Raw genomic sequence first — 57,671 nt, 5'->3', positions numbered from 1 at the left:
AATGCTGAGAGTTTTAGTTAAAGATCACTGTACAGAAAAACACGCCATATTAATTGAGATATTTAAACAACATTGGCAAACCTTTCCTGCTTGCACACTTATTCCTGTACCTACTTTGGCGTTAGAAAAAATGCAAATTGAAATTGAGGCAACCGCGTATTTACCATGAATAAATCTTTACTTTGGCTAATGGCAATTTCTTGTGGGCTTACAGCAGGTGCAAATTACTTTTGTCAGCCTCTTATTCACTCTATACAGCATGACTTTAATACTACTACCGCTCAAGCACAGCTTACCGTCACCATTGCACAAATTTCTTATGCCCTTGGATTATTGTTTATTGTTCCTACGGGCGATTTAGTCAATAAAACCAAACTTATTCCATCCTTAATGTGCTTGGCAGGCATTGGGCTACTTATTTGTGCAACATCCGTTAATTTGCCGATGTTATGGCTTGGTACAGCAATGGCTGGACTGTTTTCTGTTGCGGCTCAAGTGCTTATTCCATTTTCAACCATGATGGTTGCACAAAATAAAATTGGTGAAACAGTTGGCTTTTTAATGAGTGGCTTACTCATTGGAATTTTGCTATCAACCACGCTTTCGGGCTTAATTTCTAATTTATTTCATTGGAAATTAATTTATGTGTTAAGTGCTTGTTGTATTTTTGCTTGTGCATTTTTACTTAAAATCCGACTGCCTAATATCCCAAGCACACTACAACTGTCTTATGGCGGTATTTTAAGCTCAATGCGTATATTGTTTGTAGAAGAAAAACGCCTTGTTGTACGCTCTTTATTAGGTGCAAGTGCCTTTGCAACCATGAGCCTTTTATTTTCTACCATGTCTACTTACCTGTCGCAACCACCCTTTTCGCTTAAAGATACTTTTATTGGTATGGTAAGTTTAGTGGGTATCATTGGTGCATTATCCACACAATTTGTAGGCAAATGGGGTGACCGTGGCTATAACGCACTACTTACTTTTCTTGGCTGTGGATTACTCTTTTTAGGCTGGTTATCTTTGCTGTTTTCACCACAACATCTTGGCTTTTATTTGATTGGTTTTGCCGTTTTAAATACAGGGTTAGCATTTCACCATTCATGTAACCAAAATATTATTTATCGTCTACGTCCCGAAGCAAAATCACGCATCAATGCCATTTATATGACGTTTTACTTTGGTGGTGCAGCCACAGGCTCTGCTCTTGGCGTATTTGCATGGAACCATGGCGGATGGTCATCTGTATGTATTGCAGGGTTTAGTTTAGTCAGTGCCACAATTATTTGTGCCTGTCTCGACTACGCTAAATGGGGCGCACAACTCAAAAGTTCGGTATAATGCCACGTTGGCAAAATAAGAGCATGATTTTAAATGGTTAAAACCCCTATTATCTCAGTTGCACCTATGATGGATTGGACAACCAAAGACTACCGTTATTTTGCTCGTCTTTTTAATCCAAACGTAGTGCTATATACCGAAATGGTGACCACAGGCGCCATTTTGTTTGGAGATGTAAAACGCCATTTAGATTACAATCAACAAGAACACCCTTTGGTGCTACAACTTGGGGGTTCAGACCCAAAAGACCTTGCCACCTGTACAAAAATGGCACAGGACTGGGGTTATCAAGGTGTAAACCTAAACGTAGGTTGCCCTAGCGACCGTGTACAAAATAATAAAATTGGCGCCTGTCTCATGGCAGAACCTGACCTTGTGGCAGAGTGCATTGCAAGTATGCAACAAGCGGTCGATATTCCTGTCACCATCAAACACCGTATTGGTATTGATGATATGCAATCTTATGAAGAGATGTTGCATTTTGTAGACACAGTAGCGAAAACAGGTTGTACACACTTTGTAGTACATGCCCGTATTGCCATTTTAAAAGGACTATCACCTAAAGAAAATCGTGAAGTGCCACCACTGCGTTACGAAGACGTTTACCGTTTAAAACGAGAACGTCCTCACCTTACCATTGAGCTTAACGGTGGTGTAAAAACCCTTGAAGAAACACAAACTCATTTACAGCATGTAGATGGTGTGATGATTGGGCGTGAGGCATATCATAACCCGTACTTATTGGCTGAACTTGGACAATTATGGCATTTAGATGCACCTAATCGTTTTGATATTATGCAACAGATGATGCCTTATATCGAACAGCGTCTTGCTGAAGGTGCACCGTTATCTATTATTACACGTCATATTTTAGGTTTATTCCAAAATTTACCGGGTGCACGTAAATGGCGACAAGCCCTTAGTGGTGGTAATGCAAAATCAATTCAAGATATTGAAAATGCTATTACGAATATGAAAGCAGCAATTGAACGCACTGAAAAATACTTAGAAGAACATCAATGACCACATGGACACTGTTTGAAAAAGTATGGCTAGGGGTATTTACAGCCATACAAGTGATTTTATTTTTTTGGTGGCAACAAACAACCATCGACTTTATTTGTGCAATCAGTAACATGCTATGTGTGGTATTGGTTGCCAAAGGTCGTTTGTCTAACTTTTTCTTTGGTATGATTGCCACAAGTTTGTATGCTTATATTTCATATAAACAGCAGATTTACGGCGAAGCAATGCTCAGTGCTTTCTTCTACTTTCCGATGCAATTTATCGGGCTTTATATATGGCTTAAAAATCAGAATAAAGTCCATGATGTGCAAGTGCGTAAACTATCCAAACGTGGTTGGCTCATTACAGCGTCAGCCGTTGCAATCTGTGCAATTGGTTATGCCGAACTACTTGCATACTTAAATGCCCAGCAAGTTCATTTAGATTCAATTACTGTGGTTATTTGTATTGCTGCACAAATTTTAATGACACTACGTTATACAGAGCAGTGGTTACTTTGGATTTTGTCCAATGTACTGGGCATTATTATTTGGGGAATTGCAGGCAACTACGCCATGCTGATGATGACATGTGCTGCCCTCTTTAACTCTTTATATGGTTATTATAATTGGATTAAATCTGCCAATGCTTCTTTAATTGCAAAAGATGCTCGTATGTAGACACTTGCTGCTTATTTCTACTTAGAATTAAAGGCATAAAAATTTTAAAAGCAGCTTGAAACGTACATTGTTGAGCTGCTTTCACTAGGTCTTCGTCAAAATCTCCTAAGCGTATACCTGCTGCAATAAACTCGAGTGTGTTTAAAAAATAGGTAATGGACTTTTGTTTATTATAATCAAGTTGTAAGTACATTTCTTTAGATATAATTTTATGATTATCTTGAAATTCTAAAAGATTATGTGCGTGCTTAATATATTCTGTAGACAACCGTGTTTGAGTCAATATGGCTACCGTGTGCTGTCTAATTGAATTTTTAGCTGTAAAATAATTAGTAATCAACCATCCAAATACTGCAAAAAAACACAGTAAAAGCTGTAGGTAGGATATCTTGATATAAACATAATGAAATACAAATAAGAAGTACACTTAATACTATCCAACCTATTATCCAATAGGCTAATAACTTGTCAGTTCTTTGTTTAAGAAAAAACTTATCAGTACAAAATTTAAGCATAACTAAAAGAAACTTATCAGAAAAATAAAGATAATAACTGAAATATCCATGTGTTATTTTCGACTAAGCTTTTTTAACACTTCTGCCACTGCCACCATTGCAAATACAGAGGTGACAGCCACCGCAGAACCATAGCCACCACAACGTAATCCTGCACTTGCACATACGTTGTTGTTTGCAGGTTGTTCAGTTGAATAAATACACGTGATTCCGAATTTTTCTTTTGTTTTTTTACAAATGCCTTTACCGCGTAATTGACTACGCAATTTAGCCAACATTGGGTCTTGTTCTGTTTTAGATAAATCTGCAACTTGTACTTTTAAAGGATCAATTTTTCCACCTGCCCCACCCGATACAATCAGTGGAATTTTATTAAAACGACAATGCAACATTAAAGCAAGTTTTGCTTTCACATCATCAATGCAGTCTAAAATGACATCAGGTGATGTGCTCAATAGTTCATTCAAATTTTCAGCAGATAAAAAATCGTCGATCAAGGTCAGTTGAATACGTGGATTAATTTCACGACACCGCTGTGCCATCACTTCAATTTTTTCATACCCAAGCGTAGACGTGAGTGCAGGTAATTGACGGTTAATATTAGATGCAGCTAATACATCCATATCTACTAACGTTAAATGCCCAACACCTGTACGCGCCAATGCCTCAACTGCCCAACTGCCCACGCCACCAATGCCAATCACCATTACATGGCTTTTTTCATATTGTGCAAATGCAGGTTCACCATAAATTTTTGCAACACCTGCAAAACGGCGGTCGTATTCGTCAGTCATGGAGTTCTCAAATGTAGTGCGTGCTGGGTATTTTCCCATAATTGGGTGGCAAGTGTCTGCTCAGGTAGGTTAAAAAGATGTGAAAGTGCTTGTAAAACATACGGTAAATTCGCAGGCGTATTGCGTCTTTCGCTACAACATAAAGGCGTCATATCAGGGCAATCCGTTTCAATCACTAAATGAGATATCCCTACTGCTTGCACAGCATCATGTAACTTTTTGGCATTCGGATTGGTGATTTGTCCTGTAACCCCCAATTTAAAACCTAAATTTACAAAAGCTTTTGCCTCTTGTACACCACCACTAAAAGCATGTGCAATACCACCACCCTCATGCTTTTTTAAAATATGAAGTGCTTGAGCATGGGCTTTACGAATATGTAATAAAACAGGTTTTTGATGGGTTTTAGCAAGTTCAAGTTGCGCCTCAAAAAAATGGACTTGTCGCTCAAAAATATGTGGCTGTTTATGTTCCTTTAAAAATGTATCTAACCCAATTTCACCAATGGCAATACACTCATTTTGTTGTAAAAAAAGCTCTAAATCTTTTAAATGCTGTGAAGTATGTTGCTCTATATATAACGGATGCAAACCGGGTGCTAGATAGCTTTGAGGCGCATTTTTTAGTGAGTTTATTTGTTGATGTACACGTAATAAATCATCAAAACGTGATTGTAAAAAGCCAATTAAAATTAGACCTTCAATCCCTTTTTGCTTGGCTTCATACGCAATTTTTTCCCGATCATGATCAAATTCAGGCACATCAAAATGGGTATGGGTATCAAATAATTTCATGCAATACATCAGGTTGTAGCACTTGTTTAGTTTGCTCATGGTTTAAATAAATGTCTAATTGTTGCCCACCATCAACAATCTCATTGGTACGGTAATGCACACCTATACCCTCTGAATCAAAAAACCAATCTGCCTGCCCCCAATAGAGTTTTTTAGGTGCTTTTTCTTGCACAAGTGCTGTTTGTTGTTTTATCCAATCTTGATAATGTGCCTGAATCATAGCATCTAAAACTTGTTGTTTTTGTGGCAAAATAACATCAAGTATCGTCAGATTTTTTTGCGTTAAACGATCTGCCACTGCAAAATATTGGCGGTCTTGAATATCGACTTCTGCTTGTTTGGTATTGGTGGTGAGTTGTAGTAAAACATACTGATGGCGTTGTGAAGCAATGCGCGTATTTAGCCGTAATTGATACGCATGATTTTGTGAAAACTCTTGTTGCCATGCATCCGATTTTTTAATGTAAGCATCGACAGCTTGTTGTAGTGTTAAATTTTGCTTTAATTCAATTTGTGCCTGAATCACTTTACTTTGTTGTTTTTCAATCCAACTGTTTAACCAAGCGTCTTGAGTATTAATGGTTTGAATATCAATATCAATACATTCTTTTTTTTCACAAAACGGTAAAGCATATTTAGCTTGCTCATTTTTAAGGGTTAAAGATGGCAATTTTTGAGCACTTTGGGTATTTTTAGATTCATCTTTTTGAGATGGGTGACAGGCTGTAAGCAACATCACTAGCAATAAAACAGAAAAACGCATATCTGACTCGCTAAAAAAGAAACAGCCTCATAAAAGAAGCTGTTTTTTGACAAAATTAGTGTTCACGCGTGTTACGGAACTCAATATCTGGCCAACGCTCTTGCATAATTTGTAAATTAACACGGCTTGGCGCTAAGTAAGTCAAATGCCCACCACCATCAACCGAAAGTTGATCATGTGCTTTTTTCTTAAATTCTGTGAGTGTTTTTTCATCATCACAATAAATCCAGCGCACCGTATTTACATTTACATGCTCATATACGCAGTCGACTTTATATTCTTCTTTAAGACGATATGCCACCACATCAAACTGAAGCACACCCACAGCGCCCACAATTAAATCATTGTTAATTTGTGGCATAAAGACCTGTGTTGCCCCCTCTTCTGAAAGTTCTTTTAAACCTTTTTGCAACTGTTTAGATTTAAGTGGATCTTTTAGACGAACACGGCGGAACATTTCTGGGGCAAAGTGTGGAATACCTGTGAAGTGTAAGTTTTCACCATTGGTAAACGTATCCCCAATTTGAATAGTACCGTGGTTGTGTAAACCAATAATATCACCCGGCCATGCTTCTTCTAAGTGGGCACGCTCACCTGCTAAAAAAGTCAGCGCATCAGAAATACGGACATCTTTGCCTAAACGAACATGATTCATTTTTAAACCTTTTTCGTATTTACCCGAGCAAATACGCATAAAGGCAATACGGTCACGGTGTTTAGGATCCATATTCGCTTGAATTTTAAAGACAAAGCCCGAAAAGCCTGCTTCTGTTGCTTGTACTTCACGCTCTTTAGTTGGATGGGCTTGTGGCTTAGGTGCCCAATTTACGAAAGCATCAAGTACATGATCAACTGCAAAGTTACCTAAAGCTGTACCAAATAAAACAGGGGTTTGTTTACCTTGTAAAAATAAATCATGGTCAAACGGGTCAGATGCCATTTGTACTAGTTCAAGTGACTCTTCAAATGACGCAAATGCCATATCACCAATTTTTTCTCGAATATCAGGATAATCATATCCATCACGCACTTCAATATCCGTAATAGTTGAGCCAAAACCTGCCTTATAAAGGTAAGTTTTATTTTCTGCAATGTGATACACACCTGCAAAATCACGACCCATACCAATCGGCCAAGTCACAGGTACACAACGGATTTTTAAAACACTTTCAATTTCATCAAGAAGTTCTAAAGGCTCACGGATTTCGCGATCCATTTTATTTACAAATGAAATAATAGGCGTATCACGCATACGACAAACGTCCATTAACTTAATGGTACGTTCTTCAACCCCTTTTGCCCCATCAATGACCATGAGTGCTGAATCTACGGCAGTCAGTGTACGGTACGTATCTTCTGAGAAGTCTTCATGACCGGGAGTATCTAATAAGTTGATGGTATGGTTTTTAAATGGAAACTGCATAACTGACGTGGTAATTGAGATACCACGTTCTTTTTCCATTTCCATCCAATCTGATGTTGCTGAACGGTCTGATTTACGGCTTTTTACCATACCCGCCACCTGAATGGCTTTACCCCATAACAGTAATTTTTCTGTCATGGTGGTTTTACCCGCATCGGGGTGGGAAATAATCGCAAACGTTCTGCGCTGTGCGACTTCACTCGCTAGTTGCTGTTCAAACATTTATTTAATCTTCAATTGGGACACACAAAACGTGTGAAATAAAAATATTATAGCTTATTAAAGCTGATAGTCGCTATTGATGTCTAAAACTCACACAGGATTCAGCCTTTATTATTGGATTAAATTTGTTCGATGTCGTGGATTAAACTGCATCTCTAAGACTTCTTTAGGTACAGGCTTTCCAAGTAAAAAGCCTTGAAATTGTTCGCAGCCTAAACGCGTCAGAATTTCAAATTGCTCTTCACTTTCTACACCTTCTGCCGTAATGGTTAACCCTAAATTTTGTGTCAATTGAATAATACTTTGCAGAATAATTTCATCTTTTGAACCATGATGCAAATTACGGATAAAGCCACGGTCAATCTTGAGTTCGTCCACAGGTAAATCTTTAAGGTATAAAAAGCTTGAATGTCCTGTTCCAAAGTCATCAATGGATAATCGCACCCCTAAATCACGGATTTTCTGAAAGACTTCAATACTTGAGTCAATTTGATGCATTGCCGTACTTTCTGTGACTTCAATAATCAAATTTTGAGGTTTGACTTGATACTGAATTAAATTACGATGAATACGTTCAATCAATTTGTTTTGTTCAATTTGAATGGCAGATAGATTAATTGAAATAGGAAAATACATTTTTTTAGTTTTTTCCCACTGACGAATTTGACGACATGCCTCCTCCATCACCCAATAACCAATAGAAACAATTAAACCTGTTTTTTCTGCCAATGGAATAAAGACATTAGGTCCCAATAAACCAAGTGTTGGATGCTGCCACCGAATCAAAGCTTCTACACCACAAATTTGACGATCTTGCGTAAATTTCGGCTGATAAAATAATACAAACTGATTATCTTCTATAGCACTAAATAAATCATTAATGAGTTTAGATTGATGACGCTCTACATACTGTTCTGAACCAAAGTTAAAAATTTTATAGTTGTTACGCCCCTGTTCTTTAGACTGTAACATGGCAATATCTGCATGCATGAGCAATTCTTGTAAATTATCACCATGCTCAGGAAACATTGCTATGCCTAAACTCGTGGTCATATTAATGTTACGCCCACCCACTGAAAATCCATATTGCATACACGCCACAATATCTTGTGCTATTTTTTCTGCTTGTGCCAATTGGCTATGTTCCACCACAAGTAAGAATTCGTCGCCACCAATTCTAAAAAATTTATTATTTTGAATATATTGGCTTATTCTTAAGCAAACTTGCGTTAAAATTTCATCACCAACATGGTGTCCAAATGCATCATTAATAGACTTAAAACGGTCAAGATCTATATATAAAACTGCTAAACTTTGGCGATGCAAACGATGCTCTGATAACACCATTTTGGCATAATCGATTAAATATGCTCTGTTAGGTAACTTCGTTAAATGATCATGCATGGCTAAATTTGCCAGCTCTTTATTCATATTGTGAAGCTGTAGGTTACGGTCTTCTAACCTTAACTCAAGCAAGGAAATAAAAACGATGACTAACAGTACACTACAGACAATAAACATAATACTAAAAATGATCATGTCATTTTCTTGTGGTACCAATACCTGTTCATTAGAAACAAAATTAAATTCTGTTGCAAGCATTGCCGTATAATGCATTCCCACAATACTAATTGCCATAATAAAAGCAGCAAACGCACGTAACGTTACGGTATAGGGATCTCGCAGTTTAAATGCAATCCAAAGTACAATTCCTGCACCAAACCATGCAATAAAAAACGAGATAATAGCAAATAGAACATTATACTGAATAGTATATTGAGGGACAATTAAGGCATGCATGGTAAAATAATGCATACCCGCCACACCCATTGCTAAAATTGTAGATGCAAGCAATAAACGCCCTATCGATAAATAACGATAAGCGGTAAACCAAATTGCTAAGGAGCTACTAAAAATAACGACAATGTAGGCACTAAAAGTGTAAGTAAGTTCAAAGTGATAACCAAATGGAAGTTGACAGGCAATTACCCCTAAAAAATGCATGCACCAAATTGCTGTACCTAAAATTACGCCAGCAAAAAATAAAATTACTTTTTTATGCTTAATATACAATGAATTGAATAAAAGTTGCTCAATCATTAAAGTTGCATAGCATATTAAAATTGCAACAATTATAGAGCCAATGACTAAATTGGTATCATATCCGAGCTGTGTCATTCCACTCATCCAATACACGCGCTTTTGTAGTTAAACTTCTGTTACAAGCGCAAATTCTAAACTTTATCGACAGGTATTCAATCATTACTTATGAATAAATACAACGACAAAGTGAAACATTATATTGTGTAGAAAAATTAAAAAAGCCGACTTTCGTCGGCTTTGAATTATTTTTTTAACTTTGCATAGTCTAAAAGTACTTGACTGGCTTCTGTTACAAATGCCTCATCTTCTGGTAAAGCAGGACGTTTAGCAGCCTTCATTTTTGCACGAGACTCAGCCAATCCATCTAAAGCAGTCTGATAACTTCCCCAATTTGCATACGGTTTTAAACCTGTTTCTGTACGGCGTGTATTTTCCGCATCTAATGTTTTTTGCTCAATACTGTGCAGCTCTTCTTTACGATTGTTCAAATCTAACTCAATACGTTTTTCATCCTCTACTTTTTTCGAGATTAAACGACGCGTTTCTAAATAATTAAATTGTGGATCATGACTCACGCGCGCATTTGATTCTTGAGTTAAACGACTCACATACGGCTGAATTGAACCTTCACGTTTAAATGGTGCCGTTGGAATAGTATCCCACTGTAATGCATTTTTAGCTTTACGCTCACCAAATTGGTCGTTCCAAATATCCACCAATTTTATATCAGGTACAACACCTTTGTTTTGGGTACTTCCACCTGTAATACGATAAAACTTACGTTGGGTTAGCGTGGCTTGTCCGTAAGCTAGATTATCTAATTGAACTTGTGCTGTTCCTTTACCTGTGGTGGTACTACCAATCACAACACCACGTCCATAATCTTGAATTGCCGCAGAATAAATTTCACTTGCCGAAGCAGATGCAAGATTAACTAAAACTGCCATAGGTCCATCATAAACTTGATGTCCACCATCGTTATCTTCAAAAACGTTTACATTGCCATTTCCATCACGAATTTGTACCACAGGTCCAGATTTCACGACTTGACCAATCATTTTTGCAACTTCTTCTAATGAGCCACCAGGATTATTACGCAGATCGACAATCACACCTTCTACATGTTGTTCTTTAAGCTCTTGGAATGCTTTTTCAGTATCTTGGGCAACAGAACGATATTCTGTCCCATCACGGCGTGCACGATAGTTTAAATAAAATGATGGAATTTCAATCACACCAAATTTATGTGCTGTACCATTACGATCAACCATTACTGTTCTTGAGCGCACACCATCATCTTCTTCTTTAATCACATCACGCGTTAAGGTTACATTGCGTGCTTGAGAAAGTGGCATGCCAGCACCTAATAGACGTACTGTTACCTTAGTTCCACGTTTACCACGGATTACGCCTACTAATTCTTGGCTTGACCACCCCACAACATCTTCAATTTTTTGCCCATCTTGTGCCACACCAATAATACGGTCACCCGCACGCACTTGCCCAGATTTACCTGCCGGACCACCATCTACAATAGACTCAATTTTAATATAGTCTTCATTGCCACGTTCTGGACGAATAGCAACCCCAACCCCCTCTAACTGTAACGTGGTTTGGCGGTTTAATTCCATTGCATCAACAGGTGGGAAATAGTTACTATGCGGGTCATAAGTAAGCGTCATGGCATTTAGAATTTTATCTAAAACATCATCACTCTTTAAGCGATTAATTCTTTCTAACTTACGCTTATAACGCTTGGTTAGTGTTTGTTGCGGTGTTAAATCTTCAGGGCTGGTGAGGTCTTGTCCATTGGCTAAAGATGGATCTGCTTTAAGTGCTTTTTGTTTGGCAACTTCTTCTTGTTTACTAATCGTCAAACTAATTAATTGTGATACTAAAATTTTATTCCAATATGCCTCACGCTCAGCCTTATTGGTAAAGTAAGGCGCTTTTTCACGATCAGTTGATAAAAATACCCCTTTTTGTTCTAGATTTTGAGGCTTTTTCAACTCACTGAGCATATAGTTATAAAACTGTTTTAAATGCTCACGATACTGTGCATGAATGGCATACGCAGACGTTAAATCACCTGCTTTAAGTGCAGCACCTAATGTATCACCATATTTTTGCTGATAATTTTTAATGTCACTATCTAAAAATAACGTATGGTCTGGGTCTAAGCTGTCCAAATACATCGTTAAAATACGTTGCGATGTTTTTGCATCTAAACGCATATTTAAGTAATGCTGACGATCTACCAACGTTGCCAACTGCCGTGCCACCAACTGCTGTGCTTGGGTGGGTTGAATACTCGCAGGCTGTTGTTGAGTTGCTGCAATCGCCTCGTTAATGGTATTGGTACAAAAAAGACCACCTGTTGCTAATGCAACTGCACATGCAATTGTTTGAAATTTCATAAACGTCTTATGTTCCCTGAACGTCAACCGTATCTTATCGTGTAGTTTTATCATATTCTATGCACACAAAATGTAGCAATTCATTAATTTAAATAGCGAGAAAACATGATGATTGGCGCTTTAATGCTTGATATCGAAGGCACAACTCTCTGTGAACATGACATTGAAATTCTAAAAAACCCACAGGTGGGTGGTGTTATTTTGTTTTCTCGTAATATTGAATCACCACAACAAGTTCGGGCGCTTACCGATCATATGCGCCAAATTCGCCCCGAAATTTTAATTGCAGTTGACCAAGAAGGCGGACGTGTTCAACGCCTAAAACAAGGCTTCACACGTTTACCTGCAATGGGGCGTTTGGGAGAGCTTTACCAAACCGAACCACAACGTGCGTTAACACTTTCAGAACAATGCGGTTGGTTGATGGCAACAGAAACCCTTGCCGTAGGAATCGACTTTAGTTTTGCCCCTGTTTTAGACCTAAATGACATTAGCGATGTCATTGGCGACCGTAGTTTTGCCCAAAACATTGATGATATTATTCCACTTGCCGACGCCTTTATGAAAGGCATGCACGAAGCAGGTATGGCAACCACAGGTAAACACTTCCCCGGACATGGCTCTGTTAAAGCCGATTCTCACGTGGCAGCAGCCGTAGATCACCGTAGCTACCAAGAAATTTTTGATAAAGATATGCAAACCTTTATTCAACTTATGCCAAAACTAGATGCGTTAATGCCTGCCCATGTCATTTATCCATTAGTCGACTGTCATCCTGCGGGCTTTTCTTCTTATTGGATTCAAGAAATTTTACGCAAACATCTAAAATTTGATGGCGTTTTATTTTCCGATGACCTCACCATGCAAGCCGCTTGTGTAGCAGGTAATGCAGACGCACGTATTTTAGCAGCACTTCAGGCAGGTTGTGATATGGGCTTAGTTTGTAATAACCGTACAGCGGCAGAACTTGCACTTCATGCCATTCAAGATCAGCCCCTGCCTAACCAAACTCGTTTAGAGCGTATGCGTGGCAAAATTGAAATTACATTGCAATCGAACACCAAGTGGCAAGAAGTTAAACAAGACATCGACGCATTTGTGGGCTAATATCAAAGATCAACTTTTTTAATGTAATACGGTCATGCAACACACTATCGAACACTATATGCAAACGGTTGGGCAACATGCTCGCAAAGCAGCGGCAACACTTTCAGCCGCTTCTACGCAAGAAAAAAACCAAGCATTACAAGCTATTTTTGATGCTTTAACCCAACAAAAACAAGCCATTTTAGATGCCAACCAAATTGACATGCAAAATGGGCGCGCCAAACAACTGGATGATGCTTTACTTGACCGTTTAGAGCTAACCCCCACGCGTTTTGATGGCATGTTGCAAGGGCTTAAAGACGTGATTAGCTTAAAAGATCCGATAGGTGAAATCACAGATTTGGCATACCGTCCCTCTGGCATACAGTTAGGTAAAATGCGTGTGCCACTCGGTGTTGTGGGGATGATTTACGAATCACGTCCAAACGTTACATTAGAAGCAGCATCGTTAGCACTTAAATCGGGCAATGCCATTATTTTGCGTGGTGGCTCAGAAGCACTACAATCCAACCAAGCCATTGCCCAAGCCATCCAAACAGGGCTTAAAACCACACAAATTCCTGCCACTGCCGTACAAGTCATTGAAACAGCAGACCGTGCTGCGGTTGGACAACTCATTACTATGTCTGAATTTGTGGATGTGATTATTCCTCGTGGCGGTAAAGGGCTTATTCAACGCATTACCGATGAAGCACGCATTCCTGTGATTAAACATTTAGATGGCAACTGCCATGTATATGTAGAAGCACAAGCCGATTTTGCCAAAGCACTGCCAATTGCGCTGAATGCCAAAACACACCGTTATGGCGTCTGCAATGCAATGGAAACCTTATTGGTTGATGCAAAAATTGCCAATGAATTTTTACCACAGGTTGCACCGCTTTATGCACAAAAAAATGTTGAACTCCGTGGTTGTCCAATCACACAACAAATTTTAAAAGACCAAGTTGTGCCTGCAACTGAGGCAGATTGGGAAACAGAATATCTAGCCCCTATTTTAGCTATTAAGGTGGTTGCTGATATGAACGAAGCCATTGAGCATATCAATCAATATGGCTCACACCATACCGATGCCATTATTACCGAAAACTTTAGTCTTGCACGCCAATTTTTAGCGCGTGTTGACTCAAGCTCAGTGGTCATTAATGCTTCAACCCGTTTTGCCGATGGCTTTGAATATGGATTAGGTGCAGAAATTGGAATTTCTACCGATAAAATCCATGCACGGGGTCCTGTTGGCTTAGAGGGGTTAACCTCACAAAAATGGATTGTGTTTGGAAACGGCGAAATCCGTCAATAAATATGAAAAAGCATCTCAAAATGAGGTGCTTTTTTGTTGCAAAACCATAAAAAAATCGTCTAAAGTTTAAGAAAAAATAGGGAAAAGAACGTGTCTACAGCAATTTTAGTGATTAACTGCGGATCATCATCTATTAAATATGCACTTGTTTCGTCAGGACAAGAACAACGAATTCATGGTTTAGCCGAAAACCTCAATTCAGAACATGCTCGCATTAAAGGAATTACCGTTGGAGGCGAGCCGTTAGAGCTGTCTATTCCCAATGCCAATCACGAACAAGCACTTGATATTTTATTAAAACGCCTTGGGCAGTACCAACCTCAAGCCATTGGGCATCGCGTAGTACACGGCGGTACTCTTACCAAAGCCGAACGCTTAACACCTGAAATTGTACAACGCATTAAAGATGCAACCCCTCTTGCTCCCCTACACAATCCTGCGCATTTAATTGGGATTGAGGCCACTATGCGTTTATTTCCAAATTTACCGCAAGTGGCTGTCTTTGATACCGCATTTCATCAAACCATGCCCGAACATGCCTATCGTTACGCTGTGCCAAAGTTTTTATATACCGACCATAACGTGCGTCGTTATGGCTTTCACGGCACAAGTCATGCCTATGTATCATCACACAAAAAAGGTGGATGGCTCTCGGCACATCTTGGCAATGGTAGCTCAACTTGTGCCATCTATAACGGCAAAAGTGTAGATACGTCTATGGGCTTGACACCTCACGAAGGCATTGTAATGGGCACACGTAGTGGCGATGTAGACCCAAGCCTACATTCATTCTTAGCTTATAACTTAGGATGGGATATTTATAAAATAGATAAAATGCTCACGCATCAAAGTGGGTTATACGGCTTATCTAATAATCTTTCTAACGATATGCGTACACTGATTGAAGCCTCACAACAAGGCAATGACGATGCAACACTTGCCATTGAAGTCTTTTGTTATCGTTTAGCAAAATCGTTATCTGCGCTGAGCTGTAGCTTACCAACCTTAGATGGGCTTATCTTTACAGGTGGAATTGGCGAAAATTCAGCATATATTCGCGAAAAAATGCTCACCTACCTTCACCATTTTAGCTTTAAGTTAGATCAACAAAAAAACAATGAATTGCCACGCGGTACACAAGGGCAAATTGATGCAGGACAAGGACCTGAAATTTGGGTTATTCCAACCGATGAAGAAGGACGCATCGCACAAGAAACACATCAAATTGCACTCATGGACATCTAATTATGCAAACTCTTTTACTTGTACCCACAGGCGAAAATGTAGGGCTAACTTCTGCGTGTTTAGGCTTAATTTATGCACTTGACTGCCAAAATATTAAAGCAGGTTTTGTTAAACCATTTAGTCAAGAGGCACAATCTCATCAAAGTTGTACCGCTACATTATGTCAAAAATTATTCCAACGTGACTGTCCTACGTCTATTACGCATGAACGCATTCTAAATGCCATTACACATCAAAAAACCGATGAGCTATTAGAAGAAGCTGTACATCTCCACCGTGAAGTAGCACAGCAACATGACATTATTGTCGTTGAAGGTTTATATACTTCCGAAGACAGCTATTTTGCACACGATTTAAACGTACAACTTGCTAAAGCCTTAGATGCCCAAGTTATTTTTGTGAGTAAAGCCAATTTAGCCGAACCACAAAAAACCGCAGAACGTATTGATGCTCAAGTACGCACATTTAGCTCACGTCAATCAAGTGTCTTATTTATGCGTACGCGTGGTTTACCCGACTCACCTATCCCATTGTCGTTTGACCCATCGTTACGTTTAACACAAGAAGTTGAACAATTTACCAAGGCGTTACAAGCATTTAACCCTACTATTGGTACAGAAAAATTGCCTATTATCGGGCTTGTTCCGTTTAGTAACACCTTAAGTGTGCAACGTACTTGCGATATTTTACCTATTATTGATGGACAGTATCTCAATGAAGGACATGCCTCACAGCGCAGAGTGTTAAGCAGTTGCATTGTTGCTTCAAGCATTGAGCATGAACTTTCTCAATTTGTTGCAGGTAAACTTATTATTACAGGTTCAGAGCGTACGGATGTGTTACTTGCCAGTAGCATTGCCACGCAAAATGGCATTCCACTAGCAGGCTTAGTTTTAGCAGAGCGCCATTCTCCTGCATCAGAAACTCTCGCTTTTTGCCAAAATGCATTACAACAAGGCTTACCTGTTATTCATACGCCACTGAGCGCATTTGAAACTGCACAGCGTTTACAGCGTCTCAATAACGAAATTCCTGAAGATGACGTACAACGTGCCGAACAAGTAACACGCTTTGTATCTAGCCATTTAAATATGGATTGGCTGAATCAAACACAACCTACACCACGCTTATCACCTGCTGCTTTTCGCTATGAATTAGTTAAAAAATCTATAGCAGACAAAAAACGTATTGTTTTGCCTGAGGGTGATGAACCCCGTACCATTGAAGCGGCTATTATTTGTCAATCGCGTGGGATTGCGAATTGTGTGTTACTTGCCAAACCACAAGACGTACAGCAGTTTATTCAAGCACGTAACCTCAGCTTACCCAAGGGTTTAGAAATTATTAACCCTGAAACGGTACGTGATCAGTACGTAGATGCCATGGTTGAAAAACGTAAAGGCAAACTCGATGCTTTACAAGCCAAAGAACAACTGCAAGACACAGTAGTTTTAGGCACCATGATGCTTGCACTTGATCATGTAGATGGCTTAGTTTCAGGCGCTGTACATACCACTGCTAACACCGTACGTCCTGCTTTTCAGCTCATTAAAACCGCACCCAATTACTCGCTTGTTTCTTCTATATTTTTTATGCTATTACCTGATGAAGTTTATGTTTACGGCGACTGTGCAATTAACCCAGACCCAAATGCAGAACAGCTTGCCGAAATTGCAATTCAGTCAGCAGACTCTGCTAAAGCCTTTGGTATAGACCCACGCATTGCCATGATTAGCTACTCTACAGGCGCATCGGGTGCAGGGGCAGATGTTGAAAAAGTTAAACAAGCCACCGATATTGCTAAACAAAAACGCCCCGACTTACTTATTGATGGACCACTACAATACGATGCCGCTTCCGTTGAAAGTGTAGGACGTTCAAAAGCACCTCATTCTGATGTGGCAGGACGCGCCAATGTGTTTATTTTCCCTGATCTCAACACAGGGAATACCACTTATAAAGCCGTACAACGCTCGGCAAATGTCATTAGTGTCGGACCAATGTTGCAAGGGCTTAATAAACCTGTCAATGATTTATCACGCGGTGCATTGGTCGATGACATCGTATTTACCATTGCCCTTACTGCAATTCAGGCACAATCATGAAAAAATATTTACTTTTAAGCTGTTGTTTAGCAAGTCATGCGTATGCAAATGAACTTGAGCAATACTGTAAAGAAATCCCTGCGGTAAATCACAAAGCGCAACAGCTTTATAGCCAACATCAATATGCTAAAGCCCGTACTCAGTACGAAACTGCGGTATCTTACTTAGAAAGTTGCAAAGTAAATTTTGATAATATCCCACAAAAAAATATTGATATTGCTTATAACAATGTGGCACTCACCTATATTAAGCAAAAAGATTATCGCAAGGCACTTGCTTGGTTATCAATAGTACCCAATGCACCCCAGACTAAAACAAATCGTGCACTTATTCCAAAACTTGCACCACTTACTTACCCACAAGGTGAATATTGGCGCTATGCAGGACAAGCCATGTGGAATACTTACACAGTTAAAACCCATAAAAAACAATACAAAATTGATTTTGAAGGACTACGTGTAGGTTTAAATAGTTTATTAGGAGGTCCTAATATGGGTGAATACAGTTATACCACCCCTATTAAAAACCAAAAAACCACATGGACAAACCCTGACGATACAAGCTGTAAAATTCAGCTTCAATTTACGCAAGATACTCTGACTGCCACCACACAAGCACAAAGCTCAGATTGTGGTTTTGGTTATGGTGTAACAGCCGATGGAACATATCAACGCGTGCTATAATTTGACCCTGCTAGCTAACAGCCCGCTCAAGGAAAAGAAAATGACCACTATCATCAAACAAGATGACCTCATTACCTCTGTCAAGGATGCCCTTCAATTTATCTCCTACTATCATCCGCAAGATTTTATTCAAGCGATGAGCCGTGCGTATGACCGCGAAGAAAACCAAGCTGCAAAAGATGCGATTGCACAAATTTTAATTAATTCACGCATGTGCGCAGAAGGACATCGACCAATTTGTCAAGATACAGGCATTGTAAATGTTTTTTTAGATGTTGGCTTAGACGTTAAATTTGACCTCACCATGAGCCTTGACGATGCCATTAATGAAGGTGTACGCCAAGGTTATTTAGAAAACTCAAACGTATTGCGTGCTTCTGTTTTGGCAGACCCTGCTTTTGGACGTAAAAATACCAAAGACAATACCCCTGCTGTTATTCACTACAAACTTGTTCCGGGTAACAAAGTGGATATCACTGTGGCAGCTAAAGGTGGTGGTTCAGAAAATAAATCTAAACTTGTGATGCTAAATCCATCAGATTCAATTGTAGATTGGGTGCTTAAAACTGTTCCAACCATGGGCGCAGGTTGGTGTCCACCGGGTATGTTAGGTATTGGTATTGGTGGTACAGCAGAAAAAGCCATGATGCTTGCAAAAGAAGCACTCATGGAAGAAATTAACATGGATGAATTATTGCGTCGTGGACCACAAAATAAAACCGAAGAACTCCGTATCGAACTTTTTGAAAAAGTAAACGCACTCGGGATTGGTGCACAAGGTTTAGGCGGTTTAACCACCGTATTAGATATTAAAATTAAAGACTACCCTTGCCATGCAGCAGGCAAACCTGTGGGCATGATTCCAAACTGTGCGGCAACACGTCATGCACATTTTGTACTTGATGGTTCAGGTGCCGCACATATTCAAGCACCTAAGCTAGAAGACTACCCAGAAGTGACATGGTCGACCTCTAAAGCAAAACGTGTCAATTTAGATAGCATTACACAAGCAGAAATGGATGATTGGCAACCGGGTGATACACTGCTTTTAAACGGTACAATTTATACAGGACGTGATGCAGCCCATAAACGTCTTGTTGAAATGATTGATAACGGACAAGAGCTACCTGTTGATTTAAAAGGTAAATTTATTTATTACGTTGGACCTGTAGATCCTGTAGGCGATGAAATTGTAGGTCCTGCAGGACCAACTACTGCAACCCGTATGGATAAATTTACCCGTAAAGTGCTTGAACATACAGGTTTATTTGGCATGATTGGTAAAGCAGAACGTGGTTCAACCGCCATTGATGCAATAAAAGACAATCAAGCGACCTATTTAATGGCCGTGGGTGGTGCAGCGTACTTAGTCTCTAAAGCCATTCGTGAAGCAGAAGTGGTTGCGTTTGAAGATTTAGGTATGGAAGCAATCTATAAATTTGTTGTCGAAGATATGCCTGTTTCTGTTGCAGTAGATGTAAACGGTACTTCTGTACATGCCATTGCACCTAAAATTTGGCAAGAAAAGATTGGGAAAATTCCCGTTGTTGATGCCACCGCTTAACGCAAAGGTAACAAAAAAAGCACGTTAAATACGTGCTTTTTTATTATACTTTTATATAAATAGATTAAGGACTTAGCATGTTAAAAAAAATATTCTTAGCAACAGTTCTCAGCGCAGGTAGCGCTCTTGCTATTGCAGCACCTGCAAACCCAACATCTGTACAACAGCTTATGCAACTTAGCCATGTTGACCAACTTGTTCAAAATTCTGTACAGGGGATGCAACCATTCTTTATTGAGCAATCTACTCAACTTGTTAAAAATTACACAGGGCATACTCAGCTTTCACAAAAAGAACTGTCTGCGGTACAACAACTGGCAAATGTTATTCAAAGTTCAACCAATGACATGATTAAGCAAGCCAATATCGGTACAGTAGTACAAAGCATTTACACAAAAACATTTACAGAAGAAGAAGTACAGGCTTATATTAAATTTTTAAGTACACCTGAAGGTCAATCTATTAACAACAAAACACCTGTGCTTATGGCTGAAATGGGACAGCAAATGAACAGTGTGACCAATCGAATTTTGAGTGATAAAAACAATCAAATGCGCATTCAAGGTCAAGTTAATAATATTTTAAAAACCCTTGAAAAAAGAAAATAAAAAAACGGGCATTTTGCCCGTTTTTTTTATACTAATTTTAAATCGTGTTTTTCATCTTGCATTGCTTTTTCAAGCTTCGGCTGACGTTCAGATCTAAACTCAGGTTGTACTTTATCGTTTACCACTGCTTCATTGACAATCACAGTACCAACGTCTGTACGACTAGGTAGATCATACATTGTTTCTAACAGTGCATTTTCTAAGATGGTACGTAAACCACGTGCGCCTGTATTACGCTCAAGTGCTTTTTTAGCCACAGCACGCAATGCAGAATTTTCAAATACAAGGTCAACGTCTTCCATATCAAATAAATGTTGATATTGACGTGTCAGTGCATTCTTAGGTTCTGTCAGAATTTGCATTAATGCATCTTCGTCAAGTTCTTCGAGTGTGGCAATTACAGGTAAACGACCAATAAATTCTGGAATTAAACCAAATTTTACAAGGTCGGTCGCTTCCACTTGGCTAAAGAGTTCAGATACTTTTTTGGTATCATCTTTCTTTTTCACTTCTGCATTAAAGCCAATTCCGCCCTTTTCTTGACGTTGTTGCACAATTTTTTCTAAGCCTGAAAATGCACCACCACAAATAAATAAAATATTTGAGGTATCCACTTGAATAAGCTCTTGGTTTGGATGCTTACGTCCACCTTGTGGCGGAATAGAAGCAACTGTACCTTCAATCATCTTAAGCAATGCTTGTTGTACACCCTCGCCCGATACATCACGTGTAATTGATGGATTTTCAGATTTACGCGTAATCTTATCAATCTCATCAATATAAATAATGCCTTTAATGGCTTTATCTACGTTGTAATCCGACTTTTGTAATAGCTTTTGTACGATGTTCTCAACATCTTCGCCCACATAACCTGCTTCTGTAAGCGTTGTTGCATCTGCCATTGCAAAAGGCACATCAAGCAAACGTGCAAGTGTTTGTGCCAATAAAGTTTTACCCGAACCTGTTGGTCCAATCAGTAAAATATTACTTTTTGCAATTTCAACTTCGCTATTGGTTTGTTGCGTTTGAGACACTTTTAAGCGTTTATAATGGTTATATACCGCGACCGACAATGTTTTTTTCGCAACGTCTTGCCCAATCACATATTGGTCTAATGCCGCACGAATTTCATGTGGTTTTGGTAATGGACGATTCGCCCAATCTTTATCTGTTTCAACTTCTTGTGTGCTTGCTAAAATTTGCGAGCACTCATCAATACATTCATTACAAATAAATGCATTGTCTTCACCTGCAATCAGCTTTGCAACTTCATCTTTTGATTTGCCACAAAACGAGCACTGTTTTTGTCCCTCGGACATACCTACTCCAACAATAATTATGGGCGTTTATTTAAAACCGCATCAACTAAACCGTATTCTTTTGCAGCTTGTGCTGTCATAAAGTTATCACGGTCTGTATCGCGTGCAACTGTTTCATAGTCTTGACCGCTATGTTCTGCCATTAAACGGTTTAAACGCTCTTTAATAAATAAAATTTCGCGTGCATGAATTTCAATATCAGATGCCTGACCACGGAAACCACCTAAAGGTTGGTGGATCATCACACGTGCATTTTCTAAGCAGTAACGTTTACCTTTTGCCCCTGCATTGAGTAAAAATGCACCCATAGATGCTGCTTGTCCCATACAAATGGTAGAAACGTCAGGTTTAATAAACTGCATCGTATCGTAAATTGCCATACCTGCCGTTACAGAGCCACCCGGTGAATTGATATATAAATGAATATCTTTATCTGGGTTTTCTGCTTCTAAAAATAACATTTGGGCAACAATAAGATTTGCCATGTTATCTTCAACTTCACCCGTTAAAAAGATGACACGCTCACGTAATAAACGTGAAAAAATATCAAAAGAACGTTCACCGCGTGATGATTGTTCAACAACCATCGGAACTAAAGCATTTTCTACACTTGGAACATACATAAACTTATTTATTCCTAATTTTTATCTGATATACCCACACAATATGGGGGATATCAGGTTAAATTGCAATTTGTAACTGGTAGCTTTTTGTGCAACAACCACATAAAAAAAGGCGCTTTAAACGCGCCTTTTTCTTTATGAAGGATTAACCTTGTTGTTGACGAGCTTGTTGCTCTTGTAACAACTCTTCATAAGATACTGCTTTTTCAGTTACTTTAGCAGCTGCTAAAATGTGATCAACCACTTGATCTTCTAAAATTACAGCTTCAATTTGTTGACGTTGTTGCTGATCATTTGAGAAGTATTCAATCACTTCTTTAGGGTCTTCATAAGAAGAAGCCATGTCTTCGATGTAAGCATTTACACGGTCTTGATCTGCTTCAAGTTTAGCATCAGCCAAAACTTTGCTTACTAACACGCCTAATTTTACAGAACGTGTTGCTTGCTCTTTAAACAAGTCATCTGGAAGCATGCTTGAATCAAATGCTTTAGCACCTTGCTCACCAAACTGTTTAGTGAATTGCTGAATCATTTGATCACGTTGACGTTCGATTTCTTGACTTACCATTGCAGCAGGTACGTCAATTTCGTTTGCATCAACAAGTGCATCAAACGTTGCGCCTTTTACTTGGTTACGTAAGCCATTTTTAACTTCACGTTCCATGTTTTTACGCACGTCAGCTTTTAATTTTTCAACGCCTTCTTCTTCAGAAACGCCAAATAAACCTAAAAACTCAGCATCAATTTCTGGAAGCTTTGCTTTTTCAACTTGTTTTACGTTGATTTTGAATTGAGCTGTTTTGCCTGCAAGGTTTTCAGCTTGGTAGTCTTCAGGGAAAGTAACGTCAATTACTTTTTCTTCGCCTGCTTTCATGCCTACGATACCGTCTTCAAAGCCCGGAATCATACGACCTTCACCAAGTGTTAATTTGTAGTCTTGCGCAGCGCCGCCTTCAAATTTTTCACCGTCAATTGAACCTTCAAAATCGAAAGTCACTTGCATGTCTTTTTTCGCCATACCTTTTGTTGTTACAAAAGTTTGACGTTGTTTTTGCAAGTTTTTGATCATTTGATCAACGTCTTTGTCTTTTACTTCAGTTGTTTGACGTTCAACTTGTAAGCCATCAAACTTCACTTCAACTTCTGGGTAAACTTCAACAGTTGCTTCATAAACTAAAGCATCTTCTTTGTTTTCCACTTTTTCAATGTTTGGCATGCCAACAGCATTGATTTTTTCTTGTTGAATTGCTTCAAATACTGTGTCACGAATTACATCGTTCACAACTTCTTGGTAAATACCAGCACCATATTCACGGCGCACCACGTTTGCAGGCACTTTACCTGGACGGAAGCCGTTGATTTTCGCAGTTTTAGCAGTGCGTTTTAAACGAGCTTCAAATTGCTCATTAATACGGCTCGTCGGTACTGATACATTTAAACGACGGGTAGTGCCCGAAACCGCTTCACTCGTTACTTGCATGGCTTCCTCTATTCAATAATGGGTAGTAACAATTTTTAAAGTTAAGCATTATATGATAACAAAACAAGATATACAAAATTTTGCTTAAACCGTATTCTTAGGTGTTATTTTTTAGCCACACTTTGATATTTTTATATATGATAATTATTATCATTACCAATATCCTTAATTCATCCATAATTGATAGTAAAATAAAATAAGCAACAAAATCATTTATTTAAATAATAACCACATTAATATTAATCGTTTTACAGAATCAATTTAAATTTGATTATAGTTATTCTCGATATATAAATATGGAAATAAAAATAATAATCATTATTATCTTTACCAAGATTTACAATTATTTACGAGATAAAACATGTCATTTATTAAGACAAGGAAGAAAAATACATTTGTTTCTTCAGCAATTGCTTCCTCTCTTTCACTTGTTGCAACAGGTGCAATTGCTCAAGAAACACAGCTTCCAACCATTCATGCACAAGCAGAAGTAAGTGGCTTTAACGTTAAGCAGTCTGCAAATAAAAAATATGTTGCTCCTTTACGTGATACCCCTAAAACTGTAGATGTGCTATCACAAAAACTGCTCCAAGACACCAATGCCAATACCTTAACGCAAGCTTTACAAAATGAACCGGGTATTACATTGGGTGCAGGTGAAGGTGGCGCACCCTTTACCGATATGCCATATATTCGTGGCTATAGCAGTGCCTCTTCTATTTATGTTGATGGCGTTCGTAATGCGACATCACAAAACCGTGACATGTTTGACGTTGAGCAAATTGAAGTCACTAAAGGTGCAAGCTCTGCAATGTCTGGTGGTGGTGGTGTAGGCGGTAGTATTAACCTCATTAGCAAACAAGCCCACGCAGGCAATCGTTATCAAGGTACTGTTGCAGGTGGCACAGACAATTATCGTCATATTATGCTTGATGCCAATCAAGATTTTGGTGATGGTGTTGCAGGGCGTGTGGTCGTGATGGGGCACCAAAATGACAAAGCAGGTGAAGCTGACGGTGCAGAATATAACCGTGTGGGTATTGCGCCAAGTTTGGCATGGGGCTTAGGCAGTGCAACGCGTGGCAATTTAAGTTATTACTTTTTAAAAAGCAATGATGAGCCTGATGCAGGTATTCCCTTCCCAACCACAGGTGGTTCACCTATTTCAGTTAAACAGGGCACTTATTACGGTTGGAAAAATCGCGATTTTGACCGCAGAGAAAACCACATTGGTACGTTTAAGTTAGAGCACGATTTTAACGATAACCTCACGCTATCCAACACTGCAACCTACACTAAGTCTAAAGCGGATTACGTTTATACCAATGCAGATGACTCTAAAGGTAATATTGCCAAATATGGAACCATTTCACGCCGTGCTTTAAGTGGTATTACAGATACCAATGCCTATAGCGACCAATTGGCACTTACGGGTAAATTTAATACAGGCTTTATTCAACACTCCTTTAATACAGGTGCAGAATGGAGCTATCAAGAATCTAAACAAGGGGTTCACACCTTTACCAATGACTTAGGTACAACCTCCACTGCCCACTCAACCGATTGCTCACCAAACACAACCAATATTGGCGGTTGGTGCACATCTGTAAACAACCCAACCAATGGACTTTATACAGATACCCTTGGCAGCCTGAATAATCAGTACACCACGCGTAGCCGTAACGTTTCTATTTATGCTTTAGACAGTCTAGAATTTACACCACAATGGCTTTTAAATTTAGGGGTTCGTTGGGATAAATTTGATACCCAACGTAAATATAATCAAGATGTGGGCACCATCACATCAGGTACCACAATCGACAGTGATGACAGCTCATTTTCTTATCAAGCAGGTTTGGTATTTAAACCCACTGAAAACGGTAGTCTATATACCAGTTTTGCAACATCGGTTAACCCTGTAGGCGTAGACCAAGGAGATGGCTCGGAGTCACTTTCTTCTGCCTATAACAACCTTGCCCCTGAAAAAGCACGTACGTTTGAAATTGGTACAAAATGGGATTTATTTAATCAACGTGCTAACTTAACCGCTGCTATTTTCCGTACAGAAAAACAAAATACACGGATTGTAGACTCAAATGGAACGTATAGTAACGGCGGTAACAGTAAAGTTGATGGCTTTGAACTTGGTCTAAAAGGACACATTACTGAAAAATGGGATATCGAAACAGGATATAGCTATTTAGACAGTGAATTAAAAGATGGAGGTTACTCACGTGGCATTGCTGTTCCAACAGGTGGTCCAATTCCATTTGTTGCTAAAAACAGTGCAACACTTTGGACAACCTATAAAGTTGTACCTAAACTCGAAATTGGTGCAGGTGCACAGTACAAGGACAAAGTGTATGTCAACTCAAGCACTGTTTCTAAATATATGCCTGCTTATACCCTTTATAACGCTATGGCAAAATACCATGTCAATGACAATGTTAACCTACAATTAAATGTCAATAACATTACAGATAAACGCTACTTTACCAATGCACATGCAGCGCACTATGCCTTTGAAGGCGATGGACGCAATGCGACCCTTGCTGTTAACTTTAAATACTAATTTCAAGACGACCACCCCATAAAGGTGGTCTTTTATAACGCTTATGATTCATCACATTCCAAACGTACTAACCAAACAAGAAGTTGCCTTATTCCGTCAACAAATGGAAACTGCCCAATGGGTAGGTGGTAAAGTAACCGCAGGCACACTCTCCGCTTCGGTTAAAAACAATCAGCAACTTTCTGAACAAGATCCGCTTACTCACGCTTTAAGTGAAAAAGTAATGCACGCCATTTGGCAAAATCCCACGTTTCAAACAGCGGCTCTGCCCCATCAAATTATTCCACCGCTGTTTAACCGTTACGATGAAGCCGAAACCTTTGGTTTTCATGTAGATAACTCCATTCGTCTCATTCGTGGTACAAATCATAAAATCCGTACAGACTTATCATGTACATTATTTTTAAGTGAATCTGACGAATATGATGGTGGTGAGTTAGTTATTGAAGATACCTATGGTTATCACGAAGTTAAATTACCTGCAGGTGATGTGGTACTTTATCCCTCTACAAGCCTACATGAAGTGAGTAGCGTGACACGTGGCACACGTTTTGCCTCATTTTTTTGGGTACAAAGTATGATACGTGACGATGCAAAACGTCATCTTTTATTTAATTTAGACGAAAGTATCCGAAATTTACGTTCAGCACACGGCGATGCGTATGCTGAAGTAGTTAAGCTGACTAATATTTACCACAACTTAATACGGATGTGGGCTGAAGTTTAAAACTTCAGCGAGGTTTGTAAAAAGACTGTACGCGGTGCACCAGCAAATTTACCGCCTGTTGCATCGTTAGAACGCGTAAAATAATTTTGATCAAACAAATTCTTAATACCAATACCTGCATTTAGACCTTTTACCACATCATCTAAATTACGCGATACTTTAATACCCACTGTGGCATAACCCGGAATATTGCCATACACGCCATTTGCGGTTTCTTGCGTGGTATAAACACCTGTACTTGCATCACCCGGCATGTGCTGTTTAGATTGAGCATACAAATCTGTATTAAATGTCCAGCGCTCTTTAACGTACTGCATGCCTAAATTACCCACTAAACGTGAATACAACGGAATATCTTTCCCTTTAAAATTGCCTGCTGCATACTCTGCTTGCGTATAAGTGGCATTACCGTACACAGATAAACCTTCAATCCAACGCTTTAAGTCATAACTTAAACCCAATTCAAGCCCTTTATGGCTTGTTGCGCCTAAATTAGACCAAATCTGATCATCACCACGAATCAACTCTTGATCAAAATCGATATAAAATGCAGTTAATTCTGCTTTTAAACCATTATTCAGATAATGCGTACCAATTTCATAATTTTTCGCTTTTTCAGGGCTTAGACCATCTAACGTGGTTTCAGCTCTACCTGAGCTTCCCACTTGTGCCATTTGGCTATACTGCTGTGGACCAAACGAAACGCCATAATTTGCAAATACATTTAAGTGATCATTGGCTTTGTACAATACAGAAAAATTAGGTAACAGCTCGTTAGATTTTACTTGTGCATCCACCTCATTCACAAAGACACCTTTGTTATATGCACTAAAATGCTCATTGGTTTTAATCGACTCAAACCGTAGTCCAGGCGTTACTGTCCAATCGCCTAACTCGGTACGGTTATCTACGTAAAAGGCATGTGCTTGTGTGCCACCATGTGCCGAGCTATATGCCAATGGTTCTAACGGCGTATCGCCTAAACTATAAACCTTACTACGCCCAACATATTCTTTACTGCTTTCGTCTAAATAACGATACCCCACCGACACTTCGTTATTAATACCACCTAACTGATACACTTGCGAAAAACGTGGCTCAATTGCAGATACTTTATAAGTACGTGGTGCCGTATTCATACGGATTTTAGATGTACCCTGCAGGTGTGAATCACGAAAAGTATCAGTATGATAAGTGAGTAACTCAAAACTACGATCATCATCTTGGTGTAAGTAACGTGCCGACACATCAGTACGATGCCCTTTAAAATAGTTATCGTCTACAGAAGTTTGATAAGGGTCTTGTTTGTACTGTGCTTGCGTTAAACCCTCAGGTGAATCTGCTTTAGCATCGTAACGGTGGACGTTAAGATAAACACTGTCTTGATCTGTAAAGTGATAAGAGGTTTTTAATAAAATATCGTCAATATTGGTTTGGCTACGATCATCACGATACCCATCGCCATGTGTACCCGAATACAGCAGGGCTAAACCTAAACCATTATCAAGCGTTGTGCCTAAAAATAAACTTGGACTTAGCTTTACATTGCCATTTTTTGCTACATCTGTGAGTAAGGCTACATTGCCTTCAAACTGCTTTGGAATGTCACGCGTTGTAAAGTTAACAATGCCACCTACGTTTTGAGGTCCAAAACGGACAGACCCTGCACCACGCACCACATCAATAGATTCAATATTTCCAAGACTAGTGGGTGCTAACGATAATTGCGGTTGACCATAGGGTGCAAAACCTAAAGGAACCCCATCCATCAATACAGTAGAACGTGGCGAAAAACGTGAAGTTAAACCACGCACACCAAAGTTAAGTGATAAATCTGTTCCTGCTGTGCCTGCATTTTCTTGTATTTGAACACCCGGTATCTGCTTCATGGCATCTTTAATATTGCTTACTGCAGAACGATCAATTTGATCACGGGTTAAAATTGTTCTTGCCCCTGCATGCTCAAACACTTTTTTATCGTTAGTATCGTCTAGCCAGTTACCTTGTGCTTTAAATGTCATTGTTTCCAATGTGACATCGTCTTGTGCATAGCTTAATTGCGCACATAGCACACTCGCCATTAATAAGGTGAGTTTAAAAGGTGACATACCCATTTCCATTTATCTAAATTTACACAAATACTAATAATTATGATAATTATTATCAATAATCATCCTTAAAAAATTCATTATTTTTCCCATATTGTTTTTATTAAGTGGAAAATTTTTTCCCATTTGTGCTAAAACAGAATAAAACAGGGAAATATTATTTATTGTTCATCCATATAATATTTGAATAAACAAGTCCCACATATCGCAGGAGCTACCCCATGATGTTGGCTGACCCAAGCAAAAAATACCGTCGCATGTACCAACGTGTAGACTTACCTGACCGCCAATGGCCAAACAAAGAAATTACAAAAGCGCCAATTTGGATGAGTACAGACCTGCGTGACGGTAACCAAGCGATTTTTGAGCCAATGGATATCGAACAAAAATTCAAAATGTTCAAAATGTTGGTAAAAATTGGGTTTAAGCACATCGAAATTGGCTTTCCATCAGCGTCTCAAATTGATTTTGACTTTACGCGTAAATTAATTGAAGAAAATCATATTCCTGATGATGTGTATATTGAAGTGCTTGTACAAGCACGTGACCACCTTATTGCACGTACGTTTGAGGCATTAGAAGGTGCAGAACGTGCCATTGTGCATATTTACAACTCTAACTCGCCAACTTTCCGTAAAAAAGTGCTCAATGTAGATGCTGAAGGGGCAAAACAGCTTGCCATTAATGCCGCAACCAAAGTTAAAGAATACGCTGCAAAACAACCACAAACCGATTGGATTTTTCAGTACAGTCCAGAGTGTTTTTCTGCAACTGAGTTAGAAGTGGCAAAAGATGTCTGTGATGCCGTAACTGAAATTTGGGATGCTCGCCCAGAACAAAAAGTAATTTTAAACTTGCCTGCAACCGTTGAAGTATCAACACCAAATGTGTATGCAGACCAAATTGAATGGATGCACCGTAACTTAGCACGCCGTGATGGTGTTTTAATCTCGGTACATTGTCATAACGACCGTGGCTGTGGTATTGCAGCATCAGAGCTTTCAATTATGGCAGGTGCAGACCGCGTAGAAGGTTGTGTATTTGGTAACGGCGAGCGTACAGGTAACGTTGATATTGCAGCCATTGCCTTAAATATGTATACACAAGGTGTTGCACCCGAGCTTGATTTTTCAAATATGAATGAAATTATTGCAACGGTAGAAGAATGCACGGGCTTACCTGTTCATCCACGCCATCCGTATGCAGGCGATTTAGTCTTTACAGCATTTTCAGGCTCACACCAAGATGCCATTAAAAAAGGCTTTGAGTTCCAAAAGAACGAAGAAATTTGGGATATGCCGTATTTACCAATCGATCCAAAAGATTTAGGACGTGACTATGACGCGGTGATTCGTGTTAATAGTCAATCTGGTAAAGGGGGTATTGCTTACTTACTAGAATCTAATTACAACGTTGTTTTACCACGTCGCGTACAAATTGAATTTAGCCAAATTGTGCAACAACACACCGATGAAACAGCAAAAGAAATCAGTGCAGACGATATTTGGAAGTTGTTTAAAACAACCTATGTCGATATTAAAGACAAACACTACAACGCCAAAAACTATAAACTTTCAACTGAAGGCGATCATCAAGTGATTGATTTAGAAGTTGAAGTGAATGGCGAAGTACAGCATTTAAAAGGACACGGTAACGGTCCCATCTCTGCTATTATTAATGCCTTACAACTTCCAATTGATGTTTTAAATTACGAAGAACGGAGCATTAGCTCAGGTGCAGATGCCAAGGCACTTGCATTACTTGAAATTCAAGTGAAAGGGTCTGGTAAAAGTGCGTTTGGTGCAGGCATTCACAACAATACGATTACGTCCCCAATTGAAGCGATCATTGCGTGTACTAACCGTTTAATTGATCAAGGTGTGCTTAGTACAGAAGACATTATTTCTGAAGCAATTTAAGCATTAAAAATGATTTCAAAAGGATACCTTAGTTGGTATCCTTTTTTATTTACAACAATAAGGCGGTGGTTGTGTCTTTTGCCTCTGACTCTGTGGGTGTTGTAACCCCTCAAAAATATAGTTTCGAAGAACCTTTACTGCTTGAGTGTGGTCGTGTTTTACCCCGTTTTGACATGATGGTAGAAACTTACGGCACACTCAATAGCGATCATTCAAATGCCATTTTAATTTGTCATGCGCTATCAGGACATCATCATGCAGCAGGTTATCATCATGCAGATGATAAAAAGCCCGGTTGGTGGGATGCCTGCATTGGACCAAACAAAGCCATAGATACCAATAAATTTTTTGTGGTGGCTTTTAATAATATTGGCGGATGTAACGGCTCAACGGGCCCAACCTCGCCTAATCCAGAAAATGATAACTTGCCTTATGGTCCCGATTTTCCATTGGTTACGGTAAGAGATTGGATTAAAACCCAAGTAATGTTATCTGACCGTTTAGACATTGACACATGGTATGCCGTGATTGGAGGCTCATTGGGTGGTATGCAGGCAATGCAATGGTCAATTGACCAACCTGACCGTCTAAAAAATTGTGTGGTGGTGGCAAGTGCACCTAAACTTTCGGCACAAAATATTGCATTTAATGAGGTAGCGCGTCAGTCTATTTTATCCGACCCCGATTTTCATGAAGGACGCTATTTAGAACAAGACAGCTATCCAAAACGTGGCTTAATTCTGGCACGTATGGTTGGGCATATTACCTATTTATCTGATGAAGCCATGAAGCAAAAATTTGGACGTGACTTAAAGTCAGGTAAATTTATGTATGGCTTTGATGTTGAATTTCAGGTGGAAAGCTATTTACGCTATCAAGGCGAACGTTTTAGCCGTAATTTTGATGCCAATACTTACCTGATTATGACCAAAGCCTTAGATTACTTTGACCCTGCCCGTGAATATAACGCATCTTTGACACAAGCATTAGAAAACACAAAATGTCGTTTCTTAGTGATTTCATTTGATACCGATTGGCGTTTTAGTCCTGAACGCTCAGAAGAAATTGTAGACGCGCTTATTACTAACCACAAGCCTGTGACCTACTTAGAAATTAAAGCCAAGCAAGGTCACGATTCATTTTTGTTCCCTATTCCGTTGTACGTCAAAACACTTCGTGCCTTTTTAGGTGGCGAAGAACATCTTAAAAATACACCTGTGGAGGTTGTGTAATGCGTTTAGATCAACAACTTGCCGAAAAATGGATTAAACCCAACTCTAGTGTTTTAGATTTAGGATGTGGCGATGGCGAGCTTTTGGCACATATGAGCCAGAAGCATCAGGTGAGTGCCTACGGTTTAGAAATTGACCAAGATAAAATTGCGGTTGCTGTCAGTCGTGGCTTAAATATTATTCAGCAAGATTTGAATTTAGGCTTACATCGTTTTGCAGATCAATCCTTTGATTACGTAATTATGGCACAGGCTTTGCAAGCAGTTGATGCACCTGATGTGTTATTACGCGATATGGTTCGTGTTGGAAAACAAGCAATTATCACTTTTCCCAATTTTGCTCATTGGAAAACCCGATCTTTTCTTGCATTAAAAGGGAAAATGCCTGTTTCTAATGCACTACCCTATATGTGGTATAACACACCTAACATCCACCTTTGTACCTTCCGAGACTTTGAGGCATTGTGTGCTGAAAATAATATTCGGATTATTAATCGACTAGCCGTAAATGGGAATCAAAAAGACAGTTTACTTAGTAAACATATTCCAAATTTATTCGGTGAAGTCGCCATTTATCGAGTGAGCGCCGTATGAAGAAAATCTTAGTTAGTGCTGTTTTATTTGGTTTATTCGGTCTAGCCCATGCAGACTATATTCCGTCACAACAACAATCTACATCCTCACAAGCAGCAACCTATTCTACAATGGGGTTTAATCAACTTTTAAGTGAAGCCAAAGCAGGACAACCAGGTGCTGCATTTTATGTGGCGACACGCTACCAATACGGACGTGAAGTTTCTAAAGATTTATCACAAGCCTTTTCTTGGTATAAAAAAGCAGCCGATCAAGGTATTGCAGCAGCACAACTGAATGTGGGGCGTATGCTTGCAGATGGTCTAGGCACATCAAAGAATGAATCTCAAGCACGTACTTATTTAGAAAAAGCAGCAAGCCATGGCGATAACCGCGCCAGCTTTAACCTTGCACTAATGGAAGAACACAAAAAAAATTACATGGGTGCATATCAATGGTACGAGCTTTCAACGCGTGATGGCATGCTAGACAATAAAGTCATTGATATGTCTCAAACCAAAAAAACAGCATTGGCGTCTAACTTAACACCTGACCAAATCCGTCAAGCGGTTAACCGTGCAGATGAATGGATTCAGGAACAATAAGACTTTAATTCTATACCCACAGCACCTAATATGGTGCTGTTTTTATTTAAAGGTTTCGTGATGCAACAAATTGTATTAGCAAGTAATAACAAAGGCAAAGTTGCCGAATTTACCAACATGTTTGCAGAACTGAATTTACCCATTGAAGTGATTCCACAAGGGCAACTTAATATTGAAGATGCTATAGAAGATGGATTAAGTTTTGTAGAAAATGCCATTATTAAGGCACGTCATGCAGCTAAAATTTCAGGTAAACCTGCACTTGCCGATGACTCAGGTTTGTGTGTGCCTGTTTTAGGTGGTGCACCAGGGATTTATTCTGCACGCTATGCAGGCAAGCATGGTAACGATGCTGCCAACAACCAAAAACTTCTTGATGATTTAAAACCCTTTCGAGGTACAGCCATCCAAGGGATGTTTGTTTGTGTATTGGCTTATGTTGAACATGCGGATGATCCACTACCTCAAATTTTTCAAGGCATTTGGCAAGGTGAAATTTTAGAAGCAAGTTGTGGCGAAAATGGTTTTGGCTATGATCCCTTATTTTGGTTACCTGAGCTTGGCAAAAGTAGCGCACAGCTTAGTAAACAAGAAAAAAATAGCATTAGCCACCGTGGGCAAGCATTGCAACAATTCCGCCAAAGTTTAGCCACCAAAACAGTAAAATAACCACCAAACTGACCACTGTCCCTGCTGCAATGTAACGTGCCGATACGCCTGTTCCTTTGTAATGGGTTTCAAGTGCGACAATGTTGGCGGCAGGTGGCAAACAAAATAAAAAATACATCAAACCCAAATATGGCGTTGGCATAAGGTGCGTTGCAATTGTGCATACCACTAAGCCTATCAAAAGTTTAGGCAACATCAACCATGCACTTTGTTGAATATCTTGCCATGTAATTTTGGTATGTTTTAACCAAGCGCCTAAAACGTACATTCCTGCAAAAACCATCGCAAATTTAGCCACTTCATACCCATCAACCACCCAACTTGGTTTGGCTTGAATACCCATTAAACGAATAATCAAAGCTACGCCTAAAGCAATGACAGGTGGCGAGTGCACCACTTTTTTAAGTACATTTTTAAGTTGCGTTTGTGTGACCGCACGTATTGCCCACACATTACCAAACAAAGAACCGCCAATATAAAGTGAAATCATGGCACTGCTAATACCTTGCCCAAAAATCAACAGGGCAAATGGAAAACCTAACCAACCAATATTCACATAGCTTGCACAAAGCGCTTTGAGTTTATCTTTAAATAAAAAACAAAAAACTGCATACACCAAAACAGCACTACAAAAGCTAAACAGCATTAAACTTAAACTGCCTGCTTGGTAATACACCATGTTATAAACAATCACCACAGGGATAAAAATACGTGCAAGTAACAACGCATTTATTTTTTTAGCCCCTTGCCAACACCACCCTGTTAAAAAGGCAATAAATGGTAAAAGTAATGTCATTTTAAGCATCCTTGCTTCAATGTTTTAAATTTGGCGTGCTACTTGACGGTCTACACGTTTTTTCCACCCAATGGCGTGTTTATGAATTTTATGATCGCTTTGTCTTAAATTTTTACTGTTTGACAATGTAGAAATCACTTGGTTATTACTAATGGTATACGTCACTTGTACATAATGTGAGCCATGTGTAAATCCTGCCACCACAAAACGATCTGTGGCTTGTTCTACTTTCCAACCTGCAAGCACAACGCCACGTTTAACTGCTTCTTCTAACTCAACTGCATTAGTTGCATGTTGAGATACAAGCGCACGAGGTGGCGAAATAGTGGTCGATCGACAACCTGCAAATGTAAACATAAGCAAGACACATAATGCTATTTTTTTCATCATTTATAAACTCAAAATCGTAGATGGTTGATTTTACACATTCAATCTACACTTTTTTAAGAATGATAGGCTAAAATCGGCAAAAACATGAATAAAAGGAAGAGTCATGCTGACCTATCCCAGTATTAATCCAATTGCTTTAGAGCTTGGACCACTAAAAGTGCATTGGTACGGCGTGATGTACTTGTTGGCATTCTTATGTGCATGGGGGCTGGCCACATATCGCACCAAACAGCGTTATAACTGGACATCGGAGATGGTATCCGACCTTATTTTTTATGGGGCACTTGGCGTTGTCCTTGGTGGGCGTATTGGCTATGTTTTATTTTATGAATTTGATAAATTTATAGACAATCCAATTTGGTTATTCCAAGTTTGGACAGGTGGTATGAGCTTCCACGGTGGTTTTTTAGGTGTCATGGTTGCAATGATTTTTTGGTGCCGTAAATACCAAAAAACATGGTTTCAAACATTAGATTTTATTGCCCCATGTGTCCCTACAGGTTTAATGTTTGGTCGTTTTGGTAACTTTATCGGTGGAGAACTGTATGGGCGTGCCGTAACAGACCCAAACTATCCATTTGGCATGATTTTTCCAACAGACCCATTACACCTTGTCCGCCATCCATCGCAAATTTACCAAGCCATGTGCGAAGGTTTATTGCTATTCATTATTTTATGGTGGTTTAGCTCTAAACCGCGCCCACGCATGGCAGTATCTGCACTATTCCTCATCGGTTATGGTTTTGCACGTTTCTTTATGGAGTTTTTTCGCGAACCCGATGCAGACCAAGGCTATATTTTATTTGGCTGGATGACTAAGGGACAAATTCTGTCATTTCCGATGATTATTGCAGGTGTATTATTGATGCTATACGCTTACAAACGCAAAATTTATGATTGGGGTCCTCATGCTTGAGTTTTGGTTTAATCCAACACTTTCACGCACGCAAAAATTATTATTTTTGGCTGTGACCATTTTAATTGCTATCGGCTTGTATTGGTTTAACCCTATGCCTATTGGTTTAGTTGGCTTATTTTTAGGTGTAGGCGTTGTTTTTTTAATTTGCCGTTTTTGTAAAATCAATATCACACAAAATAATCCAAGACACTTACTTTATCGTGTTTTTACTTGGATTCCGCTTGCCTTATTGTGTGCAATTTTCTTCTTAAAAGCCCCCGATCATTTACTTGATTGGGGTATACAGGGTTTAGCATTTATGGTTATTAGCATTTGTATATGTTCACCTCATATGCTTAAAAACAAATGATGCCTATTTTTTAACCTTTTGTTATATTCTTAATTCAACTTATTGCTGGAATAAGAATATGCAAACAACAAAAAATTATTACGCAGGCTTACAAGCTAATCTATCTTATTTAACAATGCCTACTCAAATTATTGATCAGCTTTCATCCCTGACCAATAATTTGGGTGATTGTTATGAAACACATAAATGCCCTGCGCCGAATAGTATGGTGCAAGAACGGTTGGCTGTTGAACATGTCGCACAGTGGCTTAGTCTTTCAAAAGAAGAATGCTGGGGCTATGTAGGGGGTGGTTCTACTTTAGGTAACTTACAAGGCATGTGGATGGGTTCTGCTCTTATTCCAAATGCAACTTGCGTCTTTACCGATACAGCCCATTACAGTATTCCAAAATTTGCCAGCACTTTACGTTTTAACCAGCTCAAAGTCATTAAAACGCATGAAAATGGTGAACTTGACCTCAACGATCTAGCACAGCAAATTGAACTTCACGAAAAAGTAGTGATTGTGCTTACGGCAGGCACAACTATGACCTCTGCTTACGACCCGATTGAGGCATGCACACAAATTTTAAAACAAAAAAATTGCCAGTTTTATTTACATTTAGATGCTGCACTAGGCGGTTTAATTATTCCTTTTTTATCTACTGCACAATTTCCAAATAAGCACGAATATACCTTTGAGAACGTTGATATATCTTCTATGACCATCAGCGCACATAAAGTTTTAGGCATGCCCATGCCTGCTAATATTTTTATTTCACGCCAACATGTTGTAAAAAAATTTAAATCAATTGTTAATAAAGTACCGCTTTTAGATAACTTAGAAGATATCACCGTATATGGTAGTCGTGATGGTTTTAGAGCAAGCGTACTGTATGAACGTTTAAATCAATGTTCATATAATACGATTTGGGAATGTGTACAACAAGGATTGAGGCTTGCCCAATATACAGCGCAAAAATTACAGCAAATGGGATTTTTACATACATTTGCTGTAGCAGGTGGATTAGCCACTGTTATTTTGCGTCAAGAGTTTGAACAACAAATCTCAAACCCTAAACACATCATAGAAAAATATCATTTAGTACAAGATCATACCTATATTCATATTTATATGATGGGTCATATCGATCAAAACTTATGTGATGCAATACTATCTGATATTTATGAACAATCCCATGTATAGGCAACACACGAAAAATCGCGGTTTTTAAGATCATTGGGGTGAATAAAGAAGTTAGCGACACCCACATCACCCCAACAAATAGCATGATCATCATCAGAATCTAACTGAAACAATAAAACATAATCTTTAATTTTTTCATTATATTGTCTTGGATCGCCCTGCGTGAAAAAAGGATATCCCCCGAGTAAATGCCCGCCTTCATCTTCGTTTTCGTATTCTTGTTCCACAAATTTTTCGTAATCTTCCTCACCTAAAATACGCTCGCAATGAAAATCGCTTGTGGTGATATGTTGATTAATCAGTTCAAATAACATGCTACTTTCACTTTGAATAGGCGATTCTTCTGCGTAGGTAGGTGCTGTAATATTTACATCATGTGTGATATTTTCAAAATAGATGACTTTAAACCCATCTTGATTCATTGGATCATCAAAATCTAAGCCACACAAATCATCTGACCCAATATAAAAAGCCAAAATACCTTGAGTTGGATATCCCTCTAAAGCAGGTATTTCTTCGAAATTAATTTGTGCTAAAAACTGTAATTTTTCTCCATTAGCATCTACAGGATAAGCCATGCCTGTTGGTAGATAAGGTACGCCCCCTACTTTACTGTTCCACGGCTGATCTGCCACTTGTGCATCTAGCTTAATACGAATTGTAGGCTTATAAGTCGCTTTTAGTTTTTCTTGATACATTCCAATCCCTCCGTACTTTATTGTTATAATCATAAACAATTATTTTTAATGTTTAAACACAGGTGCGACATAATTTGACGCACTAAAAACAGGAATTTTATGAAAGCGTATCTTGGTTTACTACAGCACATCCTAGATAACGGCGGTGACAAAGGCGACCGTACAGGTACAGGTACACGTTCTGTATTTGGTCATCAAATGCGTTTTGATCTGTCACAAGGTTTTCCTTTACTCACCACTAAAAAAGTTCATTTTCGCTCTATTGTGATTGAGCTTTTGTGGTTTTTAAAAGGCGACACCAACGTTCAATATTTAAAAGATAATCGTGTCAGCATTTGGGATGAATGGTCAACAGCAGAACAAACTGCCCGTTTTGGACGTCCTGCAGGCGAACTTGGTCCTGTATATGGACATCAGTGGCGTAATTTTGGTGCAACTAAAAACCAAGACAATTCTTACCAAAATGATGGTTTTGACCAAATTTCTTGGTTAATTAATGAAATTAAAACTAATCCAAACTCACGTCGTTTAATTGTCTCAGGTTGGAATCCTCAAGAAGCAGGACAAGTAGCACTCCCTCCTTGCCATACGTTATTCCAATTTTTTGTACAAGATGGCAAGTTGTCGTGTCAACTTTATCAACGTAGTGCAGACGTCTTTTTAGGTGTGCCATTTAATATTGCAAGCTATGCACTATTAACTCACATGGTGGCTCAAGTATGTGATTTAGGTGTAGGCGATTTTGTTTGGACAGGTGGCGATACTCATTTATACGCTAACCATTTTGAGCAAGCTCAATTACAACTCAGCCGTGAACCACTGCCACTGTGTCAGCTTAAACTCAATCCGAATATCAATAATATTTTTGATTTCAAATTTGAAGATATTGAAATCGAAAATTACCAATCACATGCAGGTATTAAAGCACCGGTGGCAGTATGAGTTATCAAGGCATCGAAATTGTGCATGTAGTGGCAATGGATCAAAAACAATGTATTGGTAAAAATAATGATTTACCGTGGCATTTATCGGCAGATCTGAAGCACTTTAAAGCCATCACACAAGGCGGTGTGGTAGTGATGGGACGCAAAACCTTAGAGTCTATGGGTCGAGCATTACCTAAACGTGTGAATTGGGTGATTACGCGCGATACCACATGGTCGTTTGAGAACACCAAAGTGGCACATAGTATTCCCGAGGCCCTAGACCAAGCCATTGCAGACGTCAAACAAAGCGAACAGCCGAATCGTCTTTTTGTTATTGGTGGTGGTGAAATTTTTTCACAAACTATTGATATGGCAGATCGTTTAGAGCTCACCCATGTAGCACTTGATGTACAAGGTGACGCACACTATCCTGCAATTCCAGCTGATTTTAAGTTAGTATCGAAAGAACAACAACAAGACGAAAAATCTGGAATTCAATTTGAATTTGCAACATATCAAAAATAACAGTTATGCCCTAGCCATAGGGCATGTTCTTTTTATTACGAGCATAATTGGATTTACACTTTGGTTATGCTTTGCCATTTTTTACCAACAACCTTTTGGCAAATATGTGCTGATCATTGGCGCAATTTTATTTGCACTCTATATCGCAATTTACTCGCGTTTCTTCTTCTTTTTTATCTTTGTTACCTGTAGTTTGCTTTGGTATTTTAATATTGAACCACAGCAAAACCGTGATTGGAGTCCCGAAGTTTCAAAACTGCTTTCTGTTGAACAACACAACCATCAAATTACTTTACATAATGTTAGAAATTTTGATTGGCACAGCAAAAACAACTTTACAGAGCATTGGGAAACACGAACTTATAATCTTGATGAGATTACAGGCGTTAACGTCATTACGTCGTATTGGATGGGTCCTCAAATTGCCCATACATTGGTTAGCTTTAACTTTGCACATCAACGTCCTTTAGTTTTTTCTATTGAAATACGTAAAGAACGTAACGAGAGTTTTTCGGCTTTAGGCGGATTTTTTAGAAAATTTGAGCTAAATTTAGTGGCTGCAGATGAAAGAGATATTTTGTATCTTAGAAGTAATATAAGAGGCGAACAAGTCTATTTTTTTCCTATTCAACTGTCTAAACCTCTTGCCCAAGAGCTATTTTTAGAATACCTAACAACAGCTCAAGAACTCGCACACCAACCACGTTGGTATAACACGCTTACAAGTAACTGCACCACGCTTATTTTTGATATGGCACAGCGCATTAGCCAAGAACCATTGCCTAAAGATTACCGTATTTTGGTTTCGGGTTACTTGCCCAATTACTTGTACGATCACCATGCGCTTAATCAGCAATGGACAATAAAACAGTGGTATCAACACGCATACGTTAATCCACGTACACAACAACAAAATCAAACGAGTAAACAATACTCAGAAAATATACGAAAAGGATTACCGTAACATATCTCTACTTTTCTTCTAAAAATAGCTCTTTTAAGCTGATTTCTTTTAAATTGGAGGATAATTAATGAAAAAAATGATCTTAGCATGTGCGTTAGTTAGTACTGGATTAGTCGCTTGTTCTAAACAAAATGAGATGCCTGTACCAAAAGGAACAGCACCTGTAACCGCGTCCTCACCAATTGAAACGCCTGCTTCTGCTCCAAACGCAGCACCTGCATCTACAAATTGGACAGGTACTTATCAAGGTGAATTGCCATGTGCAGACTGTGATGGTATTAAAACTGTACTTGAACTTAAAGCAAATCATACCTATGTTCTTACAGAAACTTATGAAGGGCGTGATGACAAACCTTTAGTCACAAAGGGCAAAATCACAATAGAGGGTAATAAAGTGATTGCTCATGATAAAGAAGAAAAGTATCAATATCTGCTTGAAGATAACCAAATTACCATGTTGGATACTGAAGGCAAAAAAATAGATGGTTCTATGGCCTCTCTTTATATTTTTAAAAAGGTAAAATAATCATGAAACAAGCACTTTTTGGTGGTGGTTGCTTTTGGTGCATCGAAGCAGTTTTAAACGAACTGCGCGGTGTACTTAAAGTAGAAAGTGGTTACGCAGGGGGTAAAACGCAAAATCCCTCTTATGAAGCAGTCTGTACAGGTGTTACAGGACATGCCGAAGTCGTTAAAATTGATTTTGACGAAACTCAAATTAGCTACCAAGACCTACTTAATGTTTTTTTTGGTATGCACGACCCAACTACGTTAAACCGTCAAGGCAATGATATTGGCACACAATATCGTTCTGTGATCTATTACTATGATGACAGCCAAAAACAGCAAGCTGAGCAAATGATTAATGATTTAAAATCAGAAGATCTTGATGTAGTGACTCAACTTGAACCTGTTCCTACTTTTTATAAAGCAGAAGAATATCATCAAAATTTCTATGCCAAAAATCCTGAGCAAGGTTACTGTAACTTTGCCATTCCACCCAAACTACTTAAGTTACGCAAAAAATTTCAACATCTCATGAAATAAAAAAAGCCTCCAAACATGGAGGCTTTTCTTTAGTGATCCGTCATAAAAGATAAATCACCTAAACCTGCTTCACTTGCGCGAGACATCACTTGTGCCACCATATCGTAACGTGTTTGTTTATCTGCACGTAACTGTACAGTTGGCTTTTGTGCTTGTTCACCTGCTTGGTTAAAACGTGTAGAAAGTTCCTCTAACGACACCATTTGATTATTCCAAGCCACTTGCCCATCTGCATTAATACTGATGGTAATAGCTTGTGGTGGTGGTGCCGTAATTTCAGCAGTTGTTTTAGGTAAAGTCAGCGGAATAGATGGATTTGCAACGGTTGCCGTGACTAAGAAAATAATCATTAATACCAACATAATATCAATGAGTGGAATGAGGTTCATATCATTCATACCTGAGTCGTGATCTTCACCTAATTGAAATGCCATATTATTTATCCAACATTACGTCAATTAATAGTTGATGCGCTTTATCATTTAAACCATGTGCCAATGCACGATTTGCACGTACACAAATGTTGTACGCTAATACCGCAGGAATTGCGACTGCAAGACCCAAACCTGTCATGATGAGTGCTTCACCCACAGGTGTTGCCACTTGTGCTAAGCCTGCTTGTCCACTTTTACCTACTGCCACCAATGCGTGAAAAATTCCCCACACCGTACCAAACAAACCCATAAAAGGCGCAATCGAAGCAATCGTTCCTAAAACAGCCACACCTTTTTCAGCTTTCGTTTTTTGTTCAGAAATAGTGCGTAATAAACTTTGTTCAGCAACCGTTTTACGCTCATCTAAAGAAAGTAATGATAATTTTGCTTTAAGTTGGTTCAGTGCTTGTTCTAAGTGGTTAAACGCATGTTGTTTTAACTGCCTTGTTCCCATCAAACGTATAACAAAGATTGTCCATGTGGCAATCGACATAATCACAAGTACAAAATACAGCGTTTTACTTACGGCGTCTGCATTTTGCCAATACACTGAAAAGTTCATGGTTGAACTCCATTATTTAAGTTAAAGCAAAAGGTTGTTGGGCACGTATTGGATACGCTACGCCATTTTCCTTGTAAGGTTTAAATTTTGCACCACGTACAGCACGCAGTACTTTTTCGTCTAAAGCAGAAATACCAGAACTTTTTACAATTTGAACATTAGTCACTTTGCCTTTTTCATTGGCTTCAATTAATACTGTGACAGAACGTGGTGATCCTTGTAAATCACTTGCGTCGTACGACAAGTTTGGTGAACGACCCCACTGAATACCTGCCCCACCAATTGAAACCGTTTTAGGTGTATGATCTACAGGTGCAGGTGCAGGTGCAGGTGCAGGTGCAGGTGCAGGTGCAGGTGCAGGTTGTTGTACTGGTTTTTCTTGCACAGGTCTAACTTGTTCTACAATTTTCGGCTCTGTTTTTTGTACAATTGGCTGTGGTTCAGGTTTAGGTTGTGGTTTTTCAACTTGTTTCACTTGCTTTGGTGCAGGCGATTTTTTAACGGGCTGAATTTTTTCTTCTTTTTTAGGTGGTGGCGGTGTTTGCTTGGTAATTTTGACTTCTTTAATTTCTTTTTTTGGCTCTACCTTGGGCTTTGGTGGCTCAATTTTTGGTTTCGGCGGCTCTACAATTTTAACAAAATGAACCTGAATAGGGTCTTTTTTAATCGGTTTAATATCAATGGGTTTCATTTGTTCAAGCGCTAAAAATGCACCCACATGCCCTGCAATTACCAAAAGTGCAACTACAGTTGCTTTAGGAATTGGACTAGAAATTGTAGATGTTTGACTCATAGCACTTTAAAACCTACGACATAGGATGCGGTCATAATAAATGAGAAGTGTTTTCATTTGCAACTACTTTTGCGGTTTTATTTGTTATATTATTACATTAAGGTGATACAACATTGTGCAGCATCACCCTTTAGACTTATTCTACTGTTTCAGGTTTAGTGTACCGATCCACTACCACACTTACCATCATATCGCCTTGCACATTCACCACAGTTCTCACTGTATCTAATAAACGGTCAATTGGCAGTAAAATAGCAATTGCTTCGGCAGGTAACCCTACAGATTGTAATACCATAATCATGGTAACCATACCTGCACTTGGAATACCGGGTGCACCTAGTGAAGCAAGCATTGCAGTTAAACACACAATAATTTGTTGCGTTAAACTTAAATCTAAACCAATTAAATTTGCAACAAATAAGGCAGCAGCAGCTTCATAAAGTGCCGTACCATCCATATTTAAATGCGAACCTAATGGAATTACAAAGCCTGCAATTTGTGGGCGTACACCTAAGTTTTCTTGTACACTTTTAATACTTAGTGGCATAGTTGCAGAACTAGAGCTTGTAGCAAAAGCGGTTAATAAAGCAACACGCGTCCCTTTAAAAAATTTCAAAGGTGACATACGTCCAAACACCCAAAGCAACAACGGCAAAACCACTAAGCCATGGAAAATGGTTGTACCTGTTACAATTACAGCAAATTCAGCCACACGGCTTAAAATCGAAATATCTTCTTTGGCAATCAATTTTGCAAGTAACGCAAAAATACCCAACGGCGCAATTTTCATTACCCATTCAACCAACATCATGGTCAAATCAAAAAATTCTTCATTCACTTTACGAATGGTCTGAAAACGCTTACCGCCATACACCAATGCCAAACCAATCAACATTGCAAAGACAACAATGGCAAGTACGTTACCATCGCTAAATGCTTTAAATGGGTTAATCAGTGTATGTTGCACAAAGTTAGTTAAAAACGATGAACTATCTAAGTTTTGCGTTGTATTTTGGTACTGTTGCATTGCCGTTTGGAAAATTGCAACATCCATACCTTTTCCAACTTCAAAGATGTGTGCACACAATAACCCTAACCCCAATGATAAGCTCATTGTGGTAAAGCTACACATCAGTGTCACTTTCCACACTTTACCGAGTTGTTGTCCCGATTCTAAACTTGCAACCCCAACCACAATAGAAGTAAAAACCAATGGCACAAGCAACATTTTTAAAAAGCCAATAAAAATGCCACTTACAATACCAAGTGTATAAATACTGCCATCAAAAAATATAAATTCTGGGTATAGCCTTAAAAAAAAGCCAAATGCAATTCCCAGCACAGCAGCAATAAAAATTTGTGTATTTAAACTCATATTTATCCATTCTCTTCATGCTTCGTGCAATTAATCATATTCATTAAAGCTAAACAAGAAATTATTTCTGATAACATTATGAATTAACGTGGCTTATTGTGCTTCTGTTTCACGTAGTCGGATGAGTCCTTCTTGTACTGTACTACAAACAAGCTGTCCGTTTTGCCACATACGACCATAGTTTAAACCGCGTGAATTTGCCGTTACACTTGCTTCCATGTCATATAGCATCCACTCATCGGCGCGTAGTGGTTTATGAAAATAAATGGCGTGGTCAATGCTCGCACACTGTAAATTTGGTGATAAATAACCTAACCCATGTGGACGCAATGCCGTGGTCATCAAGGTAAAATCTGAATAAAATGCAATAATGGCTTGATGTAATGCATCATCTTGCTGTGGTAGCGCTTCATGCGTACGCACGTAATGCGCATAAAACGGCGCTTCAGGCTTTGGATGGAAAAAGTTTTTTACACCATGCACAGGACGAAACTCAACATGACGTTCACGCATAAACATTTTACGAATGGGTGCAGGCACAGATGGCGCAAATTCTGCTTTAATTTCTTGTTCAGTTTTTAATTCTTCAGGGGCAGGATAATTTGGCTGTGGATGTTGGTACTCTAATCCTTCTTCTAACGGTGCAAAAGAAACCATTGCGGTAAAAATAGTACGTCCATGCTGAATCGCACGTACTTGACGGCTAACTAAACTTTTGCCATCACGCAAGCGATCAACTTCATATACCACAGGCTCATTGACATCGCCCCCAAACAAAAAATACGCATGCATAGAATGCGCAGGGCGATCAGTTGTATAAGCGGCTGCTCGAAGTGCTTGTCCTAATAATTGTCCACCAAAAATTCGCTTACCTACAATATTTTGACTTTGACCACGGAAAATATGGTCTTCGACACGTTCTAAAGTTAATAAATCGACTAATTCTTGCGTTAGTGCTGTCATGTTATTCCATACCACTCATTTTTATTTCTGCTGTATTTTGCCACATATTGATGTTTTTCATGGTCGCATAAGCGCTCAAAAGGTACTTAAATGCTACAAAAACCGCTTTTTTTTAGGAAAATTACACTAAAGGCGCAATATTTTGGTTAAAATTGCCAATTCGCAAAATTGACGGTTCCGTTTAAACAGGAGTTTTTATGCCCAAGAATAGCTTTGGTCAAATATATCGCAGATTATCAAGCAAAATGCTTGATCTTGTGGTGAAACCGCGCGTTCTTGGCGATGTCCCTGCTGAAGAGCCTAAAACACATGTGTGTTACGTGCTACAAAATTATTCACGCAGTAATGCACTAGTCGTTGATGGCGAAACACGGCGTTTAAAACTCCCTGCTGCTTTAGAACCATTAGAACTTGATGGGATGACCGAAAAAACATCGGTTTTCTTTTTGCAACAACCCGACCCAAGTGCACTTCAACATAAAAACTCATTACCACCGCGTTTAATCCGTCTTGTCGAATACTTAGAAAAACATCCGCATACAGATATTAAAATTATTCCTGTGACCATTCTTTGGGGTCGTTCGCCTGATAAAGAAGATTCACTGTTTAAATTATTATTTACAGACACATGGGCAACACCAAGCAAAGTTAAACAATTAATTAACATTGGGATGCACGGTCGTCAGTCATTTTTAGAATTTCATCCCGAACAATCTTTACAAGAACTACTTAATACTGCCAAAACGCAACATCCAAATTTATCAGCACCCACTTACATTATTCATCATCTTAATCAATATTTAGATCGTCAACGTGAAGCCGTACTTGGACCTGATTTATCAGACCGTCGCAATGTGATGCATAGCATTATCAAAGCACCTGATGTACAAGATGCAATTCGTCGTGAAAGTACGCGCAGTAAAATTAGCATGTTTGAAGCAGAACGACGTGCAATTGGATGTATTAAAGAAATTATTTCTGATTATTCATATTCTACTGTACGTTTTGCCGATATGATGCTCACTCGTCTGTGGACCCAGCTTTATGACGGCGTCGAAGTACATAATTTTAATACCGTACGCGAGTTAGCAAAAGACTATCAAATCGTTTATACACCTTGCCACCGTAGCCACATCGACTACTTACTTTTATCTTATGTGATTCATCGTCGTGGCTTAATGGTGCCTTATATTGCCGCAGGTGATAATTTAAACTTGCCGTTTGTGGGTCAATTTTTACGTGGTGGCGGTGCATTCTTTATTCGTCGTTCATTCCGTGGCAGTGGCTTATACACCACCGTATTTAAAGAATATTTATACAGTATTGTGTCGCGCAATACACCGCTTGAATACTTTATCGAAGGCGGTCGCTCACGTACAGGACGTTTACTACCGCCTAAAACAGGCATGCTTGCCATGACTGTTCATAGCCATCTACGTAATAAAGGTAAAAATAAACCACTTGTGTTTATTCCAACTTATATTGGTTACGAGCGTTTGATGGAAGGTTCTACCTATATTGGTGAGTTACAAGGCAAACCTAAAGAAGCCGAGTCCGTGTTAGGCTTAGTAAAGACTTTACGTAAAATTGAACGTATCTTTGGTAAAGTCCATCTGAACTTTGGTGAGCCTGTCTTTTTAGATCAAGTGTTAGAGCAACACAACGCACATGAAATTACCATTAGTAAAAATGAAGATCCAATTCCTGCAGAAGTATCAGCAGCTGTTACCAGTTCTGCAAATGAAATCTTAGAGAAAATTAATAATGCTGTGGTCATTAACCCTGTATCACTTATTTCTTTAATTTTACTCGCTACCGACAAACACACGTTAGATGCCGAACTGTTTATCAAACAGCTTGATACTTACCGTGATCTATCACTTGCGTTACCTTACGATCAGCGTACAGAAACAACGCACTTGTCGGGTGAAGAAATAATTCGCTATGGTTTAAAACTTAAACTTATTAAACGTGTACCTCATGCCCTTGGCGACATCATTGCTATTGAAGACGGTCAAGCTGTTTTGCTCACGTATTTCCGTAATAATATTTTGCATGCGTTCATCATGCCATCACTTATTGCGTCATTGGTCGAGTTAAACGGTATTATTAGCCGTAAAGATCTTGCCAATATTATTGTGACGCTTTATCCGTTCTTAAAAGCAGAACTCTACTTAAAATGGACAAAAGAAGACCTTAAAGACGCTGTAGAACATTATGTTGATGCGATGCTTAAAACTGAGCTCATCACCACCGATAAATCAGGTGATTTGCATAGCCCATTACCTAATTCAGAAGCACATAATCAACTTGTGATTTTAGGGGCATCGGTTAAACAAAGTATCGAACGCTATTACATGACGCTTGCGATTATCACGCAACGTGGTTCAGGTAATATCACTGCCAAACAAGTCGAAGATTTAAGCTACTTATTAGGACAACGCTTATCTGTATTGTATGAATACAATTCGCCTGAATTTTTTGATAAGCCGTTGTTTCAAAGTTTCTTAAAAGTTCTAACGCAAAAGCAATATATCAGCACTAACGAAAAAGGCTTTTTAGAATTTGATCAGAATTTTGCTAATGTTGCGCAATATGCCAATCTTGTTTTAGATGATGCTACCTTACAAATGTTAAAGCATATTACACAATTTACTGATGAAGAACTAAAACAAGCGCTTGAAGCACTTGCTGCTCAAAATGCAAAACGTCGTTTAATGCGTAAATCAAAAAAGAAGTGATTGATATACCTTAAAGCAATCTGTATGTGTCACTTGCATATGGTTTGCTTTAATTTTTTTGCCTGTTTCTTGCTGTGGTATATACGTTAATTGAGGCAATTCTAGCTGTTGTTGAAACCATAAAATAATTTCATGCAATGGATAAGGCACAGAATCGCTTGCAATATAGCTTTGTCGTACTGTCTTTTGTGTGGCAAGCGATGCCAAAAAACCACTCAAATCATCGATATGAATACGGTTTGACCAATGACACTGCGTATATGTCTGTGTGGTTTGGGCAAGTTTTATCATTCTTGCCACGCTTGTGCCATAAATACCTGTTGGTCGTACAATTACACACTTTTCGCCATATGCATGTTGATACAACTGTTCCATCTGCTGTAACAATTGCCCTTTTTCATCACTCGGTTTTAATGGCGTTTCGTCATTAATGTCTTGTGCTACATGTCCGTTATATACACGGGTAGATGACACCACAATCAAACGTTTAACAGGGTGATGGCTGAGCGCATCTAAAATTTGCGGTGCGGTTTGCACATACGTTGCGTTATAATCCTCTTTAGGACTTAATAAAATATAAACACAATCTATTGGCTCAATATGTGTTAAATCTAACGTATTCACATCTTGATATAGATGATGTGCAAAATGATCTGTTTTTTTAGATAAACTGACCGAAGTAATTTGATGCCCTGCTGCAAATAATTGTTTTGCAACGCGTTGGGATGTTTTACCATAACCTATAAATAAAATATGCATAATATATGGCTGTCATTCAAGAACTAAAAGGTATAGGCAACAGTATTGCTGCACTACTCGAAAAACTTCATATTTTTACAACAGATGATTTACTGTTTCATCTGCCACGTGACTATGAAGATCGTAGCACTGTTGTTGCAATGAACCAAATTCAAGTTGGACGTACTTACTTACTCGAAGGAACGGTAAAATCTGTTGATTTTCCAACAGGTAAACGTAAATCAATGGCAGTCTTGTTAGAAGATGAATTTGGACACGTCACACTACGTTTTTACCATTTTTATAAAGGACTCATTGATCGGCTTGCTGTGGGGGAGCATGTGCGTGTGTTTGGTGAAGTACGTGTGGGCGCACGTGGTTTAGAGCTTTATCATCCCGAAATTTTACCCATTGCTACTTTATCTAAAACACAACTTACAGCTATTTACCCCACCACAGAAGGGCTAACACAAAGTAAGTTTCGTGATTATATTGAGCAGGCTTTTAATCAATATGCTCACAACTTACCTGAACTTCTTCCCAAACAATTTACCAATGGCTATGCGCTTAAAGATGCATTAAATTACATCCACCATCCTCCACTTAATGCACACATGCAACAACTGTTGCAAGGTCAACATCCTGCACAGCAACGCCTTATTTTTGAAGAACTCGTTGCCCATCAAATTAGCTTATTGTCACGGCGTGCTTATATTCAGAATATGCCGTCGCCTCGTATTCATCCAAGTGAATCTTTTTTAAATACGTTTTTACAGCGTTTAAGTTTTGTACCTACTCAAGCGCAACAACGTGTATCAAAAGAAATACTTAATGACTTACAGCAACCAAAACCAATGTTACGGCTTGTGCAGGGTGATGTAGGTGCAGGTAAAACTGTTGTGGCCGCTATTGCTGCTTGCCATGCACTCGAATCAGGTTGGCAAGTGGCCATTATGGCACCTACCGAAATTTTGGCAGAACAACACTACATCAATTTCAAAAAATGGTTTGAACCGCTTGGCATTCAAGTCAGCTGGCTTTCGGGTAAGCAAAAAGGTAAAGCGCGTGAGGTTGCACAACATGCCGTACAAACAGGTCAATCTCAGCTTATTGTTGGAACACATGCCCTGTTTCAAGACAGTGTACAATTTGCAAAGTTAGGGCTTGTCATTATTGATGAACAACATAGATTTGGTGTAGATCAACGCCTTGCTTTACGCAATAAAGGTGCGCCACATCAGTTGGTAATGACAGCAACCCCTATTCCACGCACACTTGCAATGAGTGCCTATGGCGATTTAGATACCTCCACTATTGATGAATTACCTCCTGGACGCACCCCTATTCAAACCGTAACAATACCCATTGAACGGCGTGAGCAAGTCTTACAACGCATTGCAGAACAACAAGGTAAACAAGCCTATTGGGTTTGCACATTAGTAGAACAATCTGAAACGCTCGATGCACAGGCAGCTGAAGCCACTTATGAAGAACTCAAAACACGATTTACAAACCTCAATGTTGGTCTAGTACATGGCAAAATGAAAGCTGACGAAAAACAAACGGTCATGCAGGCATTTAAAGAAAATAAAATTCAGCTGTTGGTTGCAACAACTGTTATTGAAGTTGGTGTAGATGTACCCAATGCAACTATTATGGTCATTGAAAATGCAGAACGGTTAGGCTTGTCTCAATTACACCAATTACGAGGGCGCGTTGGGCGTGGTGACCAAGCAAGTTTTTGTATTTTATTATATAAAACACCCCTGTCTCAAAATGGACATGAGCGTTTAGCAACCTTAAAAGAAAGTAATGACGGTTTTGTTATTGCAGAAAAAGACTTGCAAATTCGTGGACCAGGTGAGCTTTTAGGTACCAAACAAACAGGAGATATGGGCTTTAAGGTGGCAAAATTAGAACGCGATGAACATTTACTTAACCAAGCACATCACGTAGCACAGCAAATGCTTAAAGACTACCCACACCAAGCCGAAGCACTCCTCAACCGTTGGTTACCCCAAGCTCCCCGCTATGCTTATGTTTAAATTTTGCGTTTTATGCCATCAAAGTCTTACACGTAGAATTGTTTGTGCCGATTGTTGGGAACACTTACAACTGCAACCACAAGTAATTTATAAAGATGACCTCACAATCTATAGTGCAGGTATCTATCAATATCCCCTTAATCGCCTAATACAAAATTTTAAATACAAACAAGACGTACACTACTTACCCCTGTTTAACCGTATCTTAGAAACCATAGACCTTCCTCAGTTTCAAGCAGTGGTTCCTATGCCTATTTCAGACTATCGTTTAAAACAACGGGGCTATAACCAAGCACAACTACTTGCTAAAGCGATTGCAAAGAAACAAAATATTCCTATTTGGTCGCCCTTAATTCGCCAAGCAGATCATCACCAAAAAAATCTAACCCGTGCCGAACGCTTAAGTGGGATTTATCAACAATTTAGTCGCTGTCCAAACTTATCTGTACGGTATCGGCATGTTTTAATTATTGATGATGTGATGACCACAGGTGCTTCACTTGATGCAGTAAAACAACAATTACAGAAAATAGGATGCACTAAAATTGAAGCGCTTTGCCTTGCAGTTGTAACTTGATGTATTTTTTGTACTAAAAACAACCTAAATTAGATTTTTTTTATAGAACAGATTCAGTTCCTTGTCTAAAATACACGCATCGTTCACCTTCATCCTACCAACAGGAGATAGACACCGATGCTTGAAGCTTTTTATGCCACAGAGCGTGGTAGTCTGGAAGATGCAACCATTAATGGTGGATTTGATTTACATCCTGAGTTGGTGTGGATTGATTTGATTGCGCCCTCGCAAGAAGAACAGCAATGGGTTGTAGATGCCTACCAACAAAACTTACCGACGTTGAAGTCGTTAGAAGATATTTCATCTTCTGCACGTTTTTATCGCGATGACGATGGCATTTTACATGTCAGCACCTACTTTTTAACCAAAAATAGAAACTACCAAGTCGAAAGTCACGACGAAGATAGTCAAATGCTTGCAACTGTTCAAACCGTTGCCTTTATTTTAGATAAAGAACGTTTACTGACCTTACGTGGCGAAAAATTAGTTGCTTTTCGAGCATTTAGAGCACGTGCACGTCGTAATGATTACGATATTGACTATAAAGACCCCATTTGGATCTTACTTGGATTATTTGAAGCCAAATTAGATGAACTTGCAGATATCTTAGAAGATATCCATAAAGATTTAGAAAAGTATTCTACAGAAGTACTCAACAATCATAACCGCGAGAAAAATCTAGATTTAGATGACATGATTACCCGCCTTGCCCAACAAGAAGATATGTTAGGAAAAGCGCAATTATGTCTCATCGACTTACGCCGAATTTTGACTTTTTTATCGCGCCCTCGTGCTCTAGGTAGCCATATTTACGATGGTGAAATCCGTGAGATGAATGAAGATGTACGCTCGTTAGTCGAACATAATGCTTTTTTATTCCAAAAAGTGCGTTTCTTACTTGATACGACATCAGGATTCATTAATACCGAACAAAACGATACCATTCGTCGATTCTCTATTTTACCAAGTATGCTAGCACCTCCTATGCTCATTGCCAGTATGTATGGTATGAATATTGATGAACTACCATTTTCTCATAGCTCTATGAGTTTAATTATCGTATCTTTGTTTTTGATAGTCGCATTTATTGGTCCATATATCTATTTCCGTTGGAAAAAATGGGTATAAAAAAAGGCATCATTACGATGCCTTTTTTATTACGTTTTCTAAATGACAAGATTGAATAATCTTCATCATCTTTTCAGGAATATTCTCAAAACTAAGCTGAGGTGCTAAGCGTAACCACTGCACTAAAACAGCTAACGTTAATGTATTACCCTGTTCTAAAGCACCTAAATCTACAGAATTGCATGCAGACAAATATTGTTTACCTTGCTCAAATATTTGATTGGCATTTGTAAAATCAATTTTGCCTGTCACAATAAGTCGCTGACCTTTTAGCTCAACCACTTTATTTTTTCACTGCTGCATTTGCATCTGGTTTAAATGTTGCAATAGCCTTATCTAAGTTTCCACCATTACGTTGTACTGTAGATGCAAACTGATTACGGAACTGTAAACCTAAATCAATGCCTGCAACATTCATATTACGGATTTTCCACTGATTATTATTATCAGCTAGCTGAAACGCAACAGGCGTTTTTTGTCCTTGGTTCACAAAATCAAGCGTTACAACTTGGTAAGCACCTGCAGCAGGTTTAAATGGACGTAAGCTATAACTTTGATTAGAGTATTTTGCTAATGCTGAACCATAATTTTGAATTAAACTTTGGCGTAAGTTTGTTTCAAAGGCTGCACGTTGCTGTGCTGTACTGTTTTGTGGAGATGCATACGTACCCATCACAATGCGAGTAAATGCTTGTGAATCAACATAAGGTTCTAAGTTTTGTTTTACAATCGCATTTACTGCCGCAGGATTATTCTGTAATTGTGCATGGTCTGTTTTTAAACGACCAATTAGCCCATCTGCCACACGTTGAACAAATGCCGATGGTGCCTCAGCAGGAGCAGCAATTGCTGAACCAACTGTTGTTGTTGCAAAAATACCAACTGCACATTTTAAAATTGTATTCATAATATCCTCAATCATTCTGCAAAAGAAGGCTCAGTTTTTGTTGCTTCTGTACTTGGAGCAGATTTACCCATACCTGTCACAAATTTACTAATTAGGTCTTCAAGATCCATTGTACCTTGCGTATTACTAATACTTGCACCTTTTTTAAGATAAGACAAACCACCACCTGGCACAACTTTTAAGTATTTCTCACCTAACAAACCATTCGTTGCCACCATAATATAAGCATCTGAATCAATATTTGTAATGGCTGTCATGTTGCTTAATAGTTGTTTTTCCATTTCTTTTTGTTGTTCAGGTTTGGCTTGTTGATAATCACTGCTATAATGCAAATCTTCTAAAGAAGATTTTTGGACTTGTTTTAATTCATCTGCATTAAAGGTGGTTAACTTACCATCTAAATCAAAAGTTACTTTTGCCAAACGCGTAATTGGGTCTAATGTAATTGAATCTACACGACCAATCGTTACACCACTCATAGTGACCTTAGCACGCGTTTTTAAACCATTCACGTTATCAAACGTTGCAGACATCTCATAACTATTACTTAAATTATTACCCGATAGGCCACTTACTTTCATGGCTAAAAAGAATAAAGCACATCCAAAAACAATAACAAAAATACCAACGGTCAGCTCACTTACACGAGATTTCATGATACCCCTCCAAACATGACCGCAGTCAGTACAAAATCAAAACCTAAAACACATAAAGATGAATACACAACTGTTTTTGTTGTCGCAGAAGAAATACCTTCTGACGTTGGTACACATGTATATCCTTGATAAACGGCAACCCATGTACACAGCACAGCAAAAATAATACTCTTTACAATACCATTCATTACATCGTGCTTGAACTGTACAGATGCTTGCATTCCACTCCAGAATGACCCTTGATCCACACCCAAAAAGTCAACACCCACCATTTTGCCACCAAAAATACCAATTGCTGCAAAAATTACGGTTAGCATCGGTAAGCTAATAATACCTGCCCATAAACGTGGAGAAACAATACGTTTTAAAGGATCAACACCTATCATTTCCATACTAGACAATTGTTCTGTCGCTTTCATCAAGCCAATTTCTGCTGTCAATGCAGAACCTGCACGCCCAGCAAACAATAAGGCAGCAACTACAGGTGCAAGCTCACGCAATAAGGTCAATGCGACCATTGTACCAAGCATAGACTCACTACCCACATTTACTAAAATGCTATAGCCTTGCAAACCAATTACAAGACCAATAAACAAACCTGAAACAGCAATAATCAGAAAAGACATCACCCCTACGCGATGCATTTGTTGAATAAATAGTCGTATACCTAGCTTAGTGGGTAAAGATAAAATGATTTGAAACAACATTAAAGTCGCAACGCCAATTCCTTGTATGCGTTCTATTACACGCTGACCTAATAAGGCAATCGCATTCATGCATTCACCTCTTGGTTTAGATAAGGTTCATGGCTAAATTGAAAATCAACAGGGCCTTCTACGTAGCCATTTAAAAATTGTTGAACAAATGCTGACTCATGTTGCTTGAGTTGCTCAGGTGTTCCTTCGCCTTGCACTTTTCCTTCGGCTACAATATAAATATAATCAGCGATAGAAATTGTTTCAGCCACATCATGAGACACAATGATTGTTGTGAGATCTAACGCCTCTCTTAAAGAGCGAATAAGTCGAGTTAGAACACCCATTACAATCGGATCTTGCCCAGCAAAAGGCTCATCATACATAATTAAATCAGGATCTAGTGCAATTGCGCGCGCTAATGCCACTCGGCGATTCATACCGCCAGAGAGTTCTGACGGCATCATTTTTTCAGCACCACGTAATCCAACTGACTCTAATTTCAAAGCAACTAGTTCAGCAATTAAATTTTCAGATAGTTTTGTATGTGCACGCAAAGGAAAAGCAACATTTTCATAAACGCTCATATCAGTAAATAAAGCGCCACTTTGAAAAAGCATACCCATTCTTGCACGTGCTTTAAACAAATGATGTCTACTCATTTGTGCAATATTTTGGCCATCTAATAGCACTGAGCCAGTATCAGGAACAAGCTGCCCACCAATTAAGCGCAGTAATGTTGTTTTACCTGTACCCGAAGGGCCCATAATTGCAGTAATCTGACCTTTTTTTATATTCAGATTTATATTGTCATAAATGACTCGGTTTCCTCTTTTGAAGCTCAAACCCTTCACTTCAATCAGAGCATCCGACACTAAATTATTCATATTGAAGATGCTTTCCTGCTTACTTAATTTAGGTAAGAACTATTGCGAATTATACAAAAAAATAGACTATTAATAAGACAAAATAGCAAAATACTACATTAAATTAACATCATAAAATTACACTTTACTACGTAAAATCAAAGTAGGCTGATATAACAAAAAATAAGGATGATCTTGATGAGTGATAAAAAAGTATTAATTATTACAAGTAATTTTGGTATAGAAAAAGACGAACTGATAAAACCATTGGAGATGCTAAAAAACTATCATATATCCGTCACACATGCAGCGATAGAAATCGCTAATGTACAAACAGTAGAAGGAGACAAAGATTTTAGTACCATTGTACAACCTGATATAACGCTCAAAGAAGTTGACTCTAACAAATACGATTTATTAATTGTACCAGGTGGTACAGTCAATGCAGATACATTGAGAGTTAATCAAGATGCACAAAATATTATTAATATGTTTGTAAAGCAAAATAAGATACTCGCTTTTATTTGCCATGCTCCTTGGCTACTTATTAATTCAAACCAAGTAAAAGGAAAAACATTAACTAGCTTTAATAGTATCCGTTTAGACTTAGAAAACGCAGGTGCCAATTGGGTAAATGAAAAAGTGCATGAATGTTCTGCACAAAATTGGGTATTAATTACTTCACGCTGCCCTGATGATATTCCTGCATTTAATCAAGCAATTTTAAGTAAATTAGAGGCATAAAAAAAGCCCCTCATTGAGGGGCTTTGAATAATGAGCTGGCGATGACTTACTCTCACATGGGTAACCCCACACTACCATCAGCGCAAAGAGGTTTCACTTCTGAGTTCGGGAAGGGATCAGGTGGTTCACTCTTGCTATGGTCGCCAGCACAA

Annotated in this window: 56 protein-coding genes and 1 rRNA gene (1 of these 57 running past the window's edge); 31 read left to right on the top strand and 26 right to left on the bottom strand. The window is 38.8% G+C overall.

Features of this window, described 5'->3' with window-relative positions:
• The 4 genes in view from PCI70_RS08435 to pnuC are tightly spaced (at most 33 nt apart) and all read left to right on the top strand, a layout consistent with a single transcriptional unit that may run on beyond the window.
• Positions 1-169: the end of a RidA family protein gene (locus PCI70_RS08435; protein WP_269914896.1), read on the top strand. It extends 215 nt beyond the left edge of the window; 169 of the gene's 384 nt are visible here — the last part of the coding sequence; its start codon lies off the left edge, out of view; its stop codon occupies positions 167-169.
• Positions 166-1,341, top strand: a complete 1,176-nt coding sequence (locus tag PCI70_RS08430; protein WP_269914895.1) for an MFS transporter — start codon at positions 166-168, stop codon at positions 1,339-1,341. Before PCI70_RS08435 ends, PCI70_RS08430 begins: the two co-directional genes overlap by 4 nt.
• Positions 1,342-1,374: 33 nt before the next feature.
• A complete protein-coding gene (gene dusA / locus PCI70_RS08425) occupies positions 1,375-2,364 on the top strand; it encodes a tRNA dihydrouridine(20/20a) synthase DusA (protein WP_269914894.1) in 990 nt (329 codons plus the stop codon).
• Positions 2,361-3,026 (top strand): nicotinamide riboside transporter PnuC, encoded by a 666-nt coding sequence (pnuC, locus tag PCI70_RS08420; protein WP_269914893.1) that lies wholly within the window; start codon positions 2,361-2,363, stop codon positions 3,024-3,026. The genes dusA and pnuC overlap by 4 nt, the downstream gene beginning before the upstream one ends.
• Here pnuC and PCI70_RS12170 read toward each other — a convergent pair.
• From PCI70_RS12170 to PCI70_RS08390, 7 genes are all read right to left on the bottom strand, one after another.
• A complete protein-coding gene (locus PCI70_RS12170) occupies positions 2,980-3,453 on the bottom strand; it encodes a DUF4760 domain-containing protein (protein ID WP_442865181.1) in 474 nt (157 codons plus the stop codon). The genes pnuC and PCI70_RS12170 overlap by 47 nt on opposite strands.
• 141 nt (positions 3,454-3,594) lie before the next feature.
• A complete protein-coding gene (locus PCI70_RS08415) occupies positions 3,595-4,335 on the bottom strand; it encodes a tRNA threonylcarbamoyladenosine dehydratase (protein WP_269914892.1) in 741 nt (246 codons plus the stop codon).
• A complete protein-coding gene (locus PCI70_RS08410; RefSeq protein WP_269914891.1) occupies positions 4,332-5,129 on the bottom strand; it encodes a TatD family hydrolase in 798 nt (265 codons plus the stop codon). The genes PCI70_RS08415 and PCI70_RS08410 overlap by 4 nt, the downstream gene beginning before the upstream one ends.
• Positions 5,116-5,892 carry a hypothetical protein gene (locus tag PCI70_RS08405; RefSeq protein ID WP_269914890.1) on the bottom strand — a complete coding sequence of 259 codons (777 nt, stop codon included), beginning with the start codon at positions 5,890-5,892 and terminating at the stop codon, positions 5,116-5,118. The genes PCI70_RS08410 and PCI70_RS08405 overlap by 14 nt, the downstream gene beginning before the upstream one ends.
• A 55-nt stretch (positions 5,893-5,947) precedes the next feature.
• Entirely contained in the window at positions 5,948-7,537 is a 1,590-nt protein-coding gene (locus tag PCI70_RS08400; RefSeq protein ID WP_269914889.1) for a peptide chain release factor 3, read from the bottom strand.
• A 111-nt stretch (positions 7,538-7,648) separates the two neighbouring features.
• Positions 7,649-9,715, bottom strand: a complete 2,067-nt coding sequence (locus tag PCI70_RS08395) for a putative bifunctional diguanylate cyclase/phosphodiesterase (protein WP_269914888.1) — start codon at positions 9,713-9,715, stop codon at positions 7,649-7,651.
• Between the two features lie 167 nt (positions 9,716-9,882).
• A complete protein-coding gene (locus PCI70_RS08390) occupies positions 9,883-12,057 on the bottom strand; it encodes a carboxy terminal-processing peptidase (RefSeq protein ID WP_269914887.1) in 2,175 nt (724 codons plus the stop codon).
• 108 nt (positions 12,058-12,165) lie between these two features.
• Between PCI70_RS08390 and nagZ the strand changes: the two genes are divergently transcribed.
• The 7 genes from nagZ (at position 12,166) to PCI70_RS08355 (ending at position 20,669) form a co-directional block, all read left to right on the top strand.
• Positions 12,166-13,164 carry a beta-N-acetylhexosaminidase gene (gene nagZ, locus PCI70_RS08385; protein ID WP_269914966.1) on the top strand — a complete coding sequence of 333 codons (999 nt, stop codon included), beginning with the start codon at positions 12,166-12,168 and terminating at the stop codon, positions 13,162-13,164.
• 34 nt (positions 13,165-13,198) lie between these two features.
• Positions 13,199-14,464: a glutamate-5-semialdehyde dehydrogenase gene (locus tag PCI70_RS08380; RefSeq protein ID WP_269914886.1), complete on the top strand. Its 1,266-nt coding sequence runs from the start codon at positions 13,199-13,201 to the stop codon at positions 14,462-14,464.
• A 90-nt stretch (positions 14,465-14,554) separates the two neighbouring features.
• Positions 14,555-15,709, top strand: coding sequence for an acetate/propionate family kinase (locus PCI70_RS08375; RefSeq protein WP_269914885.1), 1,155 nt, complete (start codon positions 14,555-14,557; stop codon positions 15,707-15,709).
• Positions 15,710-15,711: 2 nt separating this feature from the next.
• On the top strand, positions 15,712-17,814 hold the full coding sequence (gene pta / locus PCI70_RS08370; RefSeq protein ID WP_269914884.1) for a phosphate acetyltransferase: 2,103 nt from the start codon (positions 15,712-15,714) through the stop codon (positions 17,812-17,814).
• Positions 17,811-18,497, top strand: a complete 687-nt coding sequence (locus PCI70_RS08365) for a tetratricopeptide repeat protein (protein ID WP_269914883.1) — start codon at positions 17,811-17,813, stop codon at positions 18,495-18,497. The genes pta and PCI70_RS08365 overlap by 4 nt, the downstream gene beginning before the upstream one ends.
• A 40-nt stretch (positions 18,498-18,537) precedes the next feature.
• A complete protein-coding gene (locus PCI70_RS08360; protein WP_269914882.1) occupies positions 18,538-20,061 on the top strand; it encodes a fumarate hydratase in 1,524 nt (507 codons plus the stop codon).
• A 77-nt stretch (positions 20,062-20,138) separates the two neighbouring features.
• Positions 20,139-20,669 carry a DUF2059 domain-containing protein gene (locus PCI70_RS08355; protein ID WP_269914881.1) on the top strand — a complete coding sequence of 177 codons (531 nt, stop codon included), beginning with the start codon at positions 20,139-20,141 and terminating at the stop codon, positions 20,667-20,669.
• A 26-nt stretch (positions 20,670-20,695) separates the two neighbouring features.
• Here the strand turns inward: PCI70_RS08355 and clpX are convergent, their stop codons facing one another.
• The 3 genes from clpX to tig all read right to left on the bottom strand — a co-directional run bounded on the left by clpX (position 20,696) and on the right by tig (position 24,091).
• Positions 20,696-21,988, bottom strand: a complete 1,293-nt coding sequence (gene clpX, locus PCI70_RS08350) for an ATP-dependent Clp protease ATP-binding subunit ClpX (RefSeq protein WP_269914880.1) — start codon at positions 21,986-21,988, stop codon at positions 20,696-20,698.
• A 17-nt stretch (positions 21,989-22,005) separates the two neighbouring features.
• The gene (gene clpP / locus PCI70_RS08345) at positions 22,006-22,611 is read right to left on the bottom strand and encodes an ATP-dependent Clp endopeptidase proteolytic subunit ClpP (protein WP_269914879.1); all 606 of its coding nucleotides are present in this window, start codon (positions 22,609-22,611) and stop codon (positions 22,006-22,008) included.
• 145 nt (positions 22,612-22,756) lie between these two features.
• On the bottom strand, positions 22,757-24,091 hold the full coding sequence (gene tig / locus PCI70_RS08340; protein WP_269914878.1) for a trigger factor: 1,335 nt from the start codon (positions 24,089-24,091) through the stop codon (positions 22,757-22,759).
• A gap of 361 nt (positions 24,092-24,452) precedes the next feature.
• On the opposite strand from tig, the gene PCI70_RS08335 reads away from it, so the two are divergent.
• Both PCI70_RS08335 and PCI70_RS08330 read left to right on the top strand, forming a co-directional pair.
• Positions 24,453-26,663 carry a TonB-dependent receptor gene (locus tag PCI70_RS08335; RefSeq protein WP_269914877.1) on the top strand — a complete coding sequence of 737 codons (2,211 nt, stop codon included), beginning with the start codon at positions 24,453-24,455 and terminating at the stop codon, positions 26,661-26,663.
• A gap of 43 nt (positions 26,664-26,706) precedes the next feature.
• Complete coding sequence (locus tag PCI70_RS08330; protein ID WP_269914876.1) at positions 26,707-27,390, top strand: Fe2+-dependent dioxygenase; 684 nt, start codon at positions 26,707-26,709, stop codon at positions 27,388-27,390.
• Here PCI70_RS08330 and PCI70_RS08325 read toward each other — a convergent pair.
• Positions 27,387-29,498, bottom strand: a complete 2,112-nt coding sequence (locus PCI70_RS08325; protein ID WP_269914875.1) for a TonB-dependent receptor family protein — start codon at positions 29,496-29,498, stop codon at positions 27,387-27,389. The genes PCI70_RS08330 and PCI70_RS08325 overlap by 4 nt on opposite strands.
• 221 nt (positions 29,499-29,719) lie before the next feature.
• Between PCI70_RS08325 and leuA the strand changes: the two genes are divergently transcribed.
• From leuA to rdgB, 5 genes are all read left to right on the top strand, one after another.
• The gene (gene leuA / locus PCI70_RS08320; protein ID WP_269914874.1) at positions 29,720-31,417 is read left to right on the top strand and encodes a 2-isopropylmalate synthase; all 1,698 of its coding nucleotides are present in this window, start codon (positions 29,720-29,722) and stop codon (positions 31,415-31,417) included.
• 71 nt (positions 31,418-31,488) lie between these two features.
• Positions 31,489-32,649, top strand: a complete 1,161-nt coding sequence (gene metX, locus PCI70_RS08315) for a homoserine O-succinyltransferase MetX (protein WP_269914873.1) — start codon at positions 31,489-31,491, stop codon at positions 32,647-32,649.
• Positions 32,649-33,242, top strand: coding sequence for a methionine biosynthesis protein MetW (gene metW, locus PCI70_RS08310; RefSeq protein ID WP_269914872.1), 594 nt, complete (start codon positions 32,649-32,651; stop codon positions 33,240-33,242). The genes metX and metW overlap by 1 nt, the downstream gene beginning before the upstream one ends.
• Positions 33,239-33,826, top strand: a complete 588-nt coding sequence (locus PCI70_RS08305; RefSeq protein WP_269914871.1) for a tetratricopeptide repeat protein — start codon at positions 33,239-33,241, stop codon at positions 33,824-33,826. Before metW ends, PCI70_RS08305 begins: the two co-directional genes overlap by 4 nt.
• Positions 33,827-33,886: 60 nt before the next feature.
• Positions 33,887-34,495 (top strand): RdgB/HAM1 family non-canonical purine NTP pyrophosphatase, encoded by a 609-nt coding sequence (gene rdgB, locus PCI70_RS08300; RefSeq protein WP_269914870.1) that lies wholly within the window; start codon positions 33,887-33,889, stop codon positions 34,493-34,495.
• On the opposite strand, the gene PCI70_RS08295 is transcribed toward rdgB, so the two are convergent.
• Positions 34,431-35,291 carry an AEC family transporter gene (locus PCI70_RS08295; protein WP_269914869.1) on the bottom strand — a complete coding sequence of 287 codons (861 nt, stop codon included), beginning with the start codon at positions 35,289-35,291 and terminating at the stop codon, positions 34,431-34,433. The genes rdgB and PCI70_RS08295 overlap by 65 nt on opposite strands.
• A gap of 24 nt (positions 35,292-35,315) precedes the next feature.
• Positions 35,316-35,681 carry a hypothetical protein gene (locus PCI70_RS08290; protein ID WP_269914868.1) on the bottom strand — a complete coding sequence of 122 codons (366 nt, stop codon included), beginning with the start codon at positions 35,679-35,681 and terminating at the stop codon, positions 35,316-35,318.
• Between the two features lie 103 nt (positions 35,682-35,784).
• Between PCI70_RS08290 and lgt the strand changes: the two genes are divergently transcribed.
• Genes lgt through PCI70_RS08275 form a run of 3 tightly spaced genes read left to right on the top strand, consistent with a single transcriptional unit; the run spans position 35,785 to position 38,135 of the window.
• Positions 35,785-36,597 (top strand): prolipoprotein diacylglyceryl transferase, encoded by an 813-nt coding sequence (gene lgt / locus PCI70_RS08285; RefSeq protein WP_269914867.1) that lies wholly within the window; start codon positions 35,785-35,787, stop codon positions 36,595-36,597.
• Positions 36,590-36,949, top strand: coding sequence for a hypothetical protein (locus PCI70_RS08280; RefSeq protein WP_269914866.1), 360 nt, complete (start codon positions 36,590-36,592; stop codon positions 36,947-36,949). The genes lgt and PCI70_RS08280 overlap by 8 nt, the downstream gene beginning before the upstream one ends.
• Positions 36,950-37,007: 58 nt before the next feature.
• The gene (locus PCI70_RS08275; RefSeq protein ID WP_269914865.1) at positions 37,008-38,135 is read left to right on the top strand and encodes an aminotransferase class V-fold PLP-dependent enzyme; all 1,128 of its coding nucleotides are present in this window, start codon (positions 37,008-37,010) and stop codon (positions 38,133-38,135) included.
• Here the strand turns inward: PCI70_RS08275 and PCI70_RS08270 are convergent.
• Complete coding sequence (locus PCI70_RS08270) at positions 38,114-38,833, bottom strand: YwqG family protein (protein ID WP_269914864.1); 720 nt, start codon at positions 38,831-38,833, stop codon at positions 38,114-38,116. The two genes, PCI70_RS08275 and PCI70_RS08270, sit on opposite strands and share 22 nt — an antisense overlap.
• Before the next feature lie 99 nt (positions 38,834-38,932).
• Here PCI70_RS08270 and thyA point away from each other — a divergent pair, with 99 nt between their 5' ends.
• The 5 genes from thyA to msrA all read left to right on the top strand — a co-directional run bounded on the left by thyA (position 38,933) and on the right by msrA (position 42,295).
• Positions 38,933-39,775: a thymidylate synthase gene (gene thyA, locus PCI70_RS08265; protein ID WP_269914863.1), complete on the top strand. Its 843-nt coding sequence runs from the start codon at positions 38,933-38,935 to the stop codon at positions 39,773-39,775.
• The gene (locus PCI70_RS08260; protein WP_269914862.1) at positions 39,772-40,284 is read left to right on the top strand and encodes a dihydrofolate reductase; all 513 of its coding nucleotides are present in this window, start codon (positions 39,772-39,774) and stop codon (positions 40,282-40,284) included. The genes thyA and PCI70_RS08260 overlap by 4 nt, the downstream gene beginning before the upstream one ends.
• On the top strand, positions 40,265-41,248 hold the full coding sequence (locus PCI70_RS08255) for an Lnb N-terminal periplasmic domain-containing protein (RefSeq protein ID WP_442865189.1): 984 nt from the start codon (positions 40,265-40,267) through the stop codon (positions 41,246-41,248). Before PCI70_RS08260 ends, PCI70_RS08255 begins: the two co-directional genes overlap by 20 nt.
• A 67-nt stretch (positions 41,249-41,315) precedes the next feature.
• Entirely contained in the window at positions 41,316-41,774 is a 459-nt protein-coding gene (locus PCI70_RS08250) for a copper resistance protein NlpE (protein ID WP_269914861.1), read from the top strand.
• Positions 41,775-41,776: 2 nt separating this feature from the next.
• Positions 41,777-42,295 (top strand): peptide-methionine (S)-S-oxide reductase MsrA, encoded by a 519-nt coding sequence (gene msrA / locus PCI70_RS08245; protein ID WP_269914860.1) that lies wholly within the window; start codon positions 41,777-41,779, stop codon positions 42,293-42,295.
• Between the two features lie 29 nt (positions 42,296-42,324).
• On the opposite strand, the gene PCI70_RS08240 is transcribed toward msrA, so the two are convergent.
• The 5 genes from PCI70_RS08240 to PCI70_RS08220 all read right to left on the bottom strand — a co-directional run bounded on the left by PCI70_RS08240 (position 42,325) and on the right by PCI70_RS08220 (position 46,422).
• Complete coding sequence (locus PCI70_RS08240) at positions 42,325-42,729, bottom strand: ExbD/TolR family protein (RefSeq protein ID WP_269914859.1); 405 nt, start codon at positions 42,727-42,729, stop codon at positions 42,325-42,327.
• Between the two features lies 1 nt (position 42,730).
• Entirely contained in the window at positions 42,731-43,291 is a 561-nt protein-coding gene (locus tag PCI70_RS08235; RefSeq protein WP_269914858.1) for a MotA/TolQ/ExbB proton channel family protein, read from the bottom strand.
• A gap of 16 nt (positions 43,292-43,307) precedes the next feature.
• Entirely contained in the window at positions 43,308-44,084 is a 777-nt protein-coding gene (locus PCI70_RS08230; RefSeq protein WP_269914857.1) for an energy transducer TonB family protein, read from the bottom strand.
• A 136-nt stretch (positions 44,085-44,220) separates the two neighbouring features.
• Positions 44,221-45,459 (bottom strand): dicarboxylate/amino acid:cation symporter, encoded by a 1,239-nt coding sequence (locus PCI70_RS08225; RefSeq protein ID WP_269914856.1) that lies wholly within the window; start codon positions 45,457-45,459, stop codon positions 44,221-44,223.
• Between the two features lie 93 nt (positions 45,460-45,552).
• Positions 45,553-46,422, bottom strand: a complete 870-nt coding sequence (locus tag PCI70_RS08220) for an acyl-CoA thioesterase (RefSeq protein WP_269914855.1) — start codon at positions 46,420-46,422, stop codon at positions 45,553-45,555.
• A 197-nt stretch (positions 46,423-46,619) separates the two neighbouring features.
• Between PCI70_RS08220 and plsB the strand changes: the two genes are divergently transcribed.
• The gene (gene plsB, locus PCI70_RS08215; protein ID WP_269914854.1) at positions 46,620-49,163 is read left to right on the top strand and encodes a glycerol-3-phosphate 1-O-acyltransferase PlsB; all 2,544 of its coding nucleotides are present in this window, start codon (positions 46,620-46,622) and stop codon (positions 49,161-49,163) included.
• On the opposite strand, the gene PCI70_RS08210 is transcribed toward plsB, so the two are convergent.
• The gene (locus PCI70_RS08210) at positions 49,149-49,922 is read right to left on the bottom strand and encodes an NAD(P)H-binding protein (RefSeq protein ID WP_269914853.1); all 774 of its coding nucleotides are present in this window, start codon (positions 49,920-49,922) and stop codon (positions 49,149-49,151) included. The genes plsB and PCI70_RS08210 overlap by 15 nt on opposite strands.
• Positions 49,923-49,927: 5 nt before the next feature.
• On the opposite strand from PCI70_RS08210, the gene recG reads away from it, so the two are divergent.
• From recG to PCI70_RS08195, 3 genes are all read left to right on the top strand, one after another.
• Entirely contained in the window at positions 49,928-51,946 is a 2,019-nt protein-coding gene (recG, locus tag PCI70_RS08205) for an ATP-dependent DNA helicase RecG (RefSeq protein ID WP_269914852.1), read from the top strand.
• Complete coding sequence (locus PCI70_RS08200; protein ID WP_269914851.1) at positions 51,939-52,523, top strand: ComF family protein; 585 nt, start codon at positions 51,939-51,941, stop codon at positions 52,521-52,523. Before recG ends, PCI70_RS08200 begins: the two co-directional genes overlap by 8 nt.
• A gap of 117 nt (positions 52,524-52,640) precedes the next feature.
• Positions 52,641-53,651 (top strand): CorA family divalent cation transporter, encoded by a 1,011-nt coding sequence (locus PCI70_RS08195; protein WP_269914850.1) that lies wholly within the window; start codon positions 52,641-52,643, stop codon positions 53,649-53,651.
• A 12-nt stretch (positions 53,652-53,663) separates the two neighbouring features.
• Here PCI70_RS08195 and PCI70_RS08190 read toward each other — a convergent pair whose 3' ends face one another.
• From PCI70_RS08190 to PCI70_RS08170, 5 genes are read right to left on the bottom strand one after another with little or no spacing between them, the layout of a single operon-like run.
• Positions 53,664-53,933: an STAS domain-containing protein gene (locus PCI70_RS08190; RefSeq protein WP_269914849.1), complete on the bottom strand. Its 270-nt coding sequence runs from the start codon at positions 53,931-53,933 to the stop codon at positions 53,664-53,666.
• A gap of 1 nt (position 53,934) precedes the next feature.
• Entirely contained in the window at positions 53,935-54,558 is a 624-nt protein-coding gene (locus PCI70_RS08185) for an MlaC/ttg2D family ABC transporter substrate-binding protein (RefSeq protein ID WP_269914848.1), read from the bottom strand.
• An 11-nt stretch (positions 54,559-54,569) separates the two neighbouring features.
• Positions 54,570-55,214 carry an outer membrane lipid asymmetry maintenance protein MlaD gene (mlaD, locus tag PCI70_RS08180; RefSeq protein ID WP_269914847.1) on the bottom strand — a complete coding sequence of 215 codons (645 nt, stop codon included), beginning with the start codon at positions 55,212-55,214 and terminating at the stop codon, positions 54,570-54,572.
• Entirely contained in the window at positions 55,211-55,990 is a 780-nt protein-coding gene (gene mlaE, locus PCI70_RS08175; protein WP_269914846.1) for a lipid asymmetry maintenance ABC transporter permease subunit MlaE, read from the bottom strand. Before mlaE ends, mlaD begins: the two co-directional genes overlap by 4 nt.
• Positions 55,987-56,796, bottom strand: coding sequence for an ABC transporter ATP-binding protein (locus PCI70_RS08170; protein WP_269914845.1), 810 nt, complete (start codon positions 56,794-56,796; stop codon positions 55,987-55,989). The genes mlaE and PCI70_RS08170 overlap by 4 nt, the downstream gene beginning before the upstream one ends.
• A gap of 177 nt (positions 56,797-56,973) precedes the next feature.
• Between PCI70_RS08170 and PCI70_RS08165 the strand changes: the two genes are divergently transcribed.
• Positions 56,974-57,519 (top strand): type 1 glutamine amidotransferase domain-containing protein, encoded by a 546-nt coding sequence (locus PCI70_RS08165; RefSeq protein ID WP_269914844.1) that lies wholly within the window; start codon positions 56,974-56,976, stop codon positions 57,517-57,519.
• A 33-nt stretch (positions 57,520-57,552) separates the two neighbouring features.
• On the opposite strand, the gene rrf is transcribed toward PCI70_RS08165, so the two are convergent.
• Positions 57,553-57,667, bottom strand: a 5S ribosomal RNA gene (rrf, locus tag PCI70_RS08160).
• Positions 57,668-57,671: the final 4 nt, after the last annotated feature.

Origin of the sequence: Acinetobacter sp. HY1485, assembly GCF_027568475.1 — a bacterium.
Taxonomy (GTDB): domain Bacteria; phylum Pseudomonadota; class Gammaproteobacteria; order Pseudomonadales; family Moraxellaceae; genus Acinetobacter.
Note: the sequence above shows the minus strand (reverse complement) of the source record. Positions and strands in the feature narration are given on the sequence as shown.

What these genes read in the sequence shown, in the direction of transcription:
- PCI70_RS08295 (WP_269914869.1), bottom strand. Translation starts at nt 35,291, where the DNA reads ATGACATTACTTTTACCATTTATTGCCTTTTTAACAGGGTGGTGTTGG.
- PCI70_RS08230 (WP_269914857.1), bottom strand. Translation starts at nt 44,084, where the DNA reads ATGAGTCAAACATCTACAATTTCTAGTCCAATTCCTAAAGCAACTGTA.
- pta (WP_269914884.1), top strand. Translation starts at nt 15,712, where the DNA reads ATGCAAACTCTTTTACTTGTACCCACAGGCGAAAATGTAGGGCTAACT.
- PCI70_RS08355 (WP_269914881.1), top strand. Translation starts at nt 20,139, where the DNA reads ATGTTAAAAAAAATATTCTTAGCAACAGTTCTCAGCGCAGGTAGCGCT.
- PCI70_RS08365 (WP_269914883.1), top strand. Translation starts at nt 17,811, where the DNA reads ATGAAAAAATATTTACTTTTAAGCTGTTGTTTAGCAAGTCATGCGTAT.
- PCI70_RS08330 (WP_269914876.1), top strand. Translation starts at nt 26,707, where the DNA reads ATGATTCATCACATTCCAAACGTACTAACCAAACAAGAAGTTGCCTTA.
- PCI70_RS08325 (WP_269914875.1), bottom strand. Translation starts at nt 29,498, where the DNA reads ATGTCACCTTTTAAACTCACCTTATTAATGGCGAGTGTGCTATGTGCG.
- PCI70_RS08235 (WP_269914858.1), bottom strand. Translation starts at nt 43,291, where the DNA reads ATGAACTTTTCAGTGTATTGGCAAAATGCAGACGCCGTAAGTAAAACG.
- PCI70_RS08380 (WP_269914886.1), top strand. Translation starts at nt 13,199, where the DNA reads ATGCAACACACTATCGAACACTATATGCAAACGGTTGGGCAACATGCT.
- PCI70_RS08225 (WP_269914856.1), bottom strand. Translation starts at nt 45,459, where the DNA reads ATGAGTTTAAATACACAAATTTTTATTGCTGCTGTGCTGGGAATTGCA.
- PCI70_RS08260 (WP_269914862.1), top strand. Translation starts at nt 39,772, where the DNA reads ATGAGTTATCAAGGCATCGAAATTGTGCATGTAGTGGCAATGGATCAA.
- PCI70_RS08200 (WP_269914851.1), top strand. Translation starts at nt 51,939, where the DNA reads ATGTTTAAATTTTGCGTTTTATGCCATCAAAGTCTTACACGTAGAATT.
- PCI70_RS08390 (WP_269914887.1), bottom strand. Translation starts at nt 12,057, where the DNA reads ATGAAATTTCAAACAATTGCATGTGCAGTTGCATTAGCAACAGGTGGT.
- PCI70_RS08410 (WP_269914891.1), bottom strand. Translation starts at nt 5,129, where the DNA reads ATGAAATTATTTGATACCCATACCCATTTTGATGTGCCTGAATTTGAT.
- PCI70_RS08220 (WP_269914855.1), bottom strand. Translation starts at nt 46,422, where the DNA reads ATGACAGCACTAACGCAAGAATTAGTCGATTTATTAACTTTAGAACGT.
- msrA (WP_269914860.1), top strand. Translation starts at nt 41,777, where the DNA reads ATGAAACAAGCACTTTTTGGTGGTGGTTGCTTTTGGTGCATCGAAGCA.
- PCI70_RS08275 (WP_269914865.1), top strand. Translation starts at nt 37,008, where the DNA reads ATGCAAACAACAAAAAATTATTACGCAGGCTTACAAGCTAATCTATCT.
- PCI70_RS08250 (WP_269914861.1), top strand. Translation starts at nt 41,316, where the DNA reads ATGAAAAAAATGATCTTAGCATGTGCGTTAGTTAGTACTGGATTAGTC.
- mlaD (WP_269914847.1), bottom strand. Translation starts at nt 55,214, where the DNA reads ATGAAATCTCGTGTAAGTGAGCTGACCGTTGGTATTTTTGTTATTGTT.
- PCI70_RS08185 (WP_269914848.1), bottom strand. Translation starts at nt 54,558, where the DNA reads ATGAATACAATTTTAAAATGTGCAGTTGGTATTTTTGCAACAACAACA.
- plsB (WP_269914854.1), top strand. Translation starts at nt 46,620, where the DNA reads ATGCCCAAGAATAGCTTTGGTCAAATATATCGCAGATTATCAAGCAAA.
- nagZ (WP_269914966.1), top strand. Translation starts at nt 12,166, where the DNA reads ATGATTGGCGCTTTAATGCTTGATATCGAAGGCACAACTCTCTGTGAA.
- recG (WP_269914852.1), top strand. Translation starts at nt 49,928, where the DNA reads ATGGCTGTCATTCAAGAACTAAAAGGTATAGGCAACAGTATTGCTGCA.
- metW (WP_269914872.1), top strand. Translation starts at nt 32,649, where the DNA reads ATGCGTTTAGATCAACAACTTGCCGAAAAATGGATTAAACCCAACTCT.
- PCI70_RS08195 (WP_269914850.1), top strand. Translation starts at nt 52,641, where the DNA reads ATGCTTGAAGCTTTTTATGCCACAGAGCGTGGTAGTCTGGAAGATGCA.
- PCI70_RS08415 (WP_269914892.1), bottom strand. Translation starts at nt 4,335, where the DNA reads ATGACTGACGAATACGACCGCCGTTTTGCAGGTGTTGCAAAAATTTAT.
- PCI70_RS08240 (WP_269914859.1), bottom strand. Translation starts at nt 42,729, where the DNA reads ATGGCATTTCAATTAGGTGAAGATCACGACTCAGGTATGAATGATATG.
- pnuC (WP_269914893.1), top strand. Translation starts at nt 2,361, where the DNA reads ATGACCACATGGACACTGTTTGAAAAAGTATGGCTAGGGGTATTTACA.
- PCI70_RS08400 (WP_269914889.1), bottom strand. Translation starts at nt 7,537, where the DNA reads ATGTTTGAACAGCAACTAGCGAGTGAAGTCGCACAGCGCAGAACGTTT.
- PCI70_RS08360 (WP_269914882.1), top strand. Translation starts at nt 18,538, where the DNA reads ATGACCACTATCATCAAACAAGATGACCTCATTACCTCTGTCAAGGAT.
- thyA (WP_269914863.1), top strand. Translation starts at nt 38,933, where the DNA reads ATGAAAGCGTATCTTGGTTTACTACAGCACATCCTAGATAACGGCGGT.
- PCI70_RS08395 (WP_269914888.1), bottom strand. Translation starts at nt 9,715, where the DNA reads ATGACACAGCTCGGATATGATACCAATTTAGTCATTGGCTCTATAATT.
- PCI70_RS08430 (WP_269914895.1), top strand. Translation starts at nt 166, where the DNA reads ATGAATAAATCTTTACTTTGGCTAATGGCAATTTCTTGTGGGCTTACA.
- PCI70_RS08270 (WP_269914864.1), bottom strand. Translation starts at nt 38,833, where the DNA reads ATGTATCAAGAAAAACTAAAAGCGACTTATAAGCCTACAATTCGTATT.
- PCI70_RS08210 (WP_269914853.1), bottom strand. Translation starts at nt 49,922, where the DNA reads ATGCATATTTTATTTATAGGTTATGGTAAAACATCCCAACGCGTTGCA.
- clpX (WP_269914880.1), bottom strand. Translation starts at nt 21,988, where the DNA reads ATGTCCGAGGGACAAAAACAGTGCTCGTTTTGTGGCAAATCAAAAGAT.
- lgt (WP_269914867.1), top strand. Translation starts at nt 35,785, where the DNA reads ATGCTGACCTATCCCAGTATTAATCCAATTGCTTTAGAGCTTGGACCA.
- PCI70_RS08335 (WP_269914877.1), top strand. Translation starts at nt 24,453, where the DNA reads ATGTCATTTATTAAGACAAGGAAGAAAAATACATTTGTTTCTTCAGCA.
- mlaE (WP_269914846.1), bottom strand. Translation starts at nt 55,990, where the DNA reads ATGAATGCGATTGCCTTATTAGGTCAGCGTGTAATAGAACGCATACAA.
- tig (WP_269914878.1), bottom strand. Translation starts at nt 24,091, where the DNA reads ATGCAAGTAACGAGTGAAGCGGTTTCGGGCACTACCCGTCGTTTAAAT.
- PCI70_RS08280 (WP_269914866.1), top strand. Translation starts at nt 36,590, where the DNA reads ATGCTTGAGTTTTGGTTTAATCCAACACTTTCACGCACGCAAAAATTA.
- PCI70_RS08405 (WP_269914890.1), bottom strand. Translation starts at nt 5,892, where the DNA reads ATGCGTTTTTCTGTTTTATTGCTAGTGATGTTGCTTACAGCCTGTCAC.
- PCI70_RS08165 (WP_269914844.1), top strand. Translation starts at nt 56,974, where the DNA reads ATGAGTGATAAAAAAGTATTAATTATTACAAGTAATTTTGGTATAGAA.
- PCI70_RS08305 (WP_269914871.1), top strand. Translation starts at nt 33,239, where the DNA reads ATGAAGAAAATCTTAGTTAGTGCTGTTTTATTTGGTTTATTCGGTCTA.
- PCI70_RS08170 (WP_269914845.1), bottom strand. Translation starts at nt 56,796, where the DNA reads ATGAATAATTTAGTGTCGGATGCTCTGATTGAAGTGAAGGGTTTGAGC.
- dusA (WP_269914894.1), top strand. Translation starts at nt 1,375, where the DNA reads ATGGTTAAAACCCCTATTATCTCAGTTGCACCTATGATGGATTGGACA.
- leuA (WP_269914874.1), top strand. Translation starts at nt 29,720, where the DNA reads ATGATGTTGGCTGACCCAAGCAAAAAATACCGTCGCATGTACCAACGT.
- rdgB (WP_269914870.1), top strand. Translation starts at nt 33,887, where the DNA reads ATGCAACAAATTGTATTAGCAAGTAATAACAAAGGCAAAGTTGCCGAA.
- clpP (WP_269914879.1), bottom strand. Translation starts at nt 22,611, where the DNA reads ATGTATGTTCCAAGTGTAGAAAATGCTTTAGTTCCGATGGTTGTTGAA.
- PCI70_RS08290 (WP_269914868.1), bottom strand. Translation starts at nt 35,681, where the DNA reads ATGATGAAAAAAATAGCATTATGTGTCTTGCTTATGTTTACATTTGCA.